The sequence below is a fragment of the Paenibacillus sp. JDR-2 genome, from assembly GCF_000023585.1.
Taxonomy (GTDB): domain Bacteria; phylum Bacillota; class Bacilli; order Paenibacillales; family Paenibacillaceae; genus Pristimantibacillus.
This window is the reverse complement of the sequence record NC_012914.1, coordinates 2,702,712-2,759,720: the sequence shown is the minus strand read 5'-3', so window position 1 is coordinate 2,759,720 and position 57,009 is coordinate 2,702,712. Positions and strand designations below refer to the sequence as shown.

General features: G+C 50.3%; 64 protein-coding genes, 1 pseudogene and 1 riboswitch (2 of these 66 running past the window's edge). Of the genes and pseudogenes, 7 read left to right on the top strand and 58 right to left on the bottom strand.

What is annotated here, in order from left to right; translation table 11 throughout:
* From rpsA to PJDR2_RS12085, 11 genes are all read right to left on the bottom strand, one after another.
* Positions 1–213, bottom strand: partial view of a 30S ribosomal protein S1 gene (gene rpsA / locus PJDR2_RS12130; protein ID WP_015843985.1) — the beginning only. The gene continues 1,023 nt to the left of window position 1, outside the view; only the first 213 of its 1,236 coding nucleotides appear in the window; it begins with the start codon at positions 211–213; its stop codon lies beyond the left edge, outside the window.
* 78 nt (positions 214–291) lie between these two features.
* Positions 292–867 carry a lysophospholipid acyltransferase family protein gene (locus tag PJDR2_RS12125; RefSeq protein ID WP_015843984.1) on the bottom strand — a complete coding sequence of 192 codons (576 nt, stop codon included), beginning with the start codon at positions 865–867 and terminating at the stop codon, positions 292–294.
* 4 nt (positions 868–871) lie between these two features.
* Positions 872–1,576, bottom strand: a complete 705-nt coding sequence (gene cmk / locus PJDR2_RS12120; RefSeq protein ID WP_015843983.1) for a (d)CMP kinase — start codon at positions 1,574–1,576, stop codon at positions 872–874.
* 326 nt (positions 1,577–1,902) lie between these two features.
* The gene (locus PJDR2_RS12115; protein ID WP_041613424.1) at positions 1,903–2,085 is read right to left on the bottom strand and encodes a hypothetical protein; all 183 of its coding nucleotides are present in this window, start codon (positions 2,083–2,085) and stop codon (positions 1,903–1,905) included.
* A 66-nt stretch (positions 2,086–2,151) separates the two neighbouring features.
* The gene (locus tag PJDR2_RS12110) at positions 2,152–2,805 is read right to left on the bottom strand and encodes a flagellar brake protein (RefSeq protein WP_015843981.1); all 654 of its coding nucleotides are present in this window, start codon (positions 2,803–2,805) and stop codon (positions 2,152–2,154) included.
* A gap of 60 nt (positions 2,806–2,865) precedes the next feature.
* A complete protein-coding gene (gene ypeB / locus PJDR2_RS12105) occupies positions 2,866–4,224 on the bottom strand; it encodes a germination protein YpeB (protein WP_015843980.1) in 1,359 nt (452 codons plus the stop codon).
* A 73-nt stretch (positions 4,225–4,297) separates the two neighbouring features.
* The gene (locus PJDR2_RS33140) at positions 4,298–4,453 is read right to left on the bottom strand and encodes a hypothetical protein (RefSeq protein WP_015843979.1); all 156 of its coding nucleotides are present in this window, start codon (positions 4,451–4,453) and stop codon (positions 4,298–4,300) included.
* A 50-nt stretch (positions 4,454–4,503) separates the two neighbouring features.
* A complete protein-coding gene (gene prsW, locus PJDR2_RS12100; protein WP_015843978.1) occupies positions 4,504–5,202 on the bottom strand; it encodes a glutamic-type intramembrane protease PrsW in 699 nt (232 codons plus the stop codon).
* A gap of 46 nt (positions 5,203–5,248) precedes the next feature.
* Positions 5,249–6,493 carry a Glu/Leu/Phe/Val family dehydrogenase gene (locus PJDR2_RS12095; RefSeq protein WP_015843977.1) on the bottom strand — a complete coding sequence of 415 codons (1,245 nt, stop codon included), beginning with the start codon at positions 6,491–6,493 and terminating at the stop codon, positions 5,249–5,251.
* 137 nt (positions 6,494–6,630) lie between these two features.
* Positions 6,631–7,245, bottom strand: coding sequence for a genetic competence negative regulator (locus PJDR2_RS12090; RefSeq protein WP_015843976.1), 615 nt, complete (start codon positions 7,243–7,245; stop codon positions 6,631–6,633).
* Positions 7,246–7,446: 201 nt separating this feature from the next.
* Positions 7,447–7,776, bottom strand: a complete 330-nt coding sequence (locus PJDR2_RS12085; protein WP_015843975.1) for a hypothetical protein — start codon at positions 7,774–7,776, stop codon at positions 7,447–7,449.
* 163 nt (positions 7,777–7,939) lie between these two features.
* Between PJDR2_RS12085 and PJDR2_RS12080 the strand changes: the two genes are divergently transcribed.
* Positions 7,940–8,806, top strand: coding sequence for a polysaccharide deacetylase family protein (locus PJDR2_RS12080; protein WP_015843974.1), 867 nt, complete (start codon positions 7,940–7,942; stop codon positions 8,804–8,806).
* Here the strand turns inward: PJDR2_RS12080 and PJDR2_RS12075 are convergent.
* Entirely contained in the window at positions 8,796–9,029 is a 234-nt protein-coding gene (locus PJDR2_RS12075) for a hypothetical protein (RefSeq protein WP_150106473.1), read from the bottom strand. The two genes, PJDR2_RS12080 and PJDR2_RS12075, sit on opposite strands and share 11 nt — an antisense overlap.
* Complete coding sequence (locus PJDR2_RS12070; RefSeq protein ID WP_015843972.1) at positions 9,026–9,628, bottom strand: CPBP family intramembrane glutamic endopeptidase; 603 nt, start codon at positions 9,626–9,628, stop codon at positions 9,026–9,028. The genes PJDR2_RS12075 and PJDR2_RS12070 overlap by 4 nt, the downstream gene beginning before the upstream one ends.
* 107 nt (positions 9,629–9,735) lie before the next feature.
* On the opposite strand from PJDR2_RS12070, the gene PJDR2_RS12065 reads away from it, so the two are divergent.
* The gene (locus PJDR2_RS12065; protein WP_015843971.1) at positions 9,736–10,641 is read left to right on the top strand and encodes a hypothetical protein; all 906 of its coding nucleotides are present in this window, start codon (positions 9,736–9,738) and stop codon (positions 10,639–10,641) included.
* A gap of 11 nt (positions 10,642–10,652) precedes the next feature.
* Here the strand turns inward: PJDR2_RS12065 and PJDR2_RS12060 are convergent, their stop codons facing one another.
* A complete protein-coding gene (locus PJDR2_RS12060) occupies positions 10,653–10,979 on the bottom strand; it encodes a rhodanese-like domain-containing protein (RefSeq protein ID WP_265525131.1) in 327 nt (108 codons plus the stop codon).
* A gap of 389 nt (positions 10,980–11,368) precedes the next feature.
* Here PJDR2_RS12060 and serA point away from each other — a divergent pair, with 389 nt between their 5' ends.
* On the top strand, positions 11,369–12,961 hold the full coding sequence (gene serA, locus PJDR2_RS12055; protein ID WP_015843969.1) for a phosphoglycerate dehydrogenase: 1,593 nt from the start codon (positions 11,369–11,371) through the stop codon (positions 12,959–12,961).
* A gap of 200 nt (positions 12,962–13,161) precedes the next feature.
* On the opposite strand, the gene PJDR2_RS12050 is transcribed toward serA, so the two are convergent.
* From PJDR2_RS12050 to PJDR2_RS11925, 26 genes are all read right to left on the bottom strand, one after another.
* Positions 13,162–14,499: an arsenic transporter gene (locus tag PJDR2_RS12050; protein WP_015843968.1), complete on the bottom strand. Its 1,338-nt coding sequence runs from the start codon at positions 14,497–14,499 to the stop codon at positions 13,162–13,164.
* A 474-nt stretch (positions 14,500–14,973) separates the two neighbouring features.
* On the bottom strand, positions 14,974–16,434 hold the full coding sequence (locus PJDR2_RS12045; RefSeq protein WP_015843967.1) for an ATP-binding protein: 1,461 nt from the start codon (positions 16,432–16,434) through the stop codon (positions 14,974–14,976).
* Entirely contained in the window at positions 16,434–17,150 is a 717-nt protein-coding gene (locus PJDR2_RS12040; protein WP_015843966.1) for a response regulator transcription factor, read from the bottom strand. The genes PJDR2_RS12045 and PJDR2_RS12040 overlap by 1 nt, the downstream gene beginning before the upstream one ends.
* Before the next feature lie 39 nt (positions 17,151–17,189).
* Positions 17,190–18,449, bottom strand: a complete 1,260-nt coding sequence (gene ccsA, locus PJDR2_RS12035; protein ID WP_015843965.1) for a cytochrome c biogenesis protein CcsA — start codon at positions 18,447–18,449, stop codon at positions 17,190–17,192.
* Positions 18,446–20,113: a cytochrome c biogenesis protein ResB gene (resB, locus tag PJDR2_RS12030; protein WP_015843964.1), complete on the bottom strand. Its 1,668-nt coding sequence runs from the start codon at positions 20,111–20,113 to the stop codon at positions 18,446–18,448. Before resB ends, ccsA begins: the two co-directional genes overlap by 4 nt.
* 21 nt (positions 20,114–20,134) lie before the next feature.
* A complete protein-coding gene (locus tag PJDR2_RS12025) occupies positions 20,135–20,662 on the bottom strand; it encodes a redoxin domain-containing protein (RefSeq protein WP_015843963.1) in 528 nt (175 codons plus the stop codon).
* A gap of 91 nt (positions 20,663–20,753) precedes the next feature.
* The gene (locus tag PJDR2_RS12020; RefSeq protein WP_041614229.1) at positions 20,754–21,497 is read right to left on the bottom strand and encodes a pseudouridine synthase; all 744 of its coding nucleotides are present in this window, start codon (positions 21,495–21,497) and stop codon (positions 20,754–20,756) included.
* 55 nt (positions 21,498–21,552) lie between these two features.
* Entirely contained in the window at positions 21,553–22,086 is a 534-nt protein-coding gene (locus PJDR2_RS12015) for a spore maturation protein (protein ID WP_015843961.1), read from the bottom strand.
* Positions 22,079–22,777, bottom strand: a complete 699-nt coding sequence (locus PJDR2_RS12010) for a nucleoside recognition domain-containing protein (RefSeq protein WP_015843960.1) — start codon at positions 22,775–22,777, stop codon at positions 22,079–22,081. Before PJDR2_RS12010 ends, PJDR2_RS12015 begins: the two co-directional genes overlap by 8 nt.
* 97 nt (positions 22,778–22,874) lie before the next feature.
* On the bottom strand, positions 22,875–24,056 hold the full coding sequence (locus PJDR2_RS12005) for a D-alanyl-D-alanine carboxypeptidase family protein (RefSeq protein ID WP_015843959.1): 1,182 nt from the start codon (positions 24,054–24,056) through the stop codon (positions 22,875–22,877).
* Between the two features lie 112 nt (positions 24,057–24,168).
* Positions 24,169–24,642, bottom strand: a complete 474-nt coding sequence (gene ytfJ, locus PJDR2_RS12000) for a GerW family sporulation protein (protein ID WP_015843958.1) — start codon at positions 24,640–24,642, stop codon at positions 24,169–24,171.
* 133 nt (positions 24,643–24,775) lie between these two features.
* A complete protein-coding gene (locus tag PJDR2_RS11995) occupies positions 24,776–25,465 on the bottom strand; it encodes a DUF2953 domain-containing protein (RefSeq protein ID WP_015843957.1) in 690 nt (229 codons plus the stop codon).
* A gap of 207 nt (positions 25,466–25,672) precedes the next feature.
* Positions 25,673–26,521 carry a MetQ/NlpA family ABC transporter substrate-binding protein gene (locus PJDR2_RS11990; protein WP_015843956.1) on the bottom strand — a complete coding sequence of 283 codons (849 nt, stop codon included), beginning with the start codon at positions 26,519–26,521 and terminating at the stop codon, positions 25,673–25,675.
* 45 nt (positions 26,522–26,566) lie between these two features.
* On the bottom strand, positions 26,567–27,244 hold the full coding sequence (locus tag PJDR2_RS11985; RefSeq protein ID WP_015843955.1) for a methionine ABC transporter permease: 678 nt from the start codon (positions 27,242–27,244) through the stop codon (positions 26,567–26,569).
* Positions 27,241–28,236 carry a methionine ABC transporter ATP-binding protein gene (locus PJDR2_RS11980; RefSeq protein ID WP_041613423.1) on the bottom strand — a complete coding sequence of 332 codons (996 nt, stop codon included), beginning with the start codon at positions 28,234–28,236 and terminating at the stop codon, positions 27,241–27,243. The genes PJDR2_RS11985 and PJDR2_RS11980 overlap by 4 nt, the downstream gene beginning before the upstream one ends.
* Positions 28,237–28,461: 225 nt before the next feature.
* Positions 28,462–29,082, bottom strand: coding sequence for an SMC-Scp complex subunit ScpB (gene scpB, locus PJDR2_RS11975; protein ID WP_015843953.1), 621 nt, complete (start codon positions 29,080–29,082; stop codon positions 28,462–28,464).
* Positions 29,051–29,830: a segregation and condensation protein A gene (locus tag PJDR2_RS11970; protein WP_015843952.1), complete on the bottom strand. Its 780-nt coding sequence runs from the start codon at positions 29,828–29,830 to the stop codon at positions 29,051–29,053. Before PJDR2_RS11970 ends, scpB begins: the two co-directional genes overlap by 32 nt.
* 76 nt (positions 29,831–29,906) lie before the next feature.
* The gene (gene ribE, locus PJDR2_RS11965; protein WP_015843951.1) at positions 29,907–30,377 is read right to left on the bottom strand and encodes a 6,7-dimethyl-8-ribityllumazine synthase; all 471 of its coding nucleotides are present in this window, start codon (positions 30,375–30,377) and stop codon (positions 29,907–29,909) included.
* A 42-nt stretch (positions 30,378–30,419) separates the two neighbouring features.
* Complete coding sequence (gene ribB, locus PJDR2_RS11960) at positions 30,420–31,577, bottom strand: 3,4-dihydroxy-2-butanone-4-phosphate synthase (protein WP_015843950.1); 1,158 nt, start codon at positions 31,575–31,577, stop codon at positions 30,420–30,422.
* Positions 31,578–31,612: 35 nt separating this feature from the next.
* Positions 31,613–32,284: a riboflavin synthase gene (gene ribE / locus PJDR2_RS11955; protein WP_015843949.1), complete on the bottom strand. Its 672-nt coding sequence runs from the start codon at positions 32,282–32,284 to the stop codon at positions 31,613–31,615.
* Between the two features lie 15 nt (positions 32,285–32,299).
* Positions 32,300–33,406, bottom strand: coding sequence for a bifunctional diaminohydroxyphosphoribosylaminopyrimidine deaminase/5-amino-6-(5-phosphoribosylamino)uracil reductase RibD (gene ribD, locus PJDR2_RS11950; protein ID WP_015843948.1), 1,107 nt, complete (start codon positions 33,404–33,406; stop codon positions 32,300–32,302).
* Positions 33,407–33,652: 246 nt separating this feature from the next.
* Positions 33,653–33,860, bottom strand: a riboswitch (FMN riboswitch).
* A 31-nt stretch (positions 33,861–33,891) separates the two neighbouring features.
* On the bottom strand, positions 33,892–34,323 hold the full coding sequence (locus tag PJDR2_RS11945) for a peptidylprolyl isomerase (RefSeq protein ID WP_015843947.1): 432 nt from the start codon (positions 34,321–34,323) through the stop codon (positions 33,892–33,894).
* A 53-nt stretch (positions 34,324–34,376) separates the two neighbouring features.
* Positions 34,377–35,705, bottom strand: coding sequence for a diaminopimelate decarboxylase (lysA, locus tag PJDR2_RS11940; RefSeq protein WP_015843946.1), 1,329 nt, complete (start codon positions 35,703–35,705; stop codon positions 34,377–34,379).
* Positions 35,706–35,843: 138 nt separating this feature from the next.
* The gene (locus PJDR2_RS11935) at positions 35,844–37,487 is read right to left on the bottom strand and encodes a spore germination protein (protein ID WP_015843945.1); all 1,644 of its coding nucleotides are present in this window, start codon (positions 37,485–37,487) and stop codon (positions 35,844–35,846) included.
* 31 nt (positions 37,488–37,518) lie between these two features.
* Positions 37,519–37,953 carry a stage V sporulation protein AB gene (locus tag PJDR2_RS11930; RefSeq protein WP_015843944.1) on the bottom strand — a complete coding sequence of 145 codons (435 nt, stop codon included), beginning with the start codon at positions 37,951–37,953 and terminating at the stop codon, positions 37,519–37,521.
* Positions 37,940–38,590 carry a stage V sporulation protein AA gene (locus tag PJDR2_RS11925; RefSeq protein ID WP_015843943.1) on the bottom strand — a complete coding sequence of 217 codons (651 nt, stop codon included), beginning with the start codon at positions 38,588–38,590 and terminating at the stop codon, positions 37,940–37,942. The genes PJDR2_RS11930 and PJDR2_RS11925 overlap by 14 nt, the downstream gene beginning before the upstream one ends.
* A 166-nt stretch (positions 38,591–38,756) precedes the next feature.
* Between PJDR2_RS11925 and PJDR2_RS11920 the strand changes: the two genes are divergently transcribed.
* Both PJDR2_RS11920 and PJDR2_RS11915 read left to right on the top strand, forming a co-directional pair.
* A complete protein-coding gene (locus PJDR2_RS11920; RefSeq protein ID WP_015843942.1) occupies positions 38,757–39,275 on the top strand; it encodes a DNA topology modulation protein in 519 nt (172 codons plus the stop codon).
* The gene (locus PJDR2_RS11915; RefSeq protein ID WP_015843941.1) at positions 39,272–39,775 is read left to right on the top strand and encodes an AAA family ATPase; all 504 of its coding nucleotides are present in this window, start codon (positions 39,272–39,274) and stop codon (positions 39,773–39,775) included. Before PJDR2_RS11920 ends, PJDR2_RS11915 begins: the two co-directional genes overlap by 4 nt.
* 125 nt (positions 39,776–39,900) lie before the next feature.
* Here the strand turns inward: PJDR2_RS11915 and sigF are convergent, their stop codons facing one another.
* The 11 genes from sigF to ald form a co-directional block, all read right to left on the bottom strand.
* A complete protein-coding gene (gene sigF, locus PJDR2_RS11910; RefSeq protein ID WP_015843940.1) occupies positions 39,901–40,656 on the bottom strand; it encodes an RNA polymerase sporulation sigma factor SigF in 756 nt (251 codons plus the stop codon).
* 19 nt (positions 40,657–40,675) lie between these two features.
* Positions 40,676–41,119, bottom strand: a complete 444-nt coding sequence (spoIIAB, locus tag PJDR2_RS11905) for an anti-sigma F factor (protein ID WP_015843939.1) — start codon at positions 41,117–41,119, stop codon at positions 40,676–40,678.
* Entirely contained in the window at positions 41,119–41,472 is a 354-nt protein-coding gene (gene spoIIAA, locus PJDR2_RS11900) for an anti-sigma F factor antagonist (RefSeq protein ID WP_015843938.1), read from the bottom strand. Before spoIIAA ends, spoIIAB begins: the two co-directional genes overlap by 1 nt.
* Positions 41,473–41,593: 121 nt before the next feature.
* Positions 41,594–42,811, bottom strand: coding sequence for a D-alanyl-D-alanine carboxypeptidase family protein (locus PJDR2_RS11895; protein WP_015843937.1), 1,218 nt, complete (start codon positions 42,809–42,811; stop codon positions 41,594–41,596).
* 179 nt (positions 42,812–42,990) lie between these two features.
* On the bottom strand, positions 42,991–44,319 hold the full coding sequence (locus tag PJDR2_RS11890; protein ID WP_015843936.1) for a pyrimidine-nucleoside phosphorylase: 1,329 nt from the start codon (positions 44,317–44,319) through the stop codon (positions 42,991–42,993).
* Between the two features lie 27 nt (positions 44,320–44,346).
* The gene (locus PJDR2_RS11885) at positions 44,347–44,511 is read right to left on the bottom strand and encodes an aspartyl-phosphate phosphatase Spo0E family protein (RefSeq protein WP_015843935.1); all 165 of its coding nucleotides are present in this window, start codon (positions 44,509–44,511) and stop codon (positions 44,347–44,349) included.
* Between the two features lie 109 nt (positions 44,512–44,620).
* The gene (locus PJDR2_RS11880; RefSeq protein ID WP_015843934.1) at positions 44,621–45,451 is read right to left on the bottom strand and encodes a purine-nucleoside phosphorylase; all 831 of its coding nucleotides are present in this window, start codon (positions 45,449–45,451) and stop codon (positions 44,621–44,623) included.
* Positions 45,452–45,476: 25 nt separating this feature from the next.
* Entirely contained in the window at positions 45,477–46,661 is a 1,185-nt protein-coding gene (gene deoB / locus PJDR2_RS11875; protein WP_015843933.1) for a phosphopentomutase, read from the bottom strand.
* 68 nt (positions 46,662–46,729) lie between these two features.
* Positions 46,730–47,620: a site-specific tyrosine recombinase XerD gene (xerD, locus tag PJDR2_RS11870; RefSeq protein WP_015843932.1), complete on the bottom strand. Its 891-nt coding sequence runs from the start codon at positions 47,618–47,620 to the stop codon at positions 46,730–46,732.
* Positions 47,621–47,762: 142 nt separating this feature from the next.
* A complete protein-coding gene (locus tag PJDR2_RS11865) occupies positions 47,763–48,020 on the bottom strand; it encodes a YqzK family protein (RefSeq protein WP_265525130.1) in 258 nt (85 codons plus the stop codon).
* Positions 48,021–48,084: 64 nt separating this feature from the next.
* Complete coding sequence (gene ald / locus PJDR2_RS11860; protein WP_015843930.1) at positions 48,085–49,227, bottom strand: alanine dehydrogenase; 1,143 nt, start codon at positions 49,225–49,227, stop codon at positions 48,085–48,087.
* 534 nt (positions 49,228–49,761) lie between these two features.
* Between ald and PJDR2_RS11855 the strand changes: the two genes are divergently transcribed.
* Positions 49,762–50,589 (top strand): S8 family peptidase, encoded by an 828-nt coding sequence (locus tag PJDR2_RS11855; protein WP_190276191.1) that lies wholly within the window; start codon positions 49,762–49,764, stop codon positions 50,587–50,589.
* A gap of 69 nt (positions 50,590–50,658) precedes the next feature.
* On the opposite strand, the gene PJDR2_RS11850 is transcribed toward PJDR2_RS11855, so the two are convergent.
* The 3 genes from PJDR2_RS11850 to PJDR2_RS11840 form a co-directional block, all read right to left on the bottom strand.
* Positions 50,659–51,117, bottom strand: coding sequence for a Fur family transcriptional regulator (locus tag PJDR2_RS11850; RefSeq protein ID WP_015843928.1), 459 nt, complete (start codon positions 51,115–51,117; stop codon positions 50,659–50,661).
* Positions 51,118–51,209: 92 nt separating this feature from the next.
* Positions 51,210–51,854 (bottom strand): stage II sporulation protein M, encoded by a 645-nt coding sequence (spoIIM, locus tag PJDR2_RS11845; RefSeq protein ID WP_015843927.1) that lies wholly within the window; start codon positions 51,852–51,854, stop codon positions 51,210–51,212.
* A gap of 87 nt (positions 51,855–51,941) precedes the next feature.
* A complete protein-coding gene (locus tag PJDR2_RS11840; protein WP_015843926.1) occupies positions 51,942–52,499 on the bottom strand; it encodes an NUDIX domain-containing protein in 558 nt (185 codons plus the stop codon).
* 100 nt (positions 52,500–52,599) lie between these two features.
* Here PJDR2_RS11840 and mciZ point away from each other — a divergent pair, with 100 nt between their 5' ends.
* Entirely contained in the window at positions 52,600–52,731 is a 132-nt protein-coding gene (gene mciZ, locus PJDR2_RS32455; protein WP_015843925.1) for a Z-ring formation inhibitor MciZ, read from the top strand.
* 42 nt (positions 52,732–52,773) lie between these two features.
* Here the strand turns inward: mciZ and PJDR2_RS11835 are convergent, their stop codons facing one another.
* The 4 genes and pseudogenes from PJDR2_RS11835 to PJDR2_RS11820 form a co-directional block, all read right to left on the bottom strand.
* Positions 52,774–53,901 carry a M20/M25/M40 family metallo-hydrolase gene (locus PJDR2_RS11835; RefSeq protein ID WP_015843924.1) on the bottom strand — a complete coding sequence of 376 codons (1,128 nt, stop codon included), beginning with the start codon at positions 53,899–53,901 and terminating at the stop codon, positions 52,774–52,776.
* 180 nt (positions 53,902–54,081) lie between these two features.
* Positions 54,082–54,801, bottom strand: a complete 720-nt coding sequence (gene lipB / locus PJDR2_RS11830) for a lipoyl(octanoyl) transferase LipB (protein ID WP_015843923.1) — start codon at positions 54,799–54,801, stop codon at positions 54,082–54,084.
* 21 nt (positions 54,802–54,822) lie between these two features.
* A pseudogene (locus PJDR2_RS11825) lies at positions 54,823–56,134 on the bottom strand (dihydrolipoamide acetyltransferase family protein).
* 37 nt (positions 56,135–56,171) lie between these two features.
* On the bottom strand, positions 56,172–57,009 hold the 3' portion of the coding sequence (locus PJDR2_RS11820) for an alpha-ketoacid dehydrogenase subunit beta (RefSeq protein WP_015843922.1). 146 nt of this gene lie beyond the right edge of the window; only the last 838 of its 984 coding nucleotides appear in the window; its start codon lies beyond the right edge, outside the window; the stop codon is at positions 56,172–56,174.

Sequence of the window (57,009 nt, the reverse complement as noted above, 5' to 3'; positions counted from 1 at the left end):
CTCTTGGCCAACTTGAACGGCATCGTTTGCGTTATCCAGTTGCACAGCGGAAAGCTCGCGAACCGGAATGACACCGTCATATTTATATCCAAGGCTTACATAAGCTTGGTTATCATCGATTTTGATGATTGTACCTTTAACAGTATCGCCTTTTTTCAAGGACACAAAGTTGTCCATTGCTGCCTGGTCTTGAACATTGATTTCTTCTGACATGGAAATAACCTCCTCAATTCATACCCCAACTTTATTTAAATCCGCTTTCACGATGAAAAGCAGCATTTAAAACACCTGTTATTTGTTCTTCTCAATCATCTCATAAATGCGAGACATAATGGCATCCGTAATACGGTCCAGCTTATCCGGCGAGGATTCATTTATAATAGCAGAAATATCAACCGGTTTGCCGTAGAAAACTCTCATTTTACGGAAAAGCTTATAATGGCCCACTACCGCTACGGGAATAATTGCTGCACCGCTGCGGTAAGCAATCATCGCTGCGCCTTTCTTTGCTGCGGCTCCGTCGCTGTTGCGCGTGCCCTCCGGGAAAATCCCCATCACTTTTCCTTCGCCAAGAAGGTTAAGCGCGGAGCGGATCGCATCCTTGCCGACTCCCCTTTTTACGGGAAATGCGCCCCAAGCCCGGATCAAAGGACCGAATACCGGAATTTTGAACAACTCGGCTTTGGCCATATAATGAACCATGCGCGGCACTCTGATGCCGACAGCAGGCGGATCAAGCAGGCTGATATGGTTCGAGCACAGGATTACGGATCCTTCCTTCGGGATATTCTCCAATCCTCGGACTTCAAGGCGGAACAATAATCCGTACAGGACATTAAACACTGCTTTAAAAATGCCATATAACATTAGTTTACTTCGCCTCCGCCAATTTGGTTCGGCTTAATTTCACAATGGAAGCCGCAACTTCATCGATTGACATCGACGTGCTGTCAAGTACAATTGCGTCCTTTGCGCAAATGAGCGGTGAAATCTCACGCTGCTCATCCAAGCGGTCGCGTTCCGCAATTTCCCGTTCAAGCTGCTCCAAGGTAATCGACTGCGTTCCCGCAATCTCTTTGTAACGCCGCTGTGCACGTTCTTGTACGGATGCGGTAAGGAAAATTTTCAATTCGGCGTTCGGCAGCACATGCGACCCGATATCCCGGCCGTCCATGACAACGCCTTTGCGCTCTGCCAATTGCCGCTGAAGCTTGCTAAGCAATTCTCTTACGGTTTCATTAGCTGCGATATGCGAGACGGCAAGTGTGACTTCCCTGGAACGGATCAGATCCGTTATGTTCTCGCCATTCAAGAAGACGGCTTGACCTTTCTCTCCAGGCGCCAGCTTGATATCCAGCGTCCTGGCGTGCTCAGCCAGTCTTTCATTGTCCAGCGGCTCGATTCCCGCCCTCTGGGCACTAAGTGTAACAGCCCGATACATCGCACCCGTATCGATATAGATATAATCTAGCTGTTCGGCAACCTTGCGTGCGACCGTACTCTTTCCTGCACCTGCAGGACCGTCTATCGCAATGTTAATCCGGTCGCTGTCACCGTCTTGCTGCATCACCAACATTCTACCTCCCCAAAAGAATTAACACACAAGCAGGCCGGTTCAGGCTGTTCGTGTCGATTCTTGCATCGAAAGCATGAGCTTAATCAAAAGGCAGCCGAATGCTGATGCGTGCATCTGCTTCTCAGACATTAACGGCTTGGCCGGTCAAAAGGCCGCAACCAATTGAAATATAACCGGGAATATGTATCATTACCGGCGAATTCCAAAAACTTAGAATTCAAGAAAAAAGCAGGCACCGCCTGCGATCGTGAAAATTATACCACACAATATACGCAGATGCAAAAACGGCAATTGCCCAAAAACGTTGTCCCTCGGGGCTTAACAGGCTAACGGTAAGCTTCGCCCTCCCAATGCTCGACGGTTGTCACCAAGTGTCGAACCGTGTCATTTTGGAGCAAAATTTGCGCCAATACCACGCCGATTATTAGTAAAAAAGCAAATCTGACCAGCCGTTTCGACACGGCATCCATTTGCTTTTTCAACTCCTCTTCGTCTTCTGCAATCCGCATCCCGGTTTCCATCCTTTTCCTGTCTTTTAGGATAGGATGCGTAGGCGGAGTCCATCTTATGCAGCCTTATCTCCCGCGGAATTCCAGCTGTCTTTCGAAGCAGAATCTGATTATTTTTTGCCGCTCGCTGTCGCTGATGGCATTAAATTTGCACATGACCTGCTTGCGTCCCGTTACGAGATCAACAACCCGTACAACCTCCGCCTTGAAGGAAGCATGCTCAAGAGTCCCGTTCTTGTATGGAATCAGCAGCCAGCAGTCCATTTCCATGCCGGACGCAATCGACCATTTCCCGTCGCATATGAAGGAAATCCCCCCGCCGCCTACATCATCGGTAACCGTGACGAATCGGATATTGCCCGACAGGTTTACGGCGATCTCGAGATCGGCCGATACGCGAAGAAAATGCCGGCGTTGTATCTTTGTAATCCGTTCGGGATCCGGCTTGCGGATCTTGATCAGCTTAACGACATCATCGCGGAAGCCAATGACATGCGAGTCGAAATAATGCTTGATACCGTCATCGGATACGTAATAAACCGACAGCTCGTCCCCTAAATAAAGCCGTTTCATTCGGCCCGATGTTATATTGAGTGGATTCTCGATAAGTAAACCATCTTCCAGCTCATCCGCAATTCTCGCTTTGTATTCTACAGCCGCCTCTTCTTCATCAGCAGATGCGATCTCGAAAAACAACATTTGGTTTACTCTAGGCAACAATTGGCTCCCCTCCCATATTGGTGTTTATTATAACACGTCAATTTGAGGGGAGCCATATCGTTATTTGCCGGAACTTGTCCGTTTGTCGAGCGGTGACAGCTCTTCAATCGCTTCTTCGACACCGCTCTCCGCATTGATGTAAATCCGGTAATCGCTGCCGTTAATGCTGCCCGTAAATTCATAACATAATGCTTCTTCGCCCAATTCGTTCATGATCAGGGCCATCTGATCATTCGCTACCTTGAATTCGGGGTTAAGAGCTTTGCGGGCTTCTGCCTTGGACAGCTTTGCTGCCGGAATGCTGCGCTTATGCTGTTCATAGACGTAGTCATTTGCCTGAAGACCTACCGCTTCTCCATTATCCAGCGCTACCTTAACGGTGAGCTTCTCCGGATAGATAAGCACGCCGTTTTGCGTGCTGACAAAGGTGAAGGCGCCTGTATTATCGAACATGTTGTAGCTGACTGCCCTCATGCCTTTAAATCCATGTTCATCCAAGAACTTCTCAGCCGAAGCTTGCGCTTTGTTCTGATCGATCTTTTTCTCCCCGATATCCCGGGTATCCATAAACCAGATCAGCTTGCCGCCCCTTTGCGTATAATCCATCTGCAGCTTCTGACCGGACTTCGGCTCGGTAACAGTAGCGGAGAAGGAAGAATACTCCGTGCCTTTGCCGTTTTCCACCACGCGGATTTCCGCCGGCTTCTTGCCAAGAAACTCGGTTACGTGCTTCTTCACGTCCTCTGCCGTAACCATGCTGCCGCTCAGCATATTGATGGTACGCTTCTGATACATGCTTGCGACCGAAGGACCCCAGTTAATCTCAGGGTACTCGCTTACTTTTTTGTCTACCGTTTTGAACCCGTCGATTATGGTATTGTCATTTGGCGAGTTCTGCTTTGCAAGAGCAACCTCAACATCCATCCAGCGCAGATGATCGCTCAGCACCTTCTCCTGCATTTTGTACAAATCCTTGGAGATATCCTCCGATTTGGCATACAGGGTTTTCAGCGTCTTGAATTCGTCTTGGGACAAAGGCTGCTTGGTTAGATCCCTTACGGAAGTTTTGTAAGCGAAATTGGAGATGTGCGACAAGAAATCTTCCGCTTCGTTGAAAGGCAGTATCGTCAAAGGAAGCTGGTTGATTTCGTTTTGTGCCTGACTTGTCAGACGCCACACGTTAACGAGCCCTTTGCGATGGTAGCTTTGGGAGGTGGAGTTGACCGCCAGCGTGTTGCCGAGCTGCTGATGCAGCTGCTCGACATGATAGGTGAGATCATGGAAAGCACGCTGGTACTGGTTTTCGGCCTTAATGAGAATCGAGTTTTTCTCTTGGTGCTCTTGATAGCCCCAGTATACTGAGCCAATTAAGAAAAGCGTCATGATGGGGAACAACACCGCGCTTAGACGTCTATACATAACAAAAAAGCTCCTTTCTTCTGCAAAACCTAGCGTTAGTTTGGTTTGCAGAAGGGAGCTTTATGCATCTGTGTCAAATGCTGTGTTCCTCGATATCGAGGTCGTTTGTGTTATTGCAAATACATTGCTTGAAGCCGGTGTCGATCATTCCTTTTTCCCGTTTGCCGCGAAGAACAAACTTCTCGCCGCATACGTTGCACCGGATCGTTACCTTAACTCTCGGTTCCATTCCTGCCTCCGTCATTTAACAATTATTACTAGTCATTATAGACGAAAGACTTATAGTTTAACCTCATCTTCACGGCTGATGAAGCGGAACGGCGAGCGTGAATTGGCACGGTTCATTTTTCGGAGTCCCCATACCCACAAAGCCACCATAAACGGGATAATGACATAAATCCAGTTGGTCTTGAACGAAATCATGATGTAGTCGTACGTTCCGTGCAGCAGTAACGGAAGACATAACGAAATCGCTAGATAAATGTTGCGCTTGGAGGAGGTAGCGAACTTCGCCTTGCCGACGTAGTAACCCATCATGACGCCAAACAGCGCATGCCCGGAAACGGGCAGCAGCGCGCGCATGAGCAAGGTTCCGAACGTGGATGGCGAGTAAATCGCGTACATTACATTCTCCAGCGTTGCAAAGCCAAGCGAGATCGAAGCCGCATAGACAATCCCGTCATACGGCTCGTCGAACTCCGTGTGATTGTAAATCATATGATAGAGCACGAACCATTTCAGAAATTCCTCAATGCCGGCCGACTCTACAAAAGAGAACAGCATGGGCTGATGGTCGCCGAACCATAGCTGCAGCCCGCGTTGGATAACTACAATCGGCACGACAATGAGGACGCCGAGCAGAAACATGCGAACGACCATATGAATCGGCTCTGCGTCATAACGGTCCTTCAGATACAAATACGTAAGCAGCGATATACCCGGGGCCACCGCGGCAGTCAGCACAGAAAACAATAGCAATTCGATGTTTCACCTCCCAGGCATCCGGCGGCAGCGCAGCCGCCGGTTATACCCAGCCGCGATAACGCACCGCCTCTGCCATTTTGCGTACGCCTGCCATATAGGCGGCAAGCCGCATGTTCACATTTCTTGATTTATGAATCTCATATACTTGGTTAAAGCCGCGGATCATCATGACGCGCAGCCGGTCATCCACTTCTTGTTCATCCCAGTAGAAACCTTGATTGTTCTGAACCCATTCGAAATAGGAAACGATAACCCCTCCGGCGCTTGCCAGAACATCCGGAACAAGAAGAATGCCCCGCTGGGTTAAAATCCTTGTCGCTTCCAGGGTCGTTGGGCCATTCGCCGCTTCTACAACGATGGTCGCCTTGATACGCGGAGCATTATCCTCCGTAATCTGGTTCTCGATGGCAGCCGGAACAAGCACATCGCATTCCAGCTCGAGCAGATCGCTGTTGGAAATCGTCTGCGGGAATAGATTCGTTACATTGCCGAAGGAATCTCTCCGGTCGAGCAAGTAAGGAATATCTAATCCATCTTCATTATACAACGCTCCGTTCACATCGGATATACCAATTACGCGCGCACCGGCCTCATGCATGAATTTGGCAAGGTAACTTCCGGCATTGCCGAAGCCTTGAATGACAATTCTTGCCTTATTCAGCTCAATCCCTTTAAGGGCGAGCGCCTCATGAATCATAATGACAACGCCGCGCGCCGTAGCCGTCTCCCGTCCTCTGGAGCCGCCGAGCACGATTGGCTTGCCGGTAATAAAGCCGGGAGAATCGAATTCCCTAATCCGGCTGTACTCATCCAGCATCCATGCCATAATTTGCGAGTTGGTCATTACATCCGGAGCCGGAATGTCTTTCGTCGGGCCCACAATCTGGCTTACGGCGCGGACATATCCGCGGCTGAGCCGCTCCAGTTCCCCAAAGGACATTTTTCTGGGATCGCAGATAACTCCGCCTTTTCCTCCGCCGTAAGGCAGATCGGCGATTCCGCATTTCAAGCTCATCCAGATGGATAACGCCTTTACTTCATTCTCCGTTACGGCTGGATGGAAGCGGACTCCACCCTTTGTAGGACCTACAGCATCGTTATGCTGAGCCCGGTAACCGGTAAACACCTTGGTCTTCCCGTCATCCATCTTGACGGGTATCCTGACGCTCAAGATACGCATCGGTTCTTTCAAGAGTTCAATCATATCCTCTTTATAGCCAAGCTTCAATAGGGCCTCTTCAATAACTACCTGTGTTGATTTGAGCACATCGTTGTTATCCGCCATAATTTCAAGTTCACCCGCCTTTGTCTACTTGTAATATGAGCGTGTATACATCACGATATTCCAAAAGGGGGCCAGAACATGCAAGAAGAGCACCGGCAGACAATATTGTCTGCCGATGCTCCGCATTCATGTGCTGCTCAATTATAGAAATGAGTGCAAATTTCCCGGACAGCTTGAGATGGCATAATAACCTTGCCGTACTCCTCCAGCATCGCGTAGGTAACGGATGTCGCTTCTCCGTATTCGGCAAGCAGCGCGATAACCGCGTTATGACGCGCCGTTTCGATCAAAGCCGGTTCAAGGGCAAGGATCCATTTTCCGTTATAGGAATACAAGCGTCCATCCTCTGTAAGCGAAGCTGCCTGGAGCTGTTTGCATACATTAATGACATCCTCAAAATCCCGGAATGAATACATCACGATATCGCTCTGCTCCATCGTAACTTCCATCTCGTATATCTCGTCTTCCGTGTCTTCATCATCGGTTGCCCGTTCATCGGAATGACCGTTCATCTTGCCACGGGTGACTATCACCACCATACCTTGGGCGGGGAGTGCAAACACTTCGACCGCAAGAGGGCCGCTGGCATCGAAACCAAGTTCACTGTACGCTTGCTCCATCATTTCGCTGAATAGATCGTGTACTTTGGGAATTTCGCGCCACATGTCCTCCTTCTGGATCCCACGCTCAAGCAGGTCGTCGAACGTCAGGAAAATCCGTATCTTGTCCTGACTAAGCCGTTCGATTTTCATGACAGGATCCCTCCTCTGCAGCATCTGTTGTAAACAGCGTATGAAATTATTAGCAGGATGTGATCAAAATGATCAAATCGTACTATGTAATACTTTAACATGTCTGTCCCCGGATTGCACCTAAAATAGGCAAAAAAAGAATCGCTTGTGCAGCGCTGGGCTTGAGGCGCGTACATCAACCGATTCTAAAAACAGCTTCATTTAATGCGGCTTTATAGACGATTCCGCCATGATCTGGCTCGCCTGCTCCTTAAGTCCGGGATCGCTGTTGATCAGCTGCTCAACCTGCTCCCAGCCTCCTCCTTGCTTTCCGGCGGTATCGTCTGAATGCTTTGGGGCCATATTGGTAGCCGCCATTGCTTTATTCATTCCTCGTCTCATCATCATCGATGCGGCGCTTCTGCCTATGGATGAGCATGCGCCCGCAAGCGAGCTGGATGCCCAGGCCGCCATTCCTGGTCTTTTGCGTGATACGTATACGGCTGCCGCAAGTCCTGCGACGGCGCCTAACATAAACCCGCCGATTCTCATGGCTTCGTTACCTCCTTCGGGGATAGTTGCAACATATATTTTCTCCCTGATAACCGGTAGCATCCTCCACAAATTAAGGAAAGCGAAAACAGGAATCGGTACCGCCTGTTATGGTAATATGGTCTTAGACTGTCCAACAATTGACAACAAGGCGGGAAAAACAATGACGAAAGCAACTATGAATACGATCTGTGCCGTTTTTGCCCTTACAGCCCTATTGACCTCTTGCAGTTCGCCGTCCAAGACGACCGCCGGAAGCGTGAACGCACTGCCTTCTGCCAGTTCAGCAGCCGCTCAGTCGCCTTCGAGCCAGCAGACATCACCTGCCCCTGAAACCCCAACACTTTCGGCAACTCCTGCGGCAGAGCCAAGTCCTTCACCCAAAGTCAAAGCTCCGCTGTATAAAATGACTACCGTCTACCGGCTCGTCCCTATTGATGAGACAAAAACATCCAAAAAAGCTGTTTTGCTTACCTTTGACGATGCTCCTCATAATGAAGAGGTAATAAATAGCCTGCTCGATACCTTAGACAAGCATAAGGCAAAAGCGATTTTTTTCGTTAACGGCTATAGAGTGAAGCAGCATCCCGAGCTGTTGAAGCTGATCAATGACCGCGGCCAAACGATCGGCAATCATTCCTGGGATCATATCGATCTAAAGAAAGAAGAACCTGGCAAGGTAGAGTCGCAAATCGCGGATGTCCAAGCTGAGGTTAAGGCGTTAATCGGCAAGGAACCGATATTCTTCCGGCCGCCGTACGGATCCGGCGGCGATACGGTGAAGGCTGCAGCAAAAAACCACGGCATGCTGTTCATGACGTGGTCGAATGGTTCACTGGATTGGGAGCAGAAAGCTCCCGGCGATCCGGACAAAGTAATCGGCAATGTGCTGGAGCAGCTTCATCCCGGCGCCAATATTCTGATGCATGAATTAAAATGGACGGCTGCCGCACTCGACGGCTTGCTCACAAAGCTCGGGGAAAAGGGGTATTCCTTTATCGATCCCGAGACGATTAAAGTCAGTCCGTAAACCGAACGCCATACCAGAACAGCCCTGCCACCAGACAAACGAATAATAAAAATAATACATTATAATACCATCTGGTCACTTTATAAGAAGTGGAAGGGTGTACTTTACGTCTAGGCGGCAGCGCCTCTGCATTCGTGTCGGTCGCGATGCCAGGCTGAACTGCCGCCTGTTCATGTTGTCTTCTTCCTCTTGAGCTACCGAATTTCTCCACTCTGCTCATCACTGCTCTGTTTGCTCCCTCCTAAATCGGATAATCAGCCCCATAATGAAATCGACCAGGAAATGCGCAACAATCGGCGCCCATAAGTTACCGGACTGGATATAAATCCAACCTAACCCATAACTGATCGAAAAGACAAGACCCGTAGGAATCCAATGCTTCAAGTAACGGACATGGATAGCCGCGAAAATAATGCTTGTCCAATAAGGACCAAAGGAGTGCTGAACAGCCCCCCGGAACAATAACTCTTCGCAAATGGCGACCACTAAAGAAATAACGGCAATATGCCATACCGGTCTGTTCTTGAATATCCGTTCATTAATACCGCCGTCATCAGTTGCTTCCTCGGGCACCCATCTGGATATGAGCAGGTCAACCGCGATTACCGCGGCTCCTAATCCCAGTCCCCACCATAAGAAATCGAGGTTGTCAGGAAATCGTAACAACAGAAATGGATTGGAACGCTGAAATAATGCCCACACCAAACCGATAATAATAGTAATTGCTTGCGTAACGTAAAGATTTACTAGCAGCATGCGGTCGTCAATCTCATCGACGGATAGTTGACGCACACGGATGTTGCGGAGATCGAATTTTTTCATAGCTTCCCGCCTGTCTAAGTAGGTCATATTTCCTTTTATGATCAATTCACCTATACTGATAGGGCACAAACGACGGCATTATCTAATACCATAGAAGGAGATTTGTGATGGAGAAACGTTTACCTCGTTCCGCAATGATATTTAGTTTGGGGTTTGTCTTTATGCTCGTCTGCGCGGTTGGTGCATTCTTCTACGGCGTAAAGCTCGGGACGTCCAAAACGGAAACCAAGTACGAAATGAAAGAATTGCAGGCTGCGGCGGTTCAAACAAGCAGCCCCTATCAGCAGCAGGATCTTGTCTCTTTCTATCATACCGTATTTTTGTCTTACCGTGAATTTCAATCCGAATGGGATGATGCGATGGACGACTTCGCGAAAGGCCAAGCCGGCAGCGCCTCATCTACACTAAAAAACTTAGCGGAACTCGCTCACTCGAAAAGAACCGCGGCTTCCTCATTCGATATGCAGAAGTCCCCGCTTCTCGGCGATGCCCAAACGAATTATATCAGAAGTCTGGAGCAATTCGAACAGGCAGCGAAAGCAGCGGCAGCAAGCTCGAAATCAACCGATGCTTCCAAGCTTCAGAGCAGCATTGAGCAATTGGGATCTTACCAGGCTGCGGTTAAGCAGGCACTGGCTGCTCAACAGGCTTACTACGCCGCGATGATGAAGTGGGGAGCAACCGTAGATCCAAACATTCCTGCTAATTATACAATGCCTAAGGTTATCGAAATCAACAAATGGTCAAGCCTGCCGCTGATCGTGAAAAACAAGCTCATGGCGGATCAACTGGCTTCGCGCCAGCAGTTCACTGCTTATTATCCGCAGGATCTCACAAGCCGCATCGATGATTTTATCGCTTCCGGCCAGCCCGCGAAGCTGAATCTGAAGACGATATCGGCCATTGCCGATCTGCTTATTGATACGGAGGCCGTTCGCAGCGGCGACTTCACCGAGAACCGTTCGAAGCTCTACAATAAGGACCTTTTGCCTCAGCTTCCGTTCTTCTCTTAACTTAAGCTTCTTTAATCATATTGAAACCCTCGTAACGAGGCTACAGCAGCCATTCCGCCGGTAACATTGTGGAGGTTGATGTAGCCTTGTTCTTCTAAATAATTGCAAACGGCCGCACTGCGCACCCCATGCGCGCATACTATATATAACGGTTTGTCATCCGAAATGGTTCCGAGACTATAGGGGATCGTATTCATCGGTATTAACCGGGATGATTCCAAATGATAATATTCCCATTCAAAAGTTTCGCGCACGTCGATGATTTGCTCCGGTTCAATCTGCCCGTCTGCAAGCATCTGCAGCAGCAACTCCGGATCCAATTCCTTCCACTTAATCAATGCCTTTCTCTCCCCTGACCTGTTAATATCTCTTGTAATGCTTTGAATCATAACGAAAATTTCACATTTGATCAAGTTTATACATTGCATTTGTCCACCACCTTGCTATAAAATAATAACGGTTGTCCATATCGGTTTAATCACGTTTCGTATTGGTATAAAGCGTGCATTTTTTCACACATCGGAGACAACAACTGCCATTTACGATTGCCCGCAATTCAGACGAACCTCTCGTCCGGCTCGCTCTCGTTACTGTGCCGGGACGAGGTTTTTTGTTTTAGCAACAAACTATCAGAATACAAATGGACGTGAAGTGCCGACATATCGGGCAGACTCCTGTTTGCTCCTTATGTCGGCACTTCACAAAAATTTTAGGAGGCAATCTACATATGTTTAAAGTGTTAGTATCGGATCCCATCAGTGATCTGGGCATTCAACAGCTTGTAGACGCGGATGATGTAGCGGTCGACAAAAAGCCTGGACTTAGCGAAGACGAATTGGTGAGCATTATCGGCGAATACGACGCCCTGCTCGTGCGCAGCCAAACGCGCGTAACACCGCGCATCATGGAAGCAGGCAAGCAGCTGAAAGTTGTAGGCCGCGCAGGCGTAGGCGTAGACAATATCGATTTGGAAGCAGCAACTCAACGCGGTATTATCGTTATCAATGCACCAGACGGCAATACGATTACAACCTGTGAGCATACTTTTGCCATGATGATGGCGGTTGCCCGTCACATCCCGCAAGCCTACCTGAAGACTGTTGGCGGCGTCTGGGACCGTAAATCGTTCCTTGGCGTTGAGCTTCGCAACAAAACCCTCGGTGTTCTTGGCATGGGCCGTATCGGCAGTGAAGTTGCAAAACGCGCGAAAGCATTCGGCATGGAAATCATGGGTTATGACCCGTTCATGACGGAAGAGCGTGCAGAGAAGCTTGGCATTAAGCTTGCTACTGTTGACGAAATCGTTCGCAACGCCGACTTCATGACCGTTCATACACCTCTTACTCCGGAAACCCGTCACATGATCGGCAAGAAGCAATTCGAAGTCATGAAGCCTGGCATGCGTATTATCAACTGCGCTCGCGGCGGTATTATCGACGAGCTTGCCCTTGTTGAAGCGATCGATGCTGGCATCGTAGCCGGCGCGGCATTTGACGTATTTGAAGTAGAGCCTCCAACAGAGGATCATCCATTCCTGACCCATCCGAAAATCATTGTAACTCCGCATCTTGGCGCTTCCACGGTTGAAGCTCAAGAGAACGTTGCAATCGACGTATCGGAGCAAGTCTTGCACATCCTGCGCAATGAGCCGTTCAGCAATGCGGTTAACATGCCTCCTATCCCGGCTAACCTGCAAAGCAAGCTGCAGCCATACTATTCGCTGGGCGAGAAACTCGGCAGCCTGGTTGCGCAAATCACGGAAGGTGCCGTACAGGAAATTACCGTACGTTATTCCGGCGAGCTTGCAGAGGTTGATACTCAGCCGCTGACTCGTTACATTGTTAAAGGCGTGCTCTCGCATCACCTTGGTTCCGACCAAGTTAACGTCGTTAACTCGATGCACCTTGCTAAAGTTCGTGACGTGAACATCGTACAGCAAAAATCCCAGGCTTCCAAAGACTTTACGAACCTGGTAACGGTATCGCTCCGCACGAAACAAGAAGAGCGCATCGTAGCTGGCACACTGCTTACCGGTTACGGCGAGCGCGTCGTTCAAATCGACAAGTTCCCTGTTGACGTTACTCCGGAAGGCAACCTGATCCTGATCTCGCATAACGACAAACCAGGCATCATTGGCCGCGTTGGTACGCTTCTTGGCAACAACGACGTCAACATCGCTACAATGCAAGTAGGTCGTCAGCTGGTTGGCGGTTCCGCGATCATGGTTCTGACTGTTGATAAAAACGCAGGCAAAGACATCCTTGAGCAATTGACTAGCCTGTCTGACCTGAACACAGCTAAAGAAATTACATTGTTCTAATAGAAAAAACGCCGGACATTACGCTGCGATCAGCTGATGTCCGGCGTTTTTATATGCCCTCTTTGTTAAATGGGACGCGTGTGCCGTAAAAACCCAAGCTTATGGCTTACCGCTCTCATAAACTGATGTTGTGCATCTTGTGACCTTCCTTCCCGAAGGTCATTTTTTATTTTCCGCCGGATTCTCTGACCAAGTTCCCATCAGAATAACCACGATACCCAAAAGCTTAACAAAATTAACGTGACGATAACGGTAATCGGAATAACGACTATCGTAACCTTCAAATACTGGCCCCAGCTTATTTTTACGCCGCTTTTCCTAAGAATGTGCATCCACATAATCGTGGCGAGCGTTCCGATCGGCAGCAAAAGCGAACCCATATCACTCCCGATCACACTTGCAAGATAAGAGATCTTAAGCGTAATCGGATCAAGTCCCATATTCGTCAATGTCAATGTTCCTACCATTAATGCCGGATGATTGTTAAAGAAGTTGGACAGGATTGTCAGCAGCAGCCCCATCAGGACACTGGCATGCAGCAGACTGCCGGCAACTAGCGGCTGCAAGAAATGAATTAGCCACTCCGTAAGTCCAAGATTTCGCAGGCCATAGATGATGACATACATTGCGAATGCAAAAACGAGTATATACCACGGAGTTTTCTTTATCATGTCTACAGGAGGAATCTTTAAATAAATCCATCGCCAAGCGAGCAGAAAAGCGGATCCAATAACCGCCGTCAAAGATACCGGGAAATGGATATATGACGCTATAAACAGGCTTACTCGCACACAAAAAACGAATATCAGCACATTGCGCATGAATTTCGTGCTTCTTACTACTACTTCGTTGGAATCTCCTTTAAGTGGATGGCCGCCTGGTTTTAAGCCCCACGGTGCAACTGGAGGCAATTTTTTCGGAAGGGTTCGATAAAAAAGAAAAAAGAGGAGAACCGTCAGCAATGCGAGGCCTAGGGAAGCAGGTACAAACATCATGGCTGTATGCATATAAAGGTCCATATGAACGATCTTAAGTGCAATAAGATTGACAATATTGCTGACTCCAATCGGAGCGCTGGACGCTGTCGCGATTAGTGCGCCGGAAATCAAATAAGGAATCTTCTGATGGTTTTTGAGTCCCATGCTTTTAAGCAGCATTATTAGAATTGGGGTTGTAATGAGGATGCTGCCATCATTGTTTACGAATAAAGTCATTAAAAAGCAAAATAGGTTCGTCAGCCAAAATAAGCGGATGCCCGAGCCCCTTGCTTTCCGAACCAAAAGCTCGGCAGCCCATTGAAAAAAACCAAAGCTTTCTAACACAATAGCCATTACGATCGTAGCCATTATCGTTATCGCTGCCCCGCTGATCGTTTCCGTGATCTCTCCCAGGTTGGCCAGGGACACGGTTCCGGTTAAAAGGACGATTATGGCCCCTACGGATGCCGGAATTGCTTCATTAATATTAGGTTTCCAGAATATAAAGCCAATCGTAAGGAAGAAGGTACAAATGGTAATGATCGTCATTAAATCATGCATGCTTTAACCTCTCTTCATGCTCAACTCACTCATTTCACTTTAATCTAGAAATCTAGCTTTCTTTATTTTCATAGATGCACTCCTTTCATCTGAATTGGTTATAAGTAACGATATACTGTATTTATATGTACATGATAAATAGCTCGTACTGGTCAATCACCCCAACTCTATGAAAACCATCTTCTATCTGTAATTGATAGATATCCCCTAATGATATTTGCCGGGTATTCCCGCCACACTCAACTGGTGTAGCGATTGTCTCTCGCGGGCCTGCGCGAAGCGCGCACGGCCGAGGCACTCACGAGGGGTGAGGGGGAATGCTTTTGAGGAGCTATCAAGCCCCTCCTTAAATGCCGCACCCAGCGACAAGCAGACTGACGCGAAACAACAAAAACCACATCATGTTCCACGAACAACAAGATTAATCCCCCTCATTCAACAAAAAAACGCTCCCCGAAGGGAGCGTATTGACATCTATTGATTGGATTCGACAGGCAGCAGCAAGGTGAATGTCGTGCCTTTTCCAAGGACGCTGTCGACCTCAATGCGTCCGTTATGCTGCGTAATTATGTTTTTAACGATGGCAAGTCCTAGTCCGGTTCCGCCCGAAGCACCACGTTTGCGGGCCTTATCGGCTTTGTAGAACCGTTCGAAGATATAAGGGACATCCTCGCTAGGAATACCTTGCCCTTCATCCGCTACAATCAGCTTCACGAATTTAAGGTTATTTATTGTCGCCGTCTGACCGGCAATCTTAATGGATTTGCCAGCTGGCGTATGACGAAGCGCATTATCCATCAGATTCGTCAGTACCTGCTCAATCCGGTCTTCATCCGCTTCGTGTACGGCAAGCGGTGTATCCGGAAGATCGGCATTCAAGCTGACGTTACGTTCTTTTGCATACACCTGGAACTTCCTGTGAACCCGGCGGATGACATTGCGCAGATCGAATTCCTGAAGGCTAAGCTCAACGTGACCGGCTTCCATCCTGGCCATATCGAGGAAATCGTTAACCAGTCTGCCCATCCGAAGGGATTCGTCATAGATTACTTGAACGAGCTCTTTCCTTTCTTCCGGCGAAGCAACGATATCATCCAGCAGCGCTTCGCTGTAGCCCTGCAGCATGGAGAGCGGCGTCCGAATCTCATGCGAGACATTCGCCACAAAATCCCGTCGCAGCTTCTCAAGCTTATGCTCCTCCGTTACATTCCGGATAACGGCAACCGCACCGCGGACAACCCCTTCATTTTGAAGCGGGGCCATCACGACGGACCACACGTTGTTAATGACTTGCACTTTATTGGTACAATCGCGTCCGGAATGCATCACGCGTTGAAACGTATCCCGCAGAGGTCCGGGCACGTCGTGAAACGGAGGCGCTTCTTCCTCTTCCCAATCGATATCCATCTCCAGGTCGGACCACCGGCTTACCAGCATGTGACCCGGCGGGTTCGTCAGAATGACTCTCCCATCTGCGTCAAACGTAATAACCGCATCTCCCATACTCCGCAGTATGCTGGACAAATGCTCTTTCTCGTGGTTCAAGTCATCAATCAGCGTACCTAACTGCTCGGTCATATGGTTAAAGGTCTTAGCCAGATCCCCAATCTCATCCGAGGAGCGGATTTGTACCCGCGTCTTATAATTGCCCCCTGCGATGGAATCCGCTGCTCTCTTCAACTGGAGCAAGGGCTGTTGAATCCTCGACGACAAGAAGAAAGCAAAGAATGTTGACAACAAGAAGCCCAGAATCGCTACCACGATAAACAACACTTTAATTTGATGCTGGGAATCTTTAAAGGCGATATCGATATACTGGAGCAGGAACGTCCCGAGAATAACAAGGACAAGGGCGACGAGAAACATAATCGTCCACCATAGCTTCCCGACCACCGTATGCAGGGCGAAATGTCCCCAGCGCTTCAGCAGCCTCATTACTTCGGCACCTCAAGCTTATATCCGACTCCCCATACCGTAGTAATCATCGAAGCCGCATCGGGCGATACTTTGTTCAATTTCTCGCGAAGACGTTTCACATGCGTATCTACGGTCCGAAGGTCGCCAAAGAACTCATAGTTCCATACATCCTTCAGCAGCTCTTCCCGCGAGAAGACTTTGTCCGGCGATACGGCAAGGTAATGAAGCAGCTCATATTCTTTAGGCGTCAGGCTGACCTCTTGCCCACCAGCTGATACTCGGTGCGCATCATGCTCAATAACCAAATGCGGGAATACGATGTTATTGCTCGAGTTCACTTCTTTTGTCAAAAAGGCAGTAGCTGACGAGCGGCGCAAAATCGCCTTCACCCGGTAGATGACCTCGCGAGGACTAAACGGCTTCACGACATAGTCGTCGGCGCCGACTTCAAATCCTTGCACCCGGTTCATCTCTTCCCCTTTGGCTGTCAGCATGATAACCGGCGTTGCTTTTACTTGCCGCAAACGGGAGCACACCTCCACGCCGTCAATGCCCGGAAGCATGACATCGAGCAGAATAAGCGCATAATCGGTTACGGTAGCGAGCCGAAGCGCCGTCTCGCCGTCTTCCGCTTCATCGATTAAATAGCCTTCCTTCTCCAAATACATTTTCAGCAAACGACGAATCCGTTCCTCGTCATCTACCACAAGAATACGGCTTGCATAGTCGGACATGCGGTGTTGCTCCTTTCAAAACAATTTTCATAAGGATTATTATACGCCTGCGTAGGAGTGTAAACCAGCAATGACAAGGTTAACCCCAACCAGGGTGAATAGAATAACGACAAAGCCGATAACCGCGAGCCAAGAAGAACGTTTTCCCTGCCAGCCGCGCGATAAACGGAAGTGCAGATATGCACTGTAGTACAGCCATGAAATGAGCGCCCATACTTCCTTCGGATCCCAACCCCAGAAGCGGCCCCAGGCGATATTCGCCCAGATCATCGCGAAGATAAGCGCGCCTAGCGTAAAGACGGGGAAGCCGATTGCAATTGCCCTGTAGCTGATCTCATCAAGATCATCCGGATCAATATCATCCATAAGCGGATGTATAACGGCTCCGATCCGTTTGCGGAACAAGAGACGAATAAGACCGTACAGAATCGAACCCGCGATAACCGACCAGATAACCGTATTAAGCTTGCGTCCGGCGTTAACGCCTTTCATCCAGCTAGGCGCTTCAAACAGCGGCTTATCCATGCCCAGGAAAGAATCCATATGATCCGCCGTGCTGTTATAAGGTTTTACGATTGGCGGCAGCGTATATTCCGCCGTATCCGTCGAGGAATGATCCACGCCTTTGCTGTCGATGGTGACATTCTCTTGAGTAAAGGTAGCCTGGTACCCTGCCCCTCTGAAAATAAATACAATAGCGATGAATCCAATCACAAGGACAATCGTATATAAAGAGAATTCTACCCAAAACTGATCCCGTTTAGCTTCCTTTGAGGTTTGCTTGAAATCGACCACTCGAAGCAAGTACATCAGACCCGCTGCAAAACCTACAGCGAAGAAGGCCTCGCCAAGCGCTGCGGTCGTTACGTGCACTTTCAGCCAGATTGAGCTTAGCGCCGGAATTAGCGGCTGCACTTCCTGCGGGAATACGGAAGCATAAGCAACAACCAGGACGACAAGCGGCAAAGCGAACATCCCGAGCAGCGGCTTGCGGTAGATCGCATATACGATTGTAAACGCGATCATAATAGCCATGCCAAGGAAGGTAATAAACTCATACATGTTGCTTGTCGGGATTTGGCCGCTTCCGATCCAGCGTGTGAAGAAGAAGGTCAGATGTGCGATAAGACCAAGCGTCGAGGTTACGAATGAGATTCGCGACCAGCGTTGTTCATGCTTTTTCGGATCACGATTGCTCCACTTTTTCCCTGCAATCGTTACCACATAGAACAGGAATGCAAAGCAATATAGGAAGAAGGCGGCGATAAAGGCATCGCTGCTGAAATCGACATAACTCACGCGTTATTCCCTCCGTTATCGAGCGACTTCGGATCTACGTCAATTCCGGATTTCCGGAGTGCGTAAGCCACGTCTGCTCTCATGCCGTACCAGTTTTTGTTTGTATGCGCGCCAAGCGACAGCTTGCCGTCGTCAATGCGCAGCCAGATCCGCCGGTGCTGCCAATAAGAGCCAAGCAGCAGGCCAAGCATCGAAATAGCGGCGCCGTACCAGACATAAGTCAAAGCTTTATCTTTGCGGACGTTCAGATAGGTGGAGGCTTCGGCAAAATGAACGTTTTCCATCCCGTTTACCTTGATCTCCAGTTTGTCCGCGATTGAAGCATTAAGCTTGTCCTGATCAAACTTTTCTTTATCCTTTTGCATCGGGAAATAGATATAAGGCTGACCTTTCTCCGGTAAGCCGGGACCTGTAATCAAGAAGATAAAGGCCGGCGCATTGGGATCACGGCTGAGCGTAACGGGTTCGCCGTCTTCACCAATTCCGAATTCCATGTAATTGGCGGCCAGCTTCATTTTGTACGGCCCAAGCGTGTAATCCAGTGGCGCATCCTTCATCGGAAGCTCGAACGGTCCGTAAGACTCGCCCGTCTCCTTGTTCATAAGAACAGGATTTACGCTCTTCAGCTTCGGCGTTACATCATAGTCGAATTGATACAGCTTGATCCCGTCGTATTTGAGTGGATGGTTTACCCGAATCTCCTGTTCCTTCACTTGCTTCAGTTCAGGCTCACCCGTTGCGTTGTCTCCGCAGTTGTCGGTGCACTTGTATAATACAGCCTTTGTCTCGTAACGCTTTGCACGGACCGTTCCTTTAAGCTCAGGCGGAAGCTCGTCATCCGTGTAATACTCGACGGTGAACTTCTCGTTCTTCACGAAGTAGTTCGTCCCCTCGATCTGTACGGTATCCCCATCAGGTATACTCACATAGCTGTCCATTTGCCAGCCTGGAAGACTTCGTGCAAGGATAGCCAGCAGGAACAGGATCAGACCGATGTGATTAATATAAGGGCCCCAGCGGCTGAAACGATTCTTCTCGGCAAGCATTGCCGTACCGTCTGTATGTATCTTATAGCGCTTTTTCTTCAGATGCGCGGAGAACTGCTTGACCCATTCTTCCGCATCACCTTCAACCTGACTGTTGTACACAGCCTTCTGTCTAGTAATAAACCTAAGGTGCTTGCGGATTTGCTGCTTGCTCAGCGCTCTATACAACGGCAGCACGCGGTCAAGACTGCATATTACTAATGAAGTGCCGATCATAACCAGCAGCGTAATAAACCACCATGAATCGTATGTATGAGACAAGCCCAGCTTATAATAAATCTTGCCGGGCAGCCCGTAAGTCTCCTCGTAATACACGGAAGGCTTGAAATTATTCAGGAACGACCCTTCCTGCGGGTATATCGTACCAAGCATAGCCGTTACCAGCGTAATTACGATTAAATAAACGGCGATTTTGACGGATGAGAAAAAATTCCAAATCTTATCAATCGGGTTCGGATTGCTCTTCTGCGACCGGCGCGCAACGCCGTCGTAACGCATTTCAAGAGGGGCATCGCTCTCGACGTCTTCCATGAGCGGCTTGCCGCAGCTCTCGCACAAGACCGTTCCAACCGCGTTCTGATGCCCGCATTCGCATTTCGTGTTATGTAGCGATAACACCGTGAAACCTCCTAGTCAGCTTTACTGCAGCAGTTTGTCTACACGGGAATCGATATCATTCTCGCTCATCCCGCCTACAAATACATCCAGAATGGTCCCGTCCGGCTTGACAAAAAAGGTTGTCGGGTAGGACTCCAGCCCGTATTTCCGCTCCGTCTTTCGGTTCACGTCGCGCAAAATCGGATAACTCAGGTCAAACCTGCGCACAAAGTTGTTAACCGTAAGGGTGTCTTCGCTTAGGTTAATCGCGAGCACCTCGAGACCCGAGTCCTTCCATTTCTCGAACTGGCGCTCGAACTCCGGCATTTCCTTCACGCAAGGCGGGCAGAAGCTCCCCCAGAAGTTAATGACAACGGCCTTGCCTTTATAATCAGAAAGATTGTGCGTATTGCCCTGCAAATCGGCCAGCGTAAAATCAGGCGGCTGTTCCCCGATCTTCGGGATGCCTTCGTCCCTAGCGGCGAATAGGGTATTGCCAATGGCATATCCGCCTACAACTAGCACGGCAAGCAGAATGACAATTTGCACCGTTTTTCGATACTTGCCCATTCCCGTCCCATCACCTACATTTCACCATTGATGTCAGCTAATAATACACTCATTATAACGAAAAATGGGCGGCAATAACCGCTGCCGCCGTTTACTTTTTATGAACTTTATGTGTCTTGCGCGCCTGGTCCCGAAGCTCCTTAACTTCAACCGGAGTAAGGTGTCTGAACTGTCCTCTGGCTAGTGTACGGAGACCAAGCTCGCCGAATTTCACGCGTCTCAGCTTCAGAACCGGATGTTTGATCGCATCAAACATGCGGCGCACCTGACGGTTGCGTCCTTCGTAGATGGTAATGCGAATGGTCGACATGTTTTTCTCTTCGTCAATATCCTGATATTCGACCTCTGCAGGCGCCGTCAAACCATCCTCCAGCATAACGCCCTTCTTCAACTGATCCAAAAGCGATCCGTGCGGTACGCCTTTTACGGTTGCGTAATAGGTCTTAGGCACGTGATGGCTCGGATGCGTAAGAAGATTGGCGAACTCCCCGTCATTCGTAAGAAGCAGCAATCCTTCGGTATCGTAGTCCAATCGTCCGACCGGATACACGCGCTCTCTAATGCCGGGCAAAAAATCAGCCACCACTTTGCGCCCTTGCGGATCCTTGGCGCTTGTGATGACACCTTTTGGCTTATTCAGCATCAAATAGATTTTTTTCTCGCTGCGGATCGGCTTGCCGTTCACCGTAATTTCATCCGTTGCCGGATCCGCTTTAACTCCCAGCGTTGTCACTTTCTCGCCATTTACCTCAACGGCACCGGCAAGAATAAGCTCTTCGCATTTTCGACGGGATGCGACGCCCGCTTGTGCTAATATTTTCTGTAAACGTTCCAATGCTTTCACCTCAACCTCCATCATAACGATATGGGAGGGAAAGCACAAGCGCGAGCTACTTGAATATGTACAGACAGATCATAATTGCGGCCAAAAATCCGACTAAATCGGAGAACAAGCCAACTTTCAACGCATATTTGGTCTTGCGGATACCCACCGCGCCAAAATAGACCGTCAACACGTACAGCGTTGTATCCGTACTGCCTTGAATCGTAGACGCGATACGGCCTATCATGGAATCCGGTCCATGCGTGGCAATTAGATCGGCGGTGAAAGCAAGCGATCCCGCTCCTGTCAGCGGCCGCAGAATGCCAAGCGGCAATACTTCTGTCGGAATGCTTAACCAATCAAACAACGGACGCACGGCGCCAAGCATCAGATCCATGGCACCGGAAGCGCGGAACATACTGATGGCCACCATCATGCCAACCAGCGAGGGAATAATGTTAATAGCAGTGCCAAAGCCGTCTTTTGCGCCTTCAATAAAGGTTTCGTATACAGGGACTTTCCGGAATGCCGCATATAAAGGAATAAATACGATAATAGCAGGAATAAGCCAAGCCGAAATGCGGGTAAACAACTCAAACAATATCGCCACCCCCCTTAACTGCCGTGACAGCCGAAATTGGAGGATCCATTGTGGTATGAGCCGGCAAGGCCTTGCCGGACGTTTTACCTGAAGTCAATTTATTTGCCGGAGGCGGCCCAGACCTCCTGCGGTACCATCGGTCCGCAAGAATAGCGGCGCCTGTCGCAACAAATGTTGCCGCAAGCGTTGTACCGACAATTTCCGCAGGGTTAGCCGAACCGTAATTCATCCGGATTGCAATTAATGTTGTAGGAACAAGCGTAATACTGGACGTATTTAACGCCAGAAGGGTGCACATAGCCGGTGTTGCCGTCTCCTGATCGGGATTAAGCTTTTGCAGCTCCTGCATCGCTTTAATCCCCATTGGTGTGGCGGCGTTGCCTAATCCGAACAGATTAGCGCTTAGGTTGCTCATGATATAGCCCATCGCGGGATGATTGGCCGGAACGTCCGGAAATAACCATCTGACAACCGGACTCAACAGCTTGGCCATCTTTTTCAGCACCCCTGCATCCTCCGCAATCCGCATCATCCCCAGCCAAAATACCATAATGCTGATTAGCCCGAAGCTGATGGTTACTCCCGATTTAGCGCCATCGAACGCCGCCTGCGTCACTGCGTCAATCCGACCGTTAATAGCCGCCACAACCACGCTTATAACAATAAAAAACAACCATATCCAGTTCACCATAATTGGCTTACCTCCCCCGATTAGCCAAGCGTAAACGCTGCCGATGATAAGCATTCGTTCCGCGTGTGAAATACAAGCAGCGAAAACTGCCTATATTTCAAAATAGTGCACCGATAACAGCAGTTATCGAATGTATGAAGCTTTCATGCTCTCTGGAAGCTTTTTTATAATCAAGAAGCAATGCGGCATCCGACATCGGCTTGCGCTCCGGCAAGCTCATTCTTGCGCTTCCGATGTCATATACGGGAATGGATCCGATTTTCTGATCGTTCAAATACCATTCAAGCGCGCCGCGTTCCCCGAGCTTATAGTTCATCGTTGCCATATCAAGAACGATCAGCCGGGATTGCAGACTGCCCCGTTCCTCTTCGGCTAACGGATAATAGAAAGAATTCCCCACCGCTAACGGGTATCCGGCAATCGTCTGGCCCTTGCTTGCCACTTCCATCAGCGGATAATGCTTAAAGCCCCAGTCCAGCATTTGACGGTGGTCTACCCAATCATCCCGGTCATTCAACGTTACGGCAGCTAGTTGCTGTCCGTCTCGCGTCGCCGAGCTGACCAGACAACGCAGCGCTTTTTTGGTATAACCGGTCTTAACGCCATCCGCACCCTCATACATAGCCAGCATTTTGTTTTTGTTCGTCCAGCTGTATTGCCACTTCTCATGAGGATTCGGGACGCTTTTGACCTTGGTGCTCACGATTTCAGCAAATACCGGATTCCGAAGCGCGTATGCCGTCAGTTTGGCAAGGTCATTGGCAGATGAATAGTGTCCTTCTACATCCAGACCATGCGGGTTTTTGAATTGGGTATGCGTTAAACCAAGCATCTCGGCTTTCTCGTTCATGAGATGGACAAAGCCTTCTTCCGAGCCTCCTACATGCTCGGCGATTGCCGTTGCCGCATCATTGCCTGAACGCAGCATAAGTCCATACAGCATATTGAGAAGGGTCATTTCCTCACCCAGCTGCAGATAAATGGAAGAGCCCTCTTTGCCAACCGCTCTGCTGCTCGTCTTCACTCGCTCTGACAGCTTACCATGCTCGATTGCGACTATTGCAGTCATGATTTTTGTCAGACTGGCTATCCGCATCGATTGGTCTCCATTTTCGCTATACAGAATTCTACCCGATTTCACATCAACCAGCGCCGAACCGTTCGCGCTAGTGTGATAAGGATTTGGTGCCGCGTACACGGATGCCGTAAAGCTTGTCCCCCAAATCAAACTTGCTGCCCATAAGGCGATTCCTATCCGGCGAAGCTGTCTTCCTATCACGTCTTTCGCTGCTCCTTTCCTATCGTCAGCCCTCACCTTGTACAGTATATGCTTAGAATGGGCAAATTAAGACATGCCCTAAAACGAAAAACTGCCCTTGCGGGCAGTTTCCCTAGATGAGGGTGTCGTTACCATCTGTGATATAGTCGTGTTCGTGTTTGCCGGCTGATGTCCTGAACATATGCTGCACTTTATCGAATACGACAGGAGCCGAATCGATAATGCGCTCCATCAGATGCGTTTGGTTATCAAGCGGTACAATCTTCACGCCGTGCGTACCAACCACAAGAAAAGCAATTGGCGTAATCGAGACGCCCCCGCCGCTGCCGCCGCCAAACGGCCCTGCAGCCCCGGCATTATGTTGGTTATGGCCGTCAGATGACGAAGAGTGATCATGCGAGGCAGAGCCGTCGAAGCGGATATCGCTGCCGCCAGCCACGAAGCCGAAACCTACCTTCGAGATCGGCATAATGATGCTGCCATCCGGCGTTTGAACAGGATCGCCGACAATCGTATTGACGTCGACCATCTCTTTGATATTTTCCATTGCGGTCTGCATGAGGCCTTGAATCGGATGTTCTGGCATTGTGACTCCTCCTGAAGTTAAATTGTGTTTGTGCGTTAAGGATGAGGACTCGCCTACACTTTTGGTATTGTGCTCAGTCCGGGTATGGACTATGTATGAAGCCAAACGTTAGCCTCGAATCAGCCCTAAGCGTTTATGCTTTAAACAGCAAGCTTCGCCAAGCCTGGACGCCTTCTTTTGCATTCCTTAGGCGAACAAGCAGGTGCAGGCCTGCCATGATGGCATTGCCTAAACCAATCTTGGCGATACAGGTCCATTCTGTTCGGAAGCAAGTATGCGCATACACAGGCTGCACCTCCACTCTCGGCTCGGCACTCAGCTTCACAAATTGGGACAACACACCCAAGGTCGTTGTTTTTACCGACCACAGCGCGCCTGTCGCCATTGCCGTCCACATCGCATCACCCGTGCCTACGTAGCTGAACCATTTCCACTCCTCCAGCCTGACCTTTGCTAACGTTTGCTTCGCCCAATGAGAGAGGTTGTACGTCAATGCGGCGGCGCGCTTATATTTCTCGATTCCAACCATTACGCGGTGAGTGTCAATTTCATCATTCTTCTCGTCCTTGCTGCTCATGCCGATGCTTGTACCCATTAAATGCTCATGCAGACGGATCGCCTTGCCGCTGAAATCAATTGAACGTATCTTCAGCTTATAGCGCAATAATCCGAAGAGCGCCTTGAAATTGATCTCGATGTCGTCATTTTCCCCATCGCGTCTCATCTCTCCTTGGATCACAACCGGCGATACCAAGGCAATGAGAAGGAAAAGCACAATAATGAGACCGGCCGCGAGTACCCAAACATACGGATAACCGATCATTCCATGCTTCCTCCAGCTTTATGAAAAATAGGTTACTTGTAGTATGGCTTGGCTATTTAATTTCATGCAAAAAAACCCCAGGATGCGAGGATCCTAGGGGTAATATACGGAATTAGTAAATAATAGGCGAATTTGTTTAGTAATCTTCTAGATTGATAGATAAAAATAAACCGTACAGATTAATGCACGGTTTATTTAAAATACGGATTATTTAAACGCGGGAACAATCGCGCCCGCATATTTGTCTTCGATAAATTTCTTCACATCCGGGGATTGCAAAGCCGCAGCCAGTTTCTTCATGGCGTCGGAATCTTTGTTGTCCGGACGGGCAACCAGAATATTTACGTAAGGCGAATCGCTGCCTTCGATGAAGATAGCATCCTTCGAAGGAACAAGATCCGCTTCGAGCGCAAAGTTGGAGTTGATCAGAGCAAGATCGACTTCTCCCAAAACGCGCGGAAGAGTAGCGGCTTCTACCTCGGTAATTTTCAGGTTTTTCGGATTTTCGGTAATGTCGTGCACGGTAGCTGCAACGCCAACGCCGTCTTTCAGCTTGATAACATTATTAGCAGCAAGCAGTTGAAGCGCACGGCCTCCGTTTGTCGGGTCGTTTGGAATTACCACTTTAGCGCCGTCTTTCAGTTCATCCGCGCTTTTGATTTTTTTGGAATAAGCGCCCATTGGCTCAATGTGAACGCCCGCAACGCTTACAAGATCATAACCCTTGTCTTTGTTGAATTGGTCAAGGTACGGCGTATGCTGGAAGAAGTTTGCGTCCAGTTCTTTCTCGTACAGTCGCGTATTCGGTTGAACATAATCGTTGAATTCTACAACTTCAAGATTAATGCCTTGTTCCTTCAAAGCAGGCTTGATGAAATTAAGAATTTCCGCGTGCGGCACCGGAGTTGCGCCAACCTTCAAGGTTACTTCTTTTACTTCATTGCCGCCATTGCCGGCAGAAGTGTTGTTCGTATTGCTCTCTTCCTTCTTAGCGCCGCATGCGGATAACGCAATGACAAGCGTAAGGGCAAGCAGGATAAAACCAAATTTCTTCATTTCCGTTTCCTCCACCTTCTGTATGTTGCTTCTATGATGTCCACCTTACTTCCGGCTAAACCGGCGAACCAAATGGTCGCCTACCATCTGCAGGAGTTGAACCAAAATAATGAGCATGGCTACCGTTACGATCATAACGCTAAGCTGGAATCTTTGATAACCGTAGCGCAGGGCAAGATCACCGAGACCGCCGCCGCCAATAACGCCGGCCATAGCCGTATAAGACACAAGCGTTACCGCCGTAATCGTAATTCCCGCCAGCAAGCCCGGTCTTGCTTCAAGCAGCAGGACGCGTCTGACGATATCCCATCTGGAAGCGCCCATCGCCTGCGCTGCTTCGATAACGCCTTTGTCCACTTCGCGGAGAGATGTTTCCACCAGTCTGGCGAAAAACGGCGCTGCCGCAACAACAAGCGGCGGAATCGTGCCCTGTACGCCTAGGGTCGTACCGGTCAGAATCTTTGTCATCGGCATAATCAGAATCATTAGAATGACAAACGGTACCGATCGCAGGATATTAACTACAAACGATAACAAACCGTACACGATAGGCTGTTCAAGCAGCTGTTTTCGGGAAGTCAAGAAAAGTATGATCCCGATTAACAAGCCGAGAATGACGGTAAATATCAGCGAAGCGCCAATCATCGTCAAGGTGTCTTTGGTTGCCGGCCAAATATCTTCCCAGCGCACCTGGCTCCAGTCAATCTTCTGCTTCAGCATCATTTCAAATCACCTACTTCCAGCCCTTTCGCCCGAAGCTCGTCAAGCACCCTGTCAATCTCTCCGTTATCGCCGATAAACTCGATGACCAGCTGTCCGTAAGGCGTATTCTTCATGCGGGAGACGGTTCCTTGCAGGATCGTAAACTGAACGGAGGTTGATTTGACCGCGTTAAACAAAAGCGGCTCGTACGTAATCTCGCCAACGTAATTGATTTTGATGAGACGGCCGCTCCTCGTATCAATAAGCTCACGCGGATCGAAGGAGTCCGCAATCTGGCTGACGAAATCCTTCGTAATCGAATGCTGCGGCTTCAGGAAGACATCCAGAACATCCCCCATCTCGACGATCTCGCCGCCGTCAATAACGGCAACGCGGTCACAGATCGAGCGGATGACATGCATCTCGTGCGTAATAAGCAGAATCGTGATGCCCAGCTTTTGATTAATGTCCATCAGAAGCGACAAAATCGCGTTTGTCGTCTGCGGATCAAGCGCCGAGGTAGCCTCGTCGCACAGCAGCACATCAGGATTGTTCGCCAGCGCTCTGGCGATCCCCACGCGCTGCTTCTGGCCACCCGAGAGCTGCGCCGGATATTTATCCGCATGCTGCTCCAGCCCTACCAGCTTAAGCAGCTCGTCTACCCGTTGCTTTACTGCAGCCCTTGGCATCTTCGCAAGCTCAAGCGGAAACGCGATATTATCGCGAACAGTCGCCATCGACAAGAGATTAAAGTGCTGAAAAATCATTCCGATTCTGCGGCGTTCCTTCTGCAGCTGCGTGGACGACAGCCGGGTCAGCTCCACTTCGCCTACCTTAACCGTCCCCGATGTTGGGCGCTCCAGCAAATTCACGCAACGGAGCAAGGTGCTCTTGCCTGCCCCGGAATGTCCGATAATGCCGAATATTTCACCTTTATTAATGGTCAGGCTTATATTTTTAACAGCTTCCACGCTATTTCCGTAAGTTTTTCTTATGTCCAGAAGCTCAATCAGTGGTATTACCTCCTGCTATCCATCGTATGCCATTACTGCTAGAATCCCCTGATCAAACAGGTTCATCCTTTCCTTTATAAAAAGAACAACCGCCATTATAACCAACTTTCATCGCGATTGTCACTAGATAAAAAAGTAAAAAAGTCCGTTATCCCGCTTCTGCGGGAAATAACGGACCAATTGTTCAACATTTCGACCATTCTTTAGAAAAACCTGACATTCCGTTTATTCCTTGTCTTCATGAACCGGAATAAACTCGTCAATCGTTGTTTGGCGTTCGCCCAAACGCTCGAACAGCATTTGCGTCTGTTCCTCGAGCGCCTCTTCGATATCGACTTGTTTAGGTTCCGGCAAGGCTTTAATATTCGGCAATCCAAAATAATCCAGGAATGATTTCGTTGTTCCGTACAAAATCGGCCTGCCGATTGCCTCGGCCCGTCCGACCTCCTCAATTAAATCCTTGGACACAAGCGATTGAATCGCCCGGTCGCTCTTGACGCCCCGGATCTCCTCAATGTCGATACGGGTAATCGGCTGGCGATAAGCCACAATGGACAAGGTCTCAAGCGCTGCCTGCGACAGCTGGGAACGCGTCGGCGTATACGCCATGCGCTCAAAGTAGGTGGCGTGGTCCGGATTCGTAGTCATCCGGTATGCCCCGGCTACCTCCGTTACCTGCACCCCGCGCTGCTCGCGAGCCAAATCCCTGTGAAGATCGTACACAAGATCGGCCGCCAGATCAGCTTCAAGCTGCAAAATATCGGCTAGCTGCCGTTTGTTTAGTCCTTCGTCGCCTGCCATAAACAACAGGCCTTCAATAATCGATTTCAACTTCGGATAATCCATTGTCCGCCGCTTCTCCTCTCCAATGAATGACGATATCATCAAACAGCTGATGCTGGAAGCAGCGAATATGTTTCATCTTCATCAACTCCAGAATAGCAAGGAACGTCACAACAACCTCATGCTTGTTCATATTCTCGCGGATCAGACGGGAGAACCGTACGATCTCGAACTGCTTCAGGACTTCAACAATATCCCGAATCCGGTCCTTAACCGAGATTTCATCCCGTTGCACGGTTGCCACGATGTTGCGGCGCGCCGCTCTGCGCAGCGCCCGCTGGAATGCGGCAATCAGATCGGAGATATGCAAGCCCTCAAGCGGATTGACGATCTCTTCTTTCATATACGGCGTCATATCATCCGGCTCGCGGGAATAAATAAGGCTGCGCTCCAGTTCCTTCTCCCGAAGCTGCTCTGCAATTTGCTTGAATTTACGATATTCGACCAGCTTCTGAATAAGCTCGTCCCTCGGATCAAGGCCGTCATCCGGCCATTCTTCATAGAAGTCCTCGAAGACGGGAGGTTTGGGCAGCAGCTGATTGCTCTTGATGGCAAGCAGCGTTGCCGCCATAACAAGGAATTCGCTTGTCAGCTCCAGCTCCAATTCCTTCATCGCATTTAAGTAATCCATGTATTGATCCGTTATTTCACTAATCGAAACCTCATGGATGTCGATTTCTGACTTATCGATAAGATGAAGCAGCAAATCGAGCGGTCCTTCAAAGGATTCCAACTTGTAATGCATCGTCACTTCTTACGATCCCCCTGCCATGCGCAAATGGCTGACGTCCTATAACAAGTAACGCAGCATAATTTGAGCTATTACTCTAATTATGCAGTAATTTCGACAAATTTGCCATCTCTATTGCAGAAACAGCCGCTTCATAGCCTTTATTTCCGGCTTTTGTGCCCGCACGCTCAATGGCTTGCTCGATCGAATCCACCGTCAATACGCCAAAAATCGTTGGCACGCCTGTTTTCAGGGCGATTGCGGCAACGCCTTTCGCAGCTTCGTTGCACACGTAATCAAAGTGCGGAGTTGATCCCCGGATAACGGCGCCAAGCGTGATAACGGCATCGTACTTTCCGCTTTCCGCCATTTTTTGCGCGATAAGAGGAATTTCAAATGCGCCCGGTACCCAAGCGATATCCACATCGTTGTCTTGCGCGCCATGGCGTTTGAAGCCGTCAAGCGCACCGCTGAGCAGCTTACCCGAGATAAATTCGTTAAAACGTCCAACAACTACCCCAAATCTAAGTCCTTCCGATACTACGCTTGCTTCAAATACGTTTGGCATGTTAAGCCCTCCTGGTCATTATGACTAATATTTTGGCTTGCTTTACTTCTTGCCGGCTTCGCGGATTTCAATCGGCACCCGTTCAACGATCTCGATTCCATGGCCTTCGAGGCCTCTGATCTTGCGCGGGTTATTCGTGAGCAGCCGCATCTGGCGGACGCCAAGGTCTCGCAGTATTTGTGCCCCCACGCCGTAATCGCGAAGATCCATCTTAGGCTTGGCATCTTTTTTGTCCCCGCCCTGATCGAGCTGGGAATAATTCTTCAGCTTATTTACAAGCTCTTGACTGTCCTGACGCATGTAAAGAAGAATGCCGCTGCCTTCTTCATTGATTTGCTCAAGCGCCGACTGCAGCTGCGGCCCGCATTGGCAGCGGTGTGAATGGAAGACATCCCCTGTCAGGCATTCCGAATGAACGCGGACAAGCACAGGCTTCTCCGGATCTATCCGGCCTTTGACATACGCGATATGCTCTTTGCCGTCTGCCTGATTAGAGAAGGCAATCGCCCGGAAATTCCCGAAGTCCGTCGGCATATCAACCTCTACGATGCGGTCAACAAGCTTTTCCTTGGCGTTGCGGTAAGCAATCATTCCTTGGATGGTGATCAGCTTCAGGTTATGCTTCTCTTTGAATGCGATCAGATCCGGAAGACGGGCCATCGTCCCATCCTCTTTAATAATCTCGCAAATGACTGCCGCAGGCTCCGAGCCGCACATGCGGGCAAGGTCGATTCCGGCTTCCGTATGGCCCGCGCGGCGAATGACGCCGCCATCCTTCGCAACCAGCGGGAAAATATGTCCCGGCTTGCGGAAATCCGTTGCTTTCGTCGTTGGGTCAATCAATGATTTGACCGTCTGCGAGCGTTCATAGGCTGAGATACCCGTCGTCGTGGATACGTGATCCACGGATACCGTAAAGGCTGTGCCATGGTAATCCGTATTATGCTGGACCATCGGCGGCAGATCAAGCTGCTCGGCGCGTTCCCGCGTAATAGGGACACAGACCAGGCCGCGTGCTTCCGTAATCATGAAATTAATAACTTCAGGAGACGCGGTCTCCGCCAGGGCAATCAAATCCCCCTCGTTCTCGCGGTCTTCGTCGTCTACTACGATAATCGGCTTGCCTGCTTTCAAATCCTCCAGCGCGGCTTCCATCGAGTCAAACACATTTTCTTGCAGTTCCAGCTCTTGTCTATTCATCAATTTCCCTCCCTGCTATCCGGTTACCCTAGTATTTATAGAAAACCATTCTCGCTTAAAAAGGCTGCGCTAAGCTTTGATTCCGTCCGCCCGGAAGAACCTGAACTGCCGGCGGGTTTGTAATGCAGAAGATGATCGACGTATTTGCCGATGACATCGCATTCGATATTGACCGAATCGCCGGCTTTCTTGTTCATCAGCGCGGTTTCCCCCAAGGTATGCGGGATCACCGATACCGAGAAGCCTGTGGCATTGGTACTGACCACCGTTAAGCTGATCCCATCAATCGTAATAGAACCCTTAGGAATGACATACCGCATCATTTCGTCGTCAGACAGCCGAATGGCGAACACAACCGCATTCGCATCCGTCTCCCGGCCGGTGATCATGCCAACTCCGTCGACATGCCCCTGCACGATGTGACCGCCGAATCGGCCTCCGGCCAGCATTGCCCGCTCCAGATTCACGTCCTGGCCCGGGCGGAGCTGATGCAGATTGGACTTCCGGTATGTCTCCGGCATGACATCCGCATCAAACGATGTCCGGTCGAAGGAAATGACGGTTAAACACACGCCGTTTACGGAAATGCTGTCGCCAAGGGCAACCCCTTCCGTAACCTTTGAAGCTTCTACCGTCAGAACCATCGCTTCGCCTTGTTTCTTAACCCGTCTTAAAGTGCCAACTTCCTCAACCAGGCCGGTAAACACGGGCACTCCCCCAATCTATTCATTACCGTATACAGGATATCCCGATATACAAATATCTTCTCCTGCCATTTCCACCTTCACATGATCCAGTTCAATGGCCTCCGACATTTTCTCGAACCCGGCGAACGTAAAGGTGCCGGGGGAGTCAAGCCCGCCGATAATCTTTACTGCCATGTAGATCATAATCTTATCGATTAATCCGGCTTCCAGCATAGCCCCGTTAAGTTTGCCGCCGCCCTCCAGCAGAATCGAACCAATCTCCAGCTCGCCAAGCTTGCGCATTGCTTCAGCCAGAACAACCTGCTCTCCGTCACCGCAGCGGATGACTTCGACGCCGGCTTCGGTCAGCGCCTGCTCTCGAGAAGGATCAGCCTTCGCAGATGCGAGTACAATCGTGCGGGCTAAGCCGTCCGTCACTACTCTAGCATCCAGCGGCAGGCGAAGCTGACTGTCCACAATAATCCGAACCGGATGAATCGCGGGAACAGCCGCGCGGGTCGTCAGTTGAGGATCATCCGCAAGCAAAGTACCAATGCCCACCATAATCGCCTCGTGCTGGTGGCGCAGCGTATGCACCTGCTCGCGTGCGGTAGAACCCGTAATCCAGCGGCTGTCTCCCGTATGGGAAGCAATTTTCCCATCCAGCGTGCTTGCCGTCTTTAACGTTACATAAGGCAGCCGGGACGTAATGTATTTGTTGAATTTCTCGTTCATGCTCCGGGATTGTTCTTCAAGCAGACCAACCTCAACTTCGATGCCTTCCTCCCGGAGACGCGCGATCCCTCTGCCCGCAACCTGCGGATTGGGATCAGTGGTCGCCACAACGACACGAGCAGCCTTTGCATTAATAATGCGCTCGCAGCATGGCGGTGTTTTGCCATAATGGCTGCACGGCTCAAGGGTTACATACACCGTTGCCCCTTCCGCTTCGTCACCGGCCATCTGCAGCGCGTGTACCTCTGCGTGACCTGTTCCCCGCTTAAGGTGGGTACCAACGCCAATAATCCGTCCGTCCTTCACAACAACGCAGCCAACAACCGGATTAATGCCGGTCTGCCCGGAGGCTTTAGCGGCGAGTTCAAGAGCAAGACTCATATAATACGAATCGTTTAAAATTTCCATAAATGCAAAAACACCCCCATTAGCCAGCTTAGCCAACGGGGGTGGGAAAAATAACCATTCCATGCTTGCAAAATAAAGCTATTCATACACAAACGGCTATGCAGCTCCAAAAAAGAACCGCAAACCTTTCGCGGATGAAATATAAGTCCAGTAATACTTTCTTATATTTCAAACAAACCTATCCCACTTGTGAAAATAAGCACAAGAAAAATAAGCATGAACGCTCATACGCAAACGCATCAAATGTGTCCCCTTCTCCCATCCAGACTATACTGTCGGTCCCGGATTTGCACCAGGTCCACCGTTCCTTCCCGCGCAATGCGATGAATCGCTCTTGCATGGGATGGCCCGGGTCACGGACTGACGAGAAAGCGCCGCACGCAGGTGACTCCTGTTGTGCAGACGCCGCTCGATCACCGCCGGTTGGGATTTTCACCCTGCCCCGAAGGTAAGCCACAAACTATAAATTTGTTAGTATCTTAACATTAAACTTCGTAAACTTCAACCTTTTGCATTTTGTCGCGTCCTTTAAACGCGTCAACATGCTCCATGCCTTTGGCAACTTTGCCAAATACCGTATGTTGGCCGTCAAGATGCGGCTGCGGCTGGTAGCCAATGTAGAACTGGCTTCCGCCTGTGTTGCGGCCTGCGTGTGCCATTGCGAGCGAACCGCGCTCATGTTTGTTCGGGTTGATCTCGCAATTGATCGTGTAGCCAGGACCGCCTGTGCCAGTACCGTTAGGGCAACCGCCTTGCGCAACGAAGCCAGGAATAACGCGGTGGAATACCACGCCGTTATAGAAACCTTCGTTTGCAAGCTTTTCGAAGTTTGCTACCGTATTTGGAGCATCTTGTTCGAACAGGTCGAGAATAACTTCTGCACCGTTCTCAAGTGTGATTTTTGCTTGTTTAGCCATGTGTAACATCTACCTTTCTATGTCGAATAAGACTACGTTACCAAAAATCTCCCTCACTTAGCAAGCGATTTGAGAAGTCTTGCCGGAATTACGTCGTTACCGACGATATTTTCGAGCGATTCCCGCTGTACAACAAGGTCGGATTGGCCGTCTTTTACGAAGACAACGGCAGGACGGCGGAAACGGTTGTAGTTGCTCGCCATCGAGTAGTTATAAGCGCCTGTGCAGGAGACGGCAAGCAAGTCGCCCGTTTCCGCTTTTGGCAGCTCAAGGTCGATAATGAGCTTGTCGCCGCTCTCGCAAGCTTTGCCTGCGATTGTAACGGTTTCCGTATTGGCTTCGTTAGCGCGGTTCGCCAGGATCGCTTCGTACTGGGATTGATACAGGGCAGGACGAGGGTTATCCATCATGCCGCCGTCCACCGCGATATATTTGCGTACGCCAGGGATGTCTTTCATCGTGCCTACGGTATACAGAGTTGTGCCCGCATCACCAACGATGCTGCGGCCCGGCTCAACCCAAATCTCAGGCAGCGGGAATTCCGCGGCCGAGAAATTCGAAATAACCGCGTCGGTAATGGCGGCAACATATTGGGCTACAGGAAGCGGAGTGTCGCCTTCCACGTAACGGATGCCAAAGCCGCCGCCAAGGTTGATCACCTTAAAGGTAAGCCCCAGCTCGTCGCGGATTTGAACGGCGAACGCTACAACTTTATCAACTGCCATGCGGAAGCCGTCAACTTCGAAAATTTGGGAGCCGATATGGGAATGCACGCCCAGAATTTCAAGGTTCGAGAGCTCAAGTGCTTCCTGGATTGCTTGCTTTGCTGCACCATTGCCAAGATCAAAGCCAAACTTCGAGTCTTCTTGGCCAGTCGATATATATTCATGCGTATGTGCTTCTACGCCCGGTGTAATACGGAACAGGATTTTCACTTTTTTGCCTTTGTCTGCGGCAAGCGCATTCAGCATGCGCAGCTCTACAAAGTTGTCTACAACGAAGCAACCGATATTGGCGTCCAGCGCCATGTTGATTTCGTCCGGCGTTTTGTTGTTGCCGTGGAAATGGATGCGGGCTGCTGGAAAACCTGCTTGCAAAGCCGTATACAGCTCTCCGTCGGATACAACGTCGAGCGACAAGCCTTCTTGATCGGCAATTGCGCACATCGCCATAACCGAGAACGCTTTGCTTGCATAGGCAACCTGGAATTTCAGGCCGGATTCCTTAAATGCGGATACATATTCATTTGCCCGTTGACGAATAAGCGTCTCGTCGACAATATAGAGCGGCGTGCCGTACTCTTTCGCCAGATCCGTTACATCAACTCCGCCAATCTCCAAATGTCCCTGGGCATTAATTTTGCTTGTGCCATGTAAGTACACGAATTATGCTCCCCCTCAGATATCTACTACAGGAACGTAATAGAAGTTGATTACGATTTGCACCAATAGCCACAGTATATCGCAATCTAACCTTGAGAGAAATGGATAAATTCACATTTGATTTGTATTTCTTGGCCTCTATTCGGTCCGCGGCATTTTGTCGCTTTGCTGCGGGCGGAGAAGGTTTGGACGAGTCCGGTTTTTAAGTACCGGCTTCCTCAGGATGATGTTCATCATCGCTCTGTAATCAAACGGAATAAACGGCCACATATACGGGCGGTTGAACGAACGCTGCATGCACAGCATCATCAGAATCGCAGTCGTAGCGATAACAAATCCCGGCGCGTTAAACAACGAGACGGCGACGATCAGCACAAGCCTGACGATCCGGTTCGCAAGGCCCAGCTCATAGCTTGGCGTCGCAAACATCCCGATGGCCGCAATCGCCATATAGAGAATAACCTCGTTAATAAAAAGCCCGGTCTTCACCGCGATATCGCCAACCATGATGGCCGCGACGAGGGAAACGGCCGTGGCGAGCGTGGACGGCGTATGCACCGAAGCCAGCCTCATGAGATCAACGCCAATTTCCACGATCAGAAACTGTACGATAAGCGGCAGCTTGCCGATTTTTTCCGGTCCGAGGAAAGCTAGAGCCTGCGGCTTAAGCTCCGGATGGACCACGAACAAGAGCCATAAAGGCAACAGGAACAACGAAGAGAAAATCCCTAGAAAACGGACCCACCGCAGATAGGTTCCGATAAACGGAGTCTGCCGGTTCTCCTCGGCATGCTGGATCAGGTCAAAGAAGGTTGTCGGCAGAAGCATCGCGCTTGGCGAAGTATCCACGAATACCACAACGGAGCCTTCCAGCAAATGGGCGGCAACAACATCCGGGCGCTCGGAATACCTTACGAGCGGGAACGGATTCCACCCCCGTTGAACGGTTGCTTCCTCCAGCTGCTTATCCGCAAGCGGCAGCCCGTCAATATGCACCAGTTTGATTTTATCCTTAATCGATTTGACTAACTCGGGATCCGCAAGGTCGTTAATATAAGCAATACATATATCGGACTGCGTCCGCTCCCCGACCCTGAGAAGCTCGTAACGGAGCTGGGGATCACGCAAGCGTCTGCGAACGAGCGAAATGTTCGTCATCAGCGTCTCGACAAAGCCGTCGCGGCTGCCGCGCACAACGCGTTCTAGCGACGGCTCCTCCGGATTGCGCGCCGGGAAGGCTTTGGCATCGATAATGATGGCTTGCGGTTCTTTATCAATAAACATCGCCGTTGAGCCGGACAAGACAAAGGTCAGCATTTCATTCCATTTTTCCTTTTTCTCTACCTGTGCCGCAGGCACATACAAGTGCAGGAAATCATGAAAAGCATCGCCCGTTATATCATCCGGCTGCAAATAAGTAAGCCTCTTCAAAATTTCGGTCAATACCGTATCCTTCGCCAAACCATTCATGTAGAAAAAGGCGACACGCCTTTCTCCAAACGTCATTTCCCGCACGACGATGTCAAAGCTCACTTTATACCCGACTTCGTTCTCCAGACGCTCGAAGACCTCGTCCAGACTGTCTGGGATAACATCATCCTCACCACCGTCCGCCTTTTCATGTCTCGCAAGCGACTGGTCATGCTGAGCCGTCCGTTCGGTTAACTCAAAAGGAGGAGTCGGGATTGCCATTCCCTGTTCTTCGTTTTTCTGTGATTCCGGTATGTACATAAACGGGGGTTCCCCGTTTTTTTGTTCCCGGTCCTTCTCCCGGTCCGTCATCGTCATCAACCTTTCGTGTCTGTTTTACTTGCTACCACTGGAAATACAGCCAATCAAACAAAGAGCCCAGTGTTTTTCCCAGCACCATTGCCATCACAAGACCAACCAGATAATCGGATAGATTCATTCGTTTCGCCAGAATCGGCAGCACGTTCATAACCTCTGTCAATGCTCCTGCCAGCATGCCGACGAACATACCGGTCATAAGACCGGAAATGGTCAGAATAATCGCCTTCGGCAGCGCCAACCGCCAGTCCATAAAATCAGCGAAGGTCCAGTACATAGAACCGCAAATGACAGCCGTCTCGAACCATATGGATACGCGATAAGCGTAAGCGATCTGGGCAAGCCTCGGGATAAGATCGAGTATAATCAGAAAGGCGACCAGTCCGCTCCCGACCGCAAGCCCCCCGGAGAGTCCGAGCAGCATGACGAATACGTGCATCAGCCAATCACCCATCGTCATCGCCCCGCTCTCCATGCTGACGGTTTTTTTTGCGCATCTCGTCCGCGATAACGTAGGCATTTACATTTTCCTGATACGTATACAGCTCCACCTCCAGAGGATTGGGTTCTTCGTTGAACCGCTTCTTGAAGAGATGGTTAAAAAACAGAATCATGCCTAGGCCAATTCCGATTGAATACGGGATCTGGAACCATAAAGGGTGATCGGTCCGCTTGCCGGTCAGCAGCTCGACAATCCGGATATGAACCTCCTTCATGCTGACATCCGTGTGGAAATTCATAATCGCAAGCCCCGCTCCGAAAAAGAGCAGAAGCCAGGCGAAAATAAGCACGGCAATACGCGGCTTTTGTGGTTTGGGGGATATCATGATAAGTACTTGCGGATCGCCGTATGCTTCCACGGACAGTCCCGGAGCCGCTTCCCTAACTACCCGCACGATCTGAAGCAGATCAATGACAACCCGGTTGCCGTCCCCTTTATGATGGCGGTACAGCACAAGCTCGCTAAGCTCCTGCTCCAGCTTCTCGTTAGGCGCCAGCAGCCTCGATACCTGTCCCAGCGTTACGCTGCGCTCCGGCCGGATACATACTTTCTTCTTAAGTCGCAGATAGAGGGCGGATGGCTCAGTTGCTTCCATCTGTCATCATTCCTTTGTTCCCGCTAAGGGTTTACTTCCCTGTTAGTATGAGAAAAGGAGATATCGGATAGTCATGCTTATAGAGGTAAAAAATTGAAACTCCCGCAAGGAATAACCTCCGCAGGATGGAATTAGTAAAGAACATATACGGCTTCAGGAGGACACAATGAAACGAATTGCCATCATAGGATCGGGCGGAGCTGGCAAGTCCACCATGGCCCGAAAGCTTGGCCAAGCGCTTCACCGGGAGGTATCTCATTTGGATGCGTTATTCTGGAAGCCGAATTGGGTAGGCGTACCGCGGCAGGAGCAGATTATCGTCCAAAATGAGCTGGTCAATCGGGAGGAATGGATCATCGACGGAAACTACGGAGGAACGCTCGATATCCGGCTTAATGCCGCCGATACGATTATTTATCTGGATTTCCCGAGATTGTTATGCATGTACCGCGCAGTCAAAAGATCCATTCAATACCGGAACAAAACCAGACCGGACATGGGAGCAGGCTGCAAGGAAAAAATCGATTTGCAATTTTTGAAATGGATTTGGGAATATCCGAATACAAAAAGACCCGAAATCATTAACAAACTCCAGCAATTATCGGAAGAAAAGCAAATCGTGATCCTGAAATCGCCAGGCGAGGCTAAGCGTTTTTTGGCTAGCTTAGGAAAGGACCGGGGATGAACAAAATATTTATTGTCGGCATCGTGGCCAGCGGCAAAACGACTCTGGCCAAGCATTTATCCGAGCAGCTTCAAATCCCTTGGTATGAGCTTGATGCTATCGTTCATCATCAGACTGATTCGGGGAGATCTAAGCGGACAGTCGAAGAGCAGCATGAAGTACTTATGGAAATCGACCGTAACGGAGCATGGATATTTGAGGGGACAGACCGTGACTCCTACCAATGCCTTTACCAGATGGCGGAGAAAATTATTTTTGTTGATACACCACTTCAGGTACGCCTGTGGAGAATCGTATCCCGCTTCGTGAAACAAAAGCTTGGCCTCGAGCCTTGTCATTACAAGCCTGATTTTCATATGCTCCGTATGATGTTCAAGTGGACAAGCGATTTCGAGCGGAATAAAACCGCGTTTGAGGCCAAGCTGCAGACGCATGGCGATAAAGTTATCCGCTGCAAGGAGTTGAAAAAGAAAAGACCAAATGGCTTCGCAGCACCTTGAAAAGGTTGCGCCATTTGGTCTTTTTTTTCGCGGCTATTGGGCAATTTGTTCGCGTATTTACGACGAACAAGTTGCCATTTCATTGAGCAATTTGTTCGCGTATTTACGACGAACAAGTTGCCATTTCATTGAGCAATTTGTTCGCGTATAGACTGCAAAATTTTCTTCTCCAACCTCGACACCTGTACCTGGGATATCCCCAAGCGGCTGGCGACTTCGGATTGGGTTTTATCCCTATAGTAACGTAAGTATACGATCAGGCGCTCGCGTTCGCTTAAGCCTTCAATCGCTTCGATCAAGGCGAGCTTATCGAACCAGCGCTCCTGGGAATCGTCCGCTATCTGATCCATCAGGGTAATCGGATCACCGTCATTCTCGAATACGGTTTCATGAATGGAAGTCGGCGGCTTATTCGCTTCCTGCGCGAAGACCACATCCTCCGGCGTAATGCCAAGCCGATCCGCCACTTCGCTGACCGTCGGCAGACGGCCAAGCGTCTTGGACAGCTCATCCTTCATTTTCCGAACCTTATTCGCCGTCTCTTTCAATGAACGACTGACCTTAAGCGTACCGTCATCACGCAAAAAGCGCTGAATCTCGCCGATAATCATCGGCACCGCATAAGTAGAGAACTTCACGTCATAGGACAGGTCGAATTTATCGACGGACTTCAGCAGCCCGATACACCCGATTTGGAACAAATCCTCCGGCTCGTAACCACGGTTGATAAACCGCTGCACGACTGACCAAACCAATCTTATGTTACATTGAACAAGCGTATCCCGGGCGATCGTATCGCCGGATTGGCTTAACGCTATCAAGCGTTTGACTTCCGCATCATCCAAATACGGCTGAGCCGTTTGCTTCAAATCGACATCCATGAGGTTCAACCCCTATACGCTAGTTATACAGCGCTTTTTTCGATTCAATACGCTTAAGCATAGCTACCCGCGTACCTTGGCCCAGCTCACTGGTTACTTCAAAACGGTCCATGAAATTTTCCATAATCGTAAAGCCCATGCCCGAACGTTCCATTTCCGGCTTGGAGGTAAAGAGCGGCTGGCGAGCCAACTCCAGATCTTCGATACCGCGTCCATTATCCCAAATCGCAATAGATACCACGTCCCCGTCAATAGAGGCCTCAATGGTTACCTTGCCGGCAGGATCGCTGTCGTAACCGTGAATAATTGAATTCGTAACCGCTTCAGACACAGCCGTCTTCAAATCGTTCAGTTCTTCAAGCGTCGGGTCCAGCTGCGACACGAAAGATGCCACCGCAATACGGGCAAAAGCCTCATTTTCAGACCGGGCGCTAAAGGATAACGTCATTTCGTTGCGTCCCATTACGAGACCACCTCCAGACTAGAAATCGCCATTCTTTCATTGTCGTAAATGCTCATTATCTTAAACAAGCCCGACATTTCAAACAGGCGGTAGACACTCGGGTTCACGTCGCATACGACCATTTTGCCGCCTTTGCTGCGAATCTGCTTGTATCTGCCCAAAATGACGCCTAATCCGGAGCTGTCCATAAACTGCAGATCCTTCAGGCTTAGAATAATGTGGTGGCTTTCCCCTCTCATGATCTCCGCCTCCATCTTGTTGCGGACAATATCCGCCGTATGATGGTCAAGTTCTCCGCGGAGACGCACGATCAATACATTACGGTAATGCTCCAGTTCTGCTTGCAGACTCATTGTCGCCGTTCAACTCCTTTGGGCTTCGCTATTGGATCGCACTACGATTTCTCCGCGAATCCCCATGTTTCCTGCACGGCGACAAAACTAGAAGAGAAGCGCTAGAAGCTGACAAAATGCGCTAAGAGAAGAGCCCTCCGAAGGAACGTTTCAGCAGCTTGAACCAACCGGCTTTATTAATCGACTGAGGCGCGTCTACCGGGAACTCCTTCACAACCTGGTCGCCTTGGTAGACGACAAGCTTGCCGATGGATTGTCCGATCGCAACCGGCGCTTTAAGCGGTTGATCGATTTGCAGCTCATAACGGATATCCTGCGTTGCCGCTCCTTTTTTGAGCAAAATGCTGTAAGGATGCTTAGCAACCAGCGGTATTTCGCGCACTGCGCCCTTCTCGACCTTGATTGTGCCCATCGTATCCCCTTCTTTGAAGATTGGATGGGTCGTGTATTGCGCGAAAGTGAAGTCAAGCATTTGCGATACTTCGGCATTTCTTGTTTTGGTGTTTGGCTCGCCCATCACGACTGCGATCACTCGCAGATTGTCGCGTTTGGCCGTTGCCGTTAAGCAGAACTTCGCTTCATTCGTGAAGCCAGTTTTGAGACCGTCGGCTCCGCTGTAGAACCTTACAAGCTTGTTCGTGTTCACGAGCCAGAACGGTTTCTCCGAAGTCTTGCGCAAATAATCCTGGTATGACCCGGTGTATTTCGTAATCTCGGAATGCTTCAGCAGCTCGCGCGACATGACTGCAATATCATGCGCGGAGGTGTAATGATCAGCTGCAGGCAGACCGTTACAGTTGGCAAAATGCGTATTTTGCAAGCCCAGCTGCTGCGCTTTCTCATTCATCATTACAACAAACTGCTGCTCCGATCCCGCAAGCTTTTCCGCCATAGCGACAGAGGCATCGTTGCCGGAAGCCATCGCGATCCCTTTCAGCATTTCGTCAACCGTCATTTCTTCACCGGGTTCCAGGAAAATCTGAGAACCGCCCATAGAAGCCGCGTATTCGCTAGTTGGCACCTTGTCGGTCAGTTTGATTTTCCCGTCGTCCAATGCTTCCATGATCAGCAGCATCGTCATGACCTTCGTAATGCTCGCCGGAGGAAGCTTGACGTTGCTGTCCTTCTCGTAAATAACGGTTCCGCTGTCCGCGTCCATCAGGACCGCGGAACGCGCGGAGGGTGCTAGATCAAGCGATGCGGTCTGCTGCTGTTGGCCTTGAGCACCGGGAACGGGCTCTTTCGCGCTAATTACGGCATTGGCGTTAGCAGCAGCTGGCATTGCGGTTAGGGCAAATGCAGCGAATAGAATGAACAGCTTCGTACAAACTTTTTTCATGTGCAGGTCTCCTTCAAAGATGATGCGGTTCTTGTCGCATAAGTTTTACACCGCAATTGGGCTATATTGTCTTCTCCAGTCTTGACCTCTTTCAAGAAAATTATTCCACGTAAATAGATGTCGAACATAACAAAAACCGCCGTACTCCCTGAGGGAGTACGGCGGTTTATTAAACGGCACTAATATCGTTTCGTTCCTTCTGCGGTAACAACAGACAAGAGAAGCGGACGCTCTTCGGGCTTATCGGCCGCTATCGTGTAAGCTTCGCGGACTTTAGCTATAACTTCCTCCACGGCAGGATCCTGGGCTCGTGTATGAAGCACGGCAAGCGTATCACCTTCGCTGACCGCATCTCCAACCTTCTTGCGGATCGTGATGCCGACGGAATAGTCTATAGACGCGTCCTTCGTTGCCCGTCCAGCTCCAAGCAGCATCGCGGCGATTCCAAGCTCTTCCGCGTCAATCGCTGCGATAAACCCTGCAGCAGCGGCTTTTACCTCTGCTTGCTCCGCAGCCTGAGGTAACCGATCAAGATCATCTACGACCGAGACGTCGCCGCCTTGCGCGGAGACAAACTGCTTGAACTTGGCTAAGGCTTCGCCATTAGCAAGCTGGCTTTGCAGCAGCCCTTTCGCTTCGGCAACTGTCGAAGCTTTTCCGCCAAGAACAACCATATGCGCGCCCAAAGTAAGACATAATTCGGTAAGATCCGCAGGACCATTGCCCTGCAGCGTTTCGATTGCTTCCCGGACTTCCAGCGCATTGCCGATAGCAAAGCCGAGCGGTTGATCCATGTCGCTTATTACAGCAGCGGTCTGACGGCCGACCTTGGTACCGATATCCACCATAGCTTGGGCCAGCTTCTCGGAATCATCCACGGTCTTCATAAAAGCGCCGCTTCCCGTCTTCACATCCAGCACGATGGCATCGGCACCGGCCGCGATCTTCTTGCTCATGACAGAGCTCGCTATTAACGGAATGGATTCGACGGTAGCTGTCACATCCCGCAGCGCGTAAAGCTTTTTGTCTGCTGGTGCCAGATTTCCGCTTTGTCCGATAACCGACAATCCAAGCTCATTCACTTGTTCGAGGAATTTCTCCCTCGTCAGCTCTGTCTGAAAGCCTGCAATCGATTCCAATTTGTCAATAGTTCCCCCAGTATGGCCAAGTCCTCTGCCGGACATTTTGGCAACCGGAACACCGACGGATGCAACAAGCGGGGCAATAATCAGCGTTGTTTTGTCGCCTACTCCGCCCGTGCTGTGCTTGTCTACCTTCACTCCGGCGATCGGAGCCAGGTCTACCTGGTCTCCCGAATTAGCCATGGCAAGCGTAAGTGCCGCCGTCTCGGCCGGTGTCATTCCCCGAAAGAGTACCGCCATAGCCCAAGCCGACATCTGATAATCCGGAATGTCCCCATCGCAATAGCCATCCACCAGAAACGTCAATTCTTTTGCAGTCAGCTCTCCGCCATCCCGCTTCTTTTGTATTAGATCTACCGCTCGCATGTTATTCACTCCGTTTCTGCCACGCAGTCATTTATGAGAATGCGCTCGCAGCATTTGTTGCCGAACGATCAGTTCGTCCAGCATCTGACTCAGCTGGAGCACCTCACGATGTACAAATGTTTTCTTTTTCATTGCTTTTTCAACCATTTTCCCTCTAAGCTGCTCGATTTCGACGAGTAATAGCTTGTCCACTTTTCTCCACTCCATCATCGCATAATCATGGACATTATACGACGACCTCGCCATCAAATACTGTCATATTCCGTCGAGCCAATTGTTACATTTTTATTACAAAGATCTACTAAAAAAGTCGGATGACTTCCTTCACTAGCGCCAAAAATTCAGCTTTTACGCGTTCCGTCGTTTCTATAACCTCGTCATGCGACAATGGCTGGTCAAGCACCCCTGCCGCCATATTGCTGATACAGGAAATACCAAGCACTTCAATGCCGGAATGTCGGGCAGCAATGACTTCAGCAACAGTCGACATGCCGACAGCATCTGCACCCAATACGCGCAGCATGCGAATTTCGGCAGGCGTCTCGTATGTTGGACCAAGCAGACCGGCATAAACGCCTTCCTGCAGCTTGAGGCCTTGTTTGGCCGCCGTATCGCGGGCAATCGCGCGCAGACGCTTGCTGTAAGCCTCGGACATATCCGGGAATCTTACGCCAAGCTCATTATCGTTAGGACCGATCAGAGGGTTTTTTCCCGTCATGTTCAGATGATCGGAGATCAGCATCAAGTTACCGGCTTCGTAATCGAGGTTCACGCCGCCTGCGGCATTTGTTACCAGCAAGGCTGTAACGCCTAGCGCCTTCATAACGCGAACAGGAAATGCCGTCAGCTCCGGTCCGTATCCTTCGTACATATGGAATCTGCCGCGCATAAGCACTACCGCTCTGCCGGACAAGTTTCCGACTACCAGTTCCCCTGCATGGCCTTCTACCGTAGATACCGGGAAATGAGGAATGTCGCTATAATCGATCGTAACCGGGTTTTCGATATGATCGCCTAGCACGCCAAGGCCGGAGCCCATAATCAGGCCAATCTCCGGTTTCACCTGTACTTTGCCGGCGATAAAGGAAGCAGCCTCCTTAATCTGTGCTGCTGTCATTGTAGTTGAACTCATCGTTCGTTCCTCCTCTTAATCCTTATTACTCTTTTGTCTTCAGCAAGCTTAAGAAGCTTGCGCCGTTTGGCGGTGTCGGCACGCCGAAATTATCGGCGATTGTAGCGCCAAGATCCGAGAAGGTTGCTCTTGCGTCCAGCCGCTCCGGATTGGCGAATGCCGGGCTGTACAGCAGAATCGGTACATATTCGCGAGTATGGTCGGTTCCCGGATGGATAGGGTCATTGCCGTGATCGGCCGTGACGATCAATAGGTCGCGCTCCCCAAGCGTGCTTTCGAGCTCCGGTACCGCCTGGTCAAACTCCTCCAGGGCTTTCGCGTAACCTTCCGGATCGCGCCGGTGTCCGTACAGGGAATCGAAATCAACAAGATTGGTGAACAACAAGCCTTTGAACGGCTGTTTCAACGCTTCAATCGTACGTGCAATCCCGTCGGCGTTGCTTTTCGTCGACGTTGTCGCCGTAATACCTTCACCGTCAAAGATATCGTTAATCTTGCCGATAGCGATAGTGTCGAACTCGTTATCCTTCAACAGGTTCAGCACGGTTGCTTCAGGCGGTTTTACCGCATAATCGTGACGGTTCGGCGTACGCTTGAAAGCGCCGGGGGATCCGACATAAGGCCGTGCAATAACGCGGCCCACGGCAAACCGCTCGTCCATCGTTAATTCACGTGCGATTTCGCAGCCGCGGTACAGCTCCTCAAGCGGAATAATCTCCTCGTGAGCCGCAATCTGGAACACGCTGTCGGCGGATGTATAGACGATCCATGCCCCTGTCTCCATCTGCTCCGCGCCTAGCTCATCCAAGATCTCGGTGCCGCTGGCCGGCTTATTGCCGATCACCTTGCGGCCGGTACGTTCTTCAAACGCCTGAATCAGTTCGGCCGGAAAACCTTCCGGGAACGTCTGGAACGGCACTGTAATATTTAACCCCATCAGCTCCCAATGGCCGGTCATGGTGTCTTTGCCAACCGAGACCTCGGCCATTTTGCCATAATAAGCAGCAGCTTCCCCTTCCGGCTTCCAGTCCGCAAGGTTCGCGATCCGGTCAAGCCCCCAGCGGCGCAGGTTCGGGAGCTGGACAGAAGGCACGCGTTCGATAATATGGCCAAGGGTATGGGAGCCGCTGTCTCCGAAGGACGGCGCATCCGGCAATTCGCCGATGCCGACGCTGTCTAATACGATTACTGCAATACGATCAAATTTCATGGGTATCCTCCTAAACGTAAGCGTAAACCTAAGAATTGCAACAAGCTTTTTGATTGCAATTCTTGCAATCATGCCCTGGGATGGGCATTCGAATAGATATCCTTCATTTTTACCTTGGATACCTTCGTATAACGCTGGGTGGTCGAAATATCCGCATGACCAAGCAGCTCCTGGACGGCCCGGAGATCAGCCCCGTTCTCCAGCAGGTGCGCCGCAAACGAATGCCGCAGAGTATGCGGTGTAATCTCTTCGGAAATTCCCGCTTCCTTCGCGTATTTCTTAACCATCTTCCAGAAGCCCTGCCGGGTCATTCGCGTACCAAGCTGATTGAGGAACAAAGCGGGCTCGTCCTCCGATTGCCTGAGCAGCTCCGCCCTGCCATTCTGCAAATAATCGTCAAGGGCAGCTGCAGCCATTCGTCCAAACGGGATAATCCGTTCTTTCATGCCGCTGCCTACGCATCGAATGATGTTTAATTGCGAATTCACGCTGTCCACATTAAGCGAAATCAGCTCGGACACCCGGATCCCTGTGGCATACAGGAGTTCCAGCATCGCTTTGTCCCGCTTCCCTGCAGCCGTAACCGGCTGAGGCGTTTCAAGCAGCAGGCCGGCGTTCTCCATCGACAGCACGCTGGGTTCTTTCTTTTCCTGCTTGGGGGACTCTATGTAGATGGCGGGATTCAGCTGAATATAACCATTGACCGCCAAATAATGAAAAAAGGCGCGTATGGACGCAATATGCCGAGATACCGTCGAAGTCTTGCGTCCGCTCTCTTTCAGACGCAGTAAATAATGCGACAAATGGTGGCGATGAACGTCGGCCACATTCGCAATCGATTGCTGTTCCAGATAGTCGAGCAAGCCTTGCAGGTCACGTCCATAGGACTCCAGCGTACTGCTGGATAAGGCGCGCTCGTTCATTAAATATTGTATAAAGGATTCTACTTGAGCTTTCATGCCGATTCCTTTCGTTCAAGAAGGATGATCAAGGCCATAGGACTATGGCCCTTGTCTGCGGGCAAGTTATCCTGCTAACCAACTATTCCACAACCGGCTGTTCAAATCCTGCTTTTTCGCTTTTATTTTATAACAGGTTATATCATTCCCCATACCAATAAAACCACCTCAGCCGATCCGTAATGCTCCCCTTTTCCGCATCTGCCTGAAAAACTTTCAACGCAGCGCCTTTAGGTTCTCTATAAGGGTGGACGGGCGCAATCACGTCAACCAGCCAACGATAGCTGCCCGTCACGATCAGTAGCAACAAGGTGAATATCACAACAAACAAGATGCGGCTTAACCATCTGCGCAGGGAGAGGACCATCTGCCTTCCTCCTTTATTTTTACGGTTGTCCATCCGTAACAATCTATGAAGGAGACATTGGGGTTATACCTTTTATTGCGCCTAGAATCGCCTAAAATTAAGGCTCCAACTTGTCGAAAGCGATGCTGTCCAGCCAGCGTTGCAGAGGAGTGTAAGGGAGTCCTGACGCCGCTGCGACCGGCTCATAAGTGACGGTGCCCCGGTGAGTATTGACGCCTTTCTGCAGAGGCACGCTGCCTGTAATCGCCTCCCATCCTCGACTCGCAAGATCAAGCGCATACGGCATCGTAACATTCGTTAACGCAAAGGTGGACGTACGCGGAACGGCACCCGGAATATTGGCGACCGCATAATGCACCACGCCATGCTTGATATAAATGGGATCCTTGTGCGTGGTTGGCCGGTCAACGGTTGCAATCGACCCGCCTTGGTCAACCGCCACATCGACAATAACCGAGCCCTTTTTCATGGATTGCACCATCGTTTCCGTAACCAGATGCGGCGCTTTCGCTCCCGGTATCAAGACCGCTCCAATCAGTAAATCCGCTTTTGCGACAGCTTCCGCAATATTGTAGGGACTCGACATGACCGTCCGAAGCCGTCCTCCAAACACATCATCCAAGTATCTCATGCGGTCTGTGCTTTTTTCCAAAATAACAACGTTAGCGCCCATGCCTAATGCTATCTTCGCTGCGTTGGTTCCTACGATTCCACCGCCGATAATCACGACGTCAGCTGGCGGTACCCCGGGAACCCCTCCCAATAACACACCTCTGCCACCGTTAAACGCTTCAAGAAATTGCGATCCCACCTGAACGGCCATGCGCCCCGCCACTTCGCTCATAGGCGTTAATAAAGGCAGACTTCCGTTTGAGAGTTGGATCGTCTCGTAAGCAATCCCCGTTACCCCGCTGTCCATTAAAGCCCGGGTAAGCTCGGGAGCTGCGGCAAGATGCAAATACGTAAACAATATCAGTCCTTCGCGGAAAAAGGCGTATTCTTCCTTAAGCGGCTCCTTGACCTTCATGATCATATCCGCTTCTCTCCATACCTCCGATGCGTTTGCTCGAATCTCCGCACCTTCCAACTCGTAATCCCGATCCTCAAATCCGCTTCCTTCGCCGGCTTTCGTCTCCACAATCACCTTATGGCCTGCCGCCTTCAGCATGGTTACGCCAGCCGGGGTAAGCGCAACACGGTACTCGCTCGATTTAATTTCCTTCGGAACGCCGATAATCATTAGCTTCCCCCTCCTGGAATGTGGCGCACTATCTACTATGTTGTATGAAACTTTAAGGACAAATGTTAGCCCATAAGCGTACCTTTTCCAGCCCGATCAAAAAATATGTGCTGTTATTCCGTACAGATGTCCATAACGAACGCGGCTGGCTATCCATACACTGAACCAGCACATTTTCATTGGCTTTGACGATCTTTATATAGGACGAATAGGAGAATGTATATGCCAAAGCTGGAAAAGCTGCTGTTCACTAGCTCTAAGCGTGTCCCTTCCAGAAATACCGTTCGCAAACTGATTACTTTTAAAACGGGCCGATCATATAAAAAATGTCTCAGAAAGCTCCGTATTAAAGGGTTAAAGCCTTACAAACGGATGCCGGCCCTCCGAACGATCGGCTGCCATTTCGACAAGCGCCGCCCTTGGAAACCTATTGCTAGACATCCGGAAGTAAAAAGGGTCGAGAGCGATGTCCGGATCCGGGTACATCTCTTCAGGAAGTATAAGGCATCAGGGAGAAGCAAAAAGGTCCATGCAATGGCGGCATGCCCACCTGAGCTGGCATGGAATATATGCCGCGTCAAAGTCCACGAAGCATGGCCTCGGACTACCGGCGGAAAGATAAAAGTCGCCATTATTGATACAGGGATTGCAGCGCATCCTAATCTGCAAATTGCCGGAGGAGTTAACACGATTCGGGGCGGCAGCTATGCGGATGATAACGGCCATGGCACCCATGTCGCCGGAATAACAGCAGCCAAAGGCTTGGACGGGATAAAAGGGGTAGCCCCCGATGTCGAGCTTTATGCCATTAAAGCCTTGGATAGCCGGGGCGGCGGATACGTCTCCAGCATCATTGCCGGCGTAGACTGGTGCATCCGCAATAAGATGGATGTCATCAACATGAGCTTTGGCCTTGTTGGTTCATCCGTCAGCCGCGCGTTAAGCGATGTTATCGCAAAAGCCTATAATCAGGGTATTGTTATTGTTGCCTCTGCGGGCAACTCCGGTACCGAGGATAACGGAATGATTGACGCCCCTGCTTCTTTCCCCGAAGTGATGGCTGTTGCCGCTACCGATATGTCGGATAAAGTAACTGGCTTTAGCAGCCGCGGTACGGGCATCGACCTGGCTGCGCCGGGCGAGCAGATTAAGTCCACTTGGCTGAATGGCGGATATATGACGTTGTCCGGTACTAGTATGTCCTCCCCGCATGCTGCCGGCGGAGTTGCCCTCTTGTTATCCAGACAGGCGCGACTAAGCCCAACCCAGGTGACGGAGCAGCTTAAGAGCTGGGCGCTCCCGCTGCCGTCCGTGACCGAGAACGAACAGGGAGCAGGCCTCCTGCAGCTGGATCGTATATAACTATAACCAGACCGTCCTAAAAACGCCAAAACGGCTTTGCCGTCCAGTTACGCTGGGCAGCAAAGCCGTTTATTCATTTGATTTGTCATTATTCGCGTTGCAACGGTGACATACGCCTTGGAAGTCGAGACGATGGTCGATAACGGTAAAGCCGTATTCTTGCTCTAGCCGTTCCTCCAGCGGAAGAAGCCAATCTTCCTTAATCTCGTCCATTGCGCCGCACTGTACGCAAATCAGATGATGATGGTGGTGCTTGCTGCTATCCGTACGAAGGTCATAGCGGGCAACTCCGTCACCAAAGTTAAGTTTCTCGACTACATGCATTTCGCTCAGCAATTCAAGCGTACGGTATACCGTAGCGAGTCCGATTTCCGGGGCCTTGTCCTTTACGAGCATGAATACATCCTCGGCGCTTAAGTGATCCTCTTCATTCTCAAGCAATACACGAACGGTTGCTTCACGCTGCGGGGTTAGTTTGTAGCCCTGAGACTGCAACTGTTGTTTTATCTTTTCAATCCGGGCTTCCATGATTTCCCCCCTACCACATGTCTGCGCCAACATCAGGAAACGTTTGCTTTCATTATAGGGGTTAACTATTCCTAAAGTCAAACATTTTGCCGTTAGACGGCTGTTGCAGCCCCGGTCAAATAAGGAGCCGCCCACTGCATGAAATAAGGCGAAAGATACGCTTCCAGTAGGGATGCTCCCGCTAAAAGCAGCAGCATAAGCAATGCCGTAGACGTAAACGCCGCGATTTGCGGGGCCAAAGTCCCTTTTTGCTGGAGCAGTCGATTTTTAATGACATAGGTCGAAAAGGTAATGGCCGCAACGCTGGTTATCATAATGGCTGGCACTACGATCAGATTCGGCGGAGCAACGGAGGCTAGCGAGAACATCACGCCCTTCCAGGCATGCTGGGAGATTAAGGATCCTACCGCAAAGCCGACCAGCGCTCCTTTTAGAAAATCCAGCGCCAGCACAAACGGAATCCCCACAACCGATATGCCTAAAAACCATAACAAAAACAGCCATTTGCCATGAAAGATAAAGCTGTCCCAGAACGACTGCGCCGCATCCGGCGTTACGCCGTCATTCACCAGCCTGATATATTGATTCACATCCGCCGCCAAATCCTGCTGCTGCTCCAATGTCAAAGCGTTGACCATCAGCCCGCCGAATATGGCTCCTACAACAAACAATACGGCGACAAATACATACAAGGTCAGCTGGTTTTTCACCGCGTCTTGAAAAGCTGGCGAACGCATGGAACACTCTCCCTTCTTGTCCTGTGATAAAAGTGTATGTCCCCTTTATTCACCGTATGACGTCCAAGAGAGAGGTCGGGACAAGTTTTAGATCGTACCCGTTAGCTGATAAAGCTTCCATGCGTACACGGCCAGTATCGTCTTTGCGTCGCTGATCCGGCCTTCCGCAATATAAGCCTCCGCCTGCTCCAGCGTAATCGCTTCTACCTGCAGATACTCATCCTCATCCGTATGCTGCGTGCCAACCGTAACATTTTCCGCGAAATACAGATACAGCTTCTCGTCGGCAAAGCCGGGCGATGTGAAAAAGCCGCTGACAAGCTTCAGGCTGTCCGAACGGTAGCCGGTCTCTTCTTCCAGCTCGCGTGCCGCGGCCTCCATCGGATCTTCTCCGGCATCCAGCTTGCCGGCGGGAATTTCGATCTGGAACTTCTCCAGCGGCTTGCGGAACTGTTCGACCACAAGCAGCTTACCGTCAAGCAGCGCCATAACGGCAGCCGCACCCGGATGCTTTACAATCTCGCGCGTAGCAGTACGGCCATCCGGCATCGCAACGGTATCGACCTGGAGCGTAATCATTTTCCCCTCAAAAATAGGTTGCGTGCTGATTGTTTCTTCCCGCCAAAGTTCGTTGTTCTGACTCATCCAGAATCTCCCCTGTTCTTCGAATGATGAAATACGGAATAACTTGTCCTCTTTTTACATATCCATTGCATATAAGACATACACAAGGAGCGTGTGAAGGATGAAACAATACCTAACGCATAATGAACTGAGACTTGTCGGCAAAGCTTGGGAAATTCAAAGCCAGCTCCGCAAGCTCTCCCGGATGGATATCCCGCTTCAAAAACTGCTCTCCCCGCAAAAAACGAAATAATCGGCTTATCCTGCCTTGGACAAGCCGTCTTTCCCTAGATGTTTACGCTTTTGCGGCTTGTTTGATGATCTCGATAACGAATTCTGTAATTTTCACAAGGTCAACAACCTTGATCTGTTCCTTCGTTGTATGAATATGCTCATAACCAACTGCCAGATTGACGGTAGGCACGCCGAGACCATTGAAAATATTAGCATCGCTGCCGCCACCTGAATGGAAAGTGCGCGGCGTAAGTCCAATTGCCGTCGCTGCGGATTTGGCCAACTGGACGACATGTGAGTTATCGTCATGGACATAAGCCGGGTAGATCAATTGGCTTTCAAATTCCGCTCTTGCACCAAACTCCTCCGCCGCACTCTCCAGCGCCTCGCGCATGGCATCCACCTGACGGTCCAGCTTCTCCTGCACGATACTGCGGGCTTCCGCTACCAGCTTCACGAAATCACAGACGACATTGGTTGCGCCGCCTCCCTCAAAGCTGCCGATATTAGCCGTTGTTTCTTTGTCGATACGCCCAAGCGGCATACGGGATATCGCTTTTGAGGCAACTTGAATGGCGCTTATGCCGTCTTCCGGGTTAACGCCTGCATGCGCCGATTTGCCATGCAGCTTCATGATGATTTTCGCTTGGGTAGGCGCCGCTACGGCCATATCCCCAATGGAACCATTGGAATCAATCGCATAGCCAAACGATGCTTTCAACTTGGAGGCATCCATATTCCGTGCGCCTAGGAGTCCGGATTCTTCCCCGACTGTAATGACGAATTGGATCGGTCCATGGGGAATGTTGTTTTCCTTAAGCACGCGTATAGCTTCCAGCATAGCGGCAAGCCCTGCTTTATCGTCGCTGCCGAGTATCGTTGTGCCATCGCTTCGTATGTAACCGTCACTGTCAATTTGCGGCTTGATGCCGTTACCCGGCGCTACGGTATCCATATGGGAAGTGAACAAAATCGTAGGTGCGTTTACTCCCCCTGTACCTTCCAGCAAAGCGAACAAATTGTTTGCGCCATGCCCCGTTTTTTCCATTGCATCATCTTCCTCAATGGACAAACCAAGCTCCGAAAATTTAGCCTTCAGCACTTTGCTGATCTCCTGCTCGAATCTGGTCTCGCTGTCTACCTTGACGAGTTCAATAAACTCGCTGACGATTCGTTCCTGATTAACCATAACTATTTCCTCCGCTCTCTGTTTTCGATTACAATAGACGGGAGCTTGTTTTATTATCCGAAAAGCCCCGGTTGGAGTTTTCCAAAAAGAAAGGAGTTTTTACCCTTGAAGATGCAAAAACTTATTCGTCTAGTTGCTATTCTTGTTGTTGCTGCCCTTGTCATTACGACGCTTGTTGCTTCACTCAGCTCGCTGCTCTAGCAGATTGGGAACCGCAAACCCGAATACCCGGCAGAAATGCGGCAGCAGCTGCCGCGCTGCCTCTTCGACGGAAAGCGTTACGCCGGACAAATCGTTAAAGGATGTTACCCCATACTCCTGAATGCCGCATGGAACAATGCCGCTGAAGCCCTCGTTGCCTATTCCCGCCTCGATATTCAAGGCAAAGCCATGGCTTGTTACAAAACCGCCGCGATCACGGGCACGATTGAATTTCACGCCGATTGCGGCGATTTTCTCATTTCCAACCCATACCCCAGTATATTCCGGCTTTCTTCCCGCTTCTATACCATATTCGGCCAGCCAATTAATTATAGCCTGCTCTACATTGCGCAGGTACGCATGAAGATCCAATCCTTCCATAGGCAGGAACAGCATCGGATAACCGACTAATTGCCCTGGCCCATGGTAAGTAATGTCCCCGCCGCGGTCGATTTCGAAGACCGATATTCCGCGCTCGTTCAGCTCATCCTCGCTAAGCAGCAGATGCTCGTGATGTCGGTCTGTGCCAAGCGTATAAGTAGGCGGATGCTGAAGAAGGAGAAGCGTCTCCTGACGCTCCTCCTGGCTGATCTGCCGCACGATCGATTTCTGCGTCTCCCAAGCTTCCGCATAACCGATCATTGGTATATATCGGGCCTCCAATTGCCGCTCCACGTGTTTAGATGCCGTGTCAGTCATGCTCGGATTACCCCGTTTCTTCTAGTACAATTTCGTATCTACGTTAAAGCCTTCCAAATTATCTTTAACGCGCTGCAGGAAGCGGCCGCAGATAACGCCATCCAGTACGCGGTGGTCAAGCGACAAGCACATATTCGCCATCGAACGGATCGCAATCATGTCGTTAATTACAACAGGACGCTTCACAATCGATTCAAAGGTCAGAATAGCAGCCTGCGGATAGTTAATAATCGGGTTCGTGATAATCGAACCAAAGGAGCCCGTATTGTTGACGGTAAAGGTACCGCCTTGCATATCGCTGAGAGTCAGTTTCCCTTCGCGTCCGCGGCGTGCCAAATCATCGATTTCCCGCGCAAGGCCGGCTATCGTCTTATGATCGGCATTTTTGATAACCGGTGTCGCGACGGACTCTTCCGTTCCGACTGCCAGGGAGATATTAATATCCCGCTTCACGATAATTTTATCGACTGCCCACATCGAATTCATAATCGGGAAGTCTTTCAAAGCATTAACGACAGCCTTCAAAACAAAGGCCAGATACGTCAGATTAATGCCTTCGCGCTTCATGAATTCATCCTTCACCTTGTTGCGGAGCTGAACCAGATTGGTAACGTCGACTTCAATCATCATCCAGCCATGCGGAATTTCATTCACGCTTAGCATCGTATTGCGGGCGATTGCGCTCCGGATCGGCGATACATCGATGAAGTCCTCCCCGCGGCCCGGTATCGAGGTGCTTTGACTAGGTACGGTAGGCGTGCGAGGCGTCTCCGTTAAATGCAGACCGGATGAACGCACTTCCGATACGGTTGTGCTAGGCGGAGGCGTGAACGGCTTGGCTGCAGCAGTTGCAGGCGCTTGTCCCGCACCGGAAGCTACATAAGCCAAGATATCCTTCCGCGTAATTCTTCCGCCAAGTCCCGTTCCCGGCACATCAGCCAGACGGATGCCATGTTCAGCCGCAAGCTGCTGAACAGCCGGCGAGAAGCGGTTGCGCATCGACTTGTCGCCTTCATCCGCCGATTCCGTGTTTACGGCAGCTTTTGTTGTTTCCGTAGTTACCGCGGCTTCCGATGAGGATGAGGCTACTTCAGTCTCGACACGGCACACCGGAGTTCCGACCGGTACTGTCTCGCCATTGCCTACCAGAATCTCGACCAGCGTACCGGCAATTGTGGACGGCAGTTCCGCACTTTACTTTATCCGTGATAAGCTCACAGATCGGTTCATACATCTCAATCCGGTCACCCGGCTGCTTCAGCCATTTATCAATAGTCGCCGAGACCAGTGATTCCGCTAACTGAGGAATGACGATCTCCTTCACCGATTTCATTAATTATCCATCTCCCTACCTGACACGTACTTGTCGCTTAGTATAGCGCCAAATTGCGCATTGCTTCTTTTACTTTGTCTTTATTGAGCAAGAAGAACTTCTCGCCCGGCGGGTTAATCGGCATTGCCGGCACATCCGGACCACAAAGTCTTTGGATAGGAGCATCCAGCTCATACAGCAGCTCTTCCGCAATAATAGCCGATACTTCCGCACCTACGCCGCCAGTCTTATTGTCTTCATGAATAATCAATACTTTGCCTGTTTTGCGCACTGCCGCAAGAATCGCTTCCTTGTCGAGCGGCTGCAGCGTTCTAAGGTCAAGAATATGAGTGCTAATGCCTTCTTGCGCAAGCTCCGCAGCTGCCTGTTCAACAAACATTAGAGGCATGCTGTAGCCAATAACGGTAATGTCGTCGCCTTCGCGAAGCACATTGGCTTTCCCGATCTCAACAACATAATCATCCTCTGGCACATCGCCGTTTATAAGCTTGTAGCATTTTTTATTTTCGAAGAAAATGACCGGATCAGGATCCCGGACTGCTGCTTTTAGTAGACCTTTTGCGTCATAAGCGGTATAGGGCGCTACAATCTTGATGCCGGGCGTTCCGAAAAATACCGATTCCGGGCATTGGGAGTGATACAAGCCGCCAAAAATACCGCCGCCGATTGGCGCACGGATTACAAGCGGACAACTCCAGTCGTTATTGGAGCGGTAACGGATTTTTGCCGCTTCGCTTATAATTTGGTTAGTCGCCGGGAACATGAAATCCGAATACTGCATTTCCGCAATCGGCTTCATGCCGTACATGGCTGCGCCAATAGCAACTCCAGCAATAGCGGACTCGGCAAGAGGCGTATCAAGAGCGCGCATCTCG

Coding starts and splice junctions, on each gene's coding strand:
- PJDR2_RS12095 (WP_015843977.1), bottom strand. CDS start 6,493: ATGGCGGATAACAACGATGTGCTCAAATCAACACAGGTAGTTATTGAA.
- cmk (WP_015843983.1), bottom strand. CDS start 1,576: ATGTTGGTGATGCAGCAAGACGGTGACAGCGACCGGATTAACATTGCG.
- mciZ (WP_015843925.1), top strand. CDS start 52,600: ATGAAACAATACCTAACGCATAATGAACTGAGACTTGTCGGCAAAGCT.
- PJDR2_RS12090 (WP_015843976.1), bottom strand. CDS start 7,245: ATGAAAATCGAACGGCTTAGTCAGGACAAGATACGGATTTTCCTGACG.
- PJDR2_RS12045 (WP_015843967.1), bottom strand. CDS start 16,434: ATGAGGCTGCTGAAGCGCTGGGGACATTTCGCCCTGCATACGGTGGTC.
- PJDR2_RS11935 (WP_015843945.1), bottom strand. CDS start 37,487: ATGACGGACCGGGAGAAGGACCGGGAACAAAAAAACGGGGAACCCCCG.
- ytfJ (WP_015843958.1), bottom strand. CDS start 24,642: ATGCCAGAACATCCGATTCAAGGCCTCATGCAGACCGCAATGGAAAAT.
- ald (WP_015843930.1), bottom strand. CDS start 49,227: ATGATTATCGGCGTTCCGAAGGAAATTAAATCGAGCGAGTACCGTGTT.
- PJDR2_RS12115 (WP_041613424.1), bottom strand. CDS start 2,085: ATGCGGATTGCAGAAGACGAAGAGGAGTTGAAAAAGCAAATGGATGCC.
- PJDR2_RS12085 (WP_015843975.1), bottom strand. CDS start 7,776: ATGAGAATCGGCGGGTTTATGTTAGGCGCCGTCGCAGGACTTGCGGCA.
- PJDR2_RS11930 (WP_015843944.1), bottom strand. CDS start 37,953: ATGACGATGGGTGATTGGCTGATGCACGTATTCGTCATGCTGCTCGGA.
- PJDR2_RS11945 (WP_015843947.1), bottom strand. CDS start 34,323: ATGGCTAAACAAGCAAAAATCACACTTGAGAACGGTGCAGAAGTTATT.
- PJDR2_RS11840 (WP_015843926.1), bottom strand. CDS start 52,499: ATGAGTCAGAACAACGAACTTTGGCGGGAAGAAACAATCAGCACGCAA.
- PJDR2_RS11990 (WP_015843956.1), bottom strand. CDS start 26,521: ATGAAGAAATTTGGTTTTATCCTGCTTGCCCTTACGCTTGTCATTGCG.
- PJDR2_RS11880 (WP_015843934.1), bottom strand. CDS start 45,451: ATGAGTTCAACTACAATGACAGCAGCACAGATTAAGGAGGCTGCTTCC.
- PJDR2_RS11855 (WP_190276191.1), top strand. CDS start 49,762: ATGGCGGCATGCCCACCTGAGCTGGCATGGAATATATGCCGCGTCAAA.
- scpB (WP_015843953.1), bottom strand. CDS start 29,082: ATGGATTATCCGAAGTTGAAATCGATTATTGAAGGCCTGTTGTTTATG.
- PJDR2_RS12125 (WP_015843984.1), bottom strand. CDS start 867: ATGTTATATGGCATTTTTAAAGCAGTGTTTAATGTCCTGTACGGATTA.
- spoIIAA (WP_015843938.1), bottom strand. CDS start 41,472: ATGAGTCTGCAAGCAGAACTGGAGCATTACCGTAATGTATTGATCGTG.
- xerD (WP_015843932.1), bottom strand. CDS start 47,620: ATGAAAGCTCAAGTAGAATCCTTTATACAATATTTAATGAACGAGCGC.
- PJDR2_RS12010 (WP_015843960.1), bottom strand. CDS start 22,777: ATGGTGAACTGGATATGGTTGTTTTTTATTGTTATAAGCGTGGTTGTG.
- ypeB (WP_015843980.1), bottom strand. CDS start 4,224: ATGTATAGACGTCTAAGCGCGGTGTTGTTCCCCATCATGACGCTTTTC.
- PJDR2_RS11925 (WP_015843943.1), bottom strand. CDS start 38,590: ATGGAAGCAACTGAGCCATCCGCCCTCTATCTGCGACTTAAGAAGAAA.
- PJDR2_RS11985 (WP_015843955.1), bottom strand. CDS start 27,244: ATGATGCTGAAGCAGAAGATTGACTGGAGCCAGGTGCGCTGGGAAGAT.
- spoIIAB (WP_015843939.1), bottom strand. CDS start 41,119: ATGGGACGCAACGAAATGACGTTATCCTTTAGCGCCCGGTCTGAAAAT.
- PJDR2_RS11850 (WP_015843928.1), bottom strand. CDS start 51,117: ATGGAAGCCCGGATTGAAAAGATAAAACAACAGTTGCAGTCTCAGGGC.
- PJDR2_RS12080 (WP_015843974.1), top strand. CDS start 7,940: ATGACGAAAGCAACTATGAATACGATCTGTGCCGTTTTTGCCCTTACA.
- PJDR2_RS11995 (WP_015843957.1), bottom strand. CDS start 25,465: ATGATCGGTTATCCGTATGTTTGGGTACTCGCGGCCGGTCTCATTATT.
- sigF (WP_015843940.1), bottom strand. CDS start 40,656: ATGGATGTCGATTTGAAGCAAACGGCTCAGCCGTATTTGGATGATGCG.
- spoIIM (WP_015843927.1), bottom strand. CDS start 51,854: ATGCGTTCGCCAGCTTTTCAAGACGCGGTGAAAAACCAGCTGACCTTG.
- PJDR2_RS12025 (WP_015843963.1), bottom strand. CDS start 20,662: ATGGGCAAGTATCGAAAAACGGTGCAAATTGTCATTCTGCTTGCCGTG.
- serA (WP_015843969.1), top strand. CDS start 11,369: ATGTTTAAAGTGTTAGTATCGGATCCCATCAGTGATCTGGGCATTCAA.
- PJDR2_RS11920 (WP_015843942.1), top strand. CDS start 38,757: ATGAAACGAATTGCCATCATAGGATCGGGCGGAGCTGGCAAGTCCACC.
- ribE (WP_015843951.1), bottom strand. CDS start 30,377: ATGCCAAACGTATTTGAAGCAAGCGTAGTATCGGAAGGACTTAGATTT.
- PJDR2_RS12050 (WP_015843968.1), bottom strand. CDS start 14,499: ATGCATGATTTAATGACGATCATTACCATTTGTACCTTCTTCCTTACG.
- deoB (WP_015843933.1), bottom strand. CDS start 46,661: ATGAAATTTGATCGTATTGCAGTAATCGTATTAGACAGCGTCGGCATC.
- PJDR2_RS11835 (WP_015843924.1), bottom strand. CDS start 53,901: ATGGTTAATCAGGAACGAATCGTCAGCGAGTTTATTGAACTCGTCAAG.
- PJDR2_RS12070 (WP_015843972.1), bottom strand. CDS start 9,628: ATGAAAAAATTCGATCTCCGCAACATCCGTGTGCGTCAACTATCCGTC.
- PJDR2_RS11915 (WP_015843941.1), top strand. CDS start 39,272: ATGAACAAAATATTTATTGTCGGCATCGTGGCCAGCGGCAAAACGACT.
- lipB (WP_015843923.1), bottom strand. CDS start 54,801: ATGACTGACACGGCATCTAAACACGTGGAGCGGCAATTGGAGGCCCGA.
- PJDR2_RS11865 (WP_265525130.1), bottom strand. CDS start 48,020: ATGGACAACCGTAAAAATAAAGGAGGAAGGCAGATGGTCCTCTCCCTG.
- PJDR2_RS11895 (WP_015843937.1), bottom strand. CDS start 42,811: ATGAAAAAAGTTTGTACGAAGCTGTTCATTCTATTCGCTGCATTTGCC.
- PJDR2_RS11890 (WP_015843936.1), bottom strand. CDS start 44,319: ATGCGAGCGGTAGATCTAATACAAAAGAAGCGGGATGGCGGAGAGCTG.
- PJDR2_RS12040 (WP_015843966.1), bottom strand. CDS start 17,150: ATGTCCGACTATGCAAGCCGTATTCTTGTGGTAGATGACGAGGAACGG.
- ribD (WP_015843948.1), bottom strand. CDS start 33,406: ATGGAAATTTTAAACGATTCGTATTATATGAGTCTTGCTCTTGAACTC.
- PJDR2_RS33140 (WP_015843979.1), bottom strand. CDS start 4,453: ATGGAACCGAGAGTTAAGGTAACGATCCGGTGCAACGTATGCGGCGAG.
- ribB (WP_015843950.1), bottom strand. CDS start 31,577: ATGAATAGACAAGAGCTGGAACTGCAAGAAAATGTGTTTGACTCGATG.
- PJDR2_RS12065 (WP_015843971.1), top strand. CDS start 9,736: ATGGAGAAACGTTTACCTCGTTCCGCAATGATATTTAGTTTGGGGTTT.